Consider the following 56,341-nt stretch of genomic DNA (forward strand, 5'->3'; position numbering starts at 1 on the left):
CCGACAAGGTCTTCCGTCTTGCGGCCGACGGTTTCGGCCACGGTCGCGGACAGATAGGTCAGTTGCCCGCGCCGGTCGGTTTCCCAGAACCAGCCCTGCCCGGTCTCTTCGTATTCGGCGAGGAGCTCCTGCGCGCGGGCCTGCACGCGCTGCGCCTCTTCGGCCTGCTCCTGCGCGAGCCGTTCGATCTGGCGCTGGCGCAGGAAGGCGATGACCGTGATGACCGTGCCGATCGCCAGCGTGGTGAAGCCGCCAATACGGCTGGCCACGCACGTGACGCCGGACCACATCGCGATCTGCGCGACAAGCACGCCTGCAAGCCGCCCGGATTCGGTCACGCTCGCCAGCAGCGAAATCGTGACCAGCACTGCCAGGCATTGCAGCCACGGCATCAAGCCGGCCATCGCCAGCAGGCCGATGGCGGAGCCATAGAGCATCATCGGCAGACCGATGACCAGACCCATCAGGCTCATCCGCTGGCCGGTGGAAAGCCGCTTGGTCTGTTCCAGCCGCACCGCGTATACCGAACAGAACGCCACCACGGTGGCGATGCCGGCCAGAACCGTCGGCACCAGAGGCGGAACCACCATGTTAAGCCCCGTGAGCGCCACCATGCCGCCGAGCATGGCAATGCCCATCTGCGGCCATTCCTTGGCGATCAGGTTGTTCTCGCGCCCCACCCCGAACAGGAAGTTCGACATCGCGGTGCCATCCTGCACCGGACTCGTCCGGTCCCGACGGCGATGCGTTCGCGCGAAATCGCGCACGCCAACGGGCGGCATCTCCTCGGTTTGAGAAGCTATCTGCAAGCGGGAACTTTCAAGATCGGGCATTGGCCCCGATTGCCCGATTTGCTTTGAGAAACGGTTAAGCGGCGCGCCTCGGAAACGGCTTCGGTCCGCCCTTTCTCGTGCGGTCCCGGCATGCTAATCCGGCCCCGGTTTGCGGAGGCAGGGTTTCGGTTCGTGTCGGGTACAGCGGAATTTTCGATGATCGGCGTTGCCGGACGGCGGCTTCGCATGGGGCAATGGCATCGCGAAGCCTCAGGGCGGCGACCGCTGGTCTTGCTGAACGGCATCGGCATGAACATCGAATTGCTGGAGCCGGTGGCGCGGGAACTGGACGATCGCCGGATCATCAGCATCGACATGCCGGGCATCGGCAAGTCGCCCGATCCCGTCTTCCCCTATACCATCCCCTGCATGGCGCTGACCCTGGCGACGTTGCTCGATCGGCTGCGGATCGACCGTGCCGACATTGCCGGCATCAGCTGGGGCGGCGCGGTGGCGCAGCAGTTCGCGTTCCAGCACCGCGCCAAGACCGGTGGCCTGATCCTGGCCGCCACCGCATCGGGCGGCGCGACGATGGTGCCTGCCAACGGTTCGATGTTCAGCCACCTCGTCGATCCGATGGAATATACGGTGGAACGGGCGCTGCGCCGCAACCTGGCCTCGCTCTACAACGGCGGTGGGCGCGGCAGCGTGTCGTTGAACGCCGCCAAGGCGCCCTCCCCACTGGGCTGGGCCTGCCAGATGACCGCGTTCGGCGCGTGGAGCAGCGTTCCCTTCCTGCCGCTGATCTCCCCGCCCACGCTGATCATGGCGGACGAGGACGATCAGTTGATCCCGCCCGCCAATTCGCACTTCCTCCACAATGCCATTCCCGGCAGCCAGCTCGAAATGTTTCGCGGCGGCGGGCACCTGTTCATGCTGTCGGATCCGGTCTCCTTCGGGAATCGCGTGCGCGCGTTTCTGGATGCCGCCGCCCGCAAGGGCTGACCGCACACGCCGCTTCCCTTTTCCCCGTCGCGCGCTAGCATCCCGCAAAACGAGCAGGACAAGCGCGGGAGAATGAATGCGGCACATCGCCATTATCGGTTCCGGTCCCGCCGGATACTACACCGCCGAAGCCGCGCTCAAGCAGTGGGGCGAAGATGTAAAGGTCGACATATTCGACCGCCTGCCCGTTCCGTTCGGCCTGATCCGCACCGGCGTTGCGCCCGATCACCAGTCGATCAAGGGCGTCTCGCGCCGCTATGAACAGACCGCGCTGTCGGACAACGTGCGCTTCGTGGGGAACGTCACCATCGGCCAGGACGTGAGCATCGAGGAGCTGGGCGGCTTCTACGACGCGGTGGTCCTCGCCACCGGCGCCCCGCGTGACCGGCCGCTCGACCTGCCCGGCGATCGGCTGGGCGATGTCTTCGGCAGCGCGGCTTTCGTCGGGTGGTATAACGGCCACCCCGAATTCACCTCGCTCGCGCCCGATCTTTCGGGCGAGACCGCCGTGGTGATCGGGATGGGCAACGTGGCGCTCGACGTGGCACGCATCCTGTCCAAGACGCGCGACGAATTCGCCGGGAGCGACATCGTGGCGCACGCGCTCGACGCGCTCGATGTTTCGAAGCTGCGGCGGATCGTCATCCTGGGCCGGCGCGGCCCGCACCAGATCATGATGACTCCCAAGGAACTGGGCGAACTGGGCCATCTTTCGCGCGGCACGCCCGTGGTCGATCCGCAAGACCTGCCGGACGAGGCCGAGGATGCCCTGCTGGAGCCGGGCCTGCGCAAATCCGTCAGCCATCTGCGGGCGTTTGCCGGCAACAACGCCAAGGGCGCGGACATCGCCATCGAATTCGATTTCTTCGCCGCACCTCGCGCCCTGCTCGGCAATGGCAAGGTGGAGGCGATCGAGGTCGAACGGACGCGCATCGAAGACGGCCGCGCGGTCGGCACCGGCGCGTTTTACGAGCTGCCGGCCAGCTTGGTGGTCAGTTGCATCGGCTATCGCACCGTGCCCGTTCCGGGCGTTCCCTTCGACGAACGGGCGGGCCGCTTCGCCAACGACGAGGGGCGCATCCTGCCCGGCCTCTATTGCGTCGGCTGGGCCAGACGCGGGCCTTCCGGCACCATAGGTACCAACCGTCCGGACGGATTCGCGATCATCGAACAGATCGCCGCGGACATAGGTGAAGGTGCGGGCAAGGCGGGGCGCGCCGGATTCGACGCGCTGGCCGAAACGCGCAAGCTCGATGTGGTGACGTTCCGCGACTGGAAACGCATCGAGGAAGCCGAATCGGCGCGCGCGCGCAGCGGTGCCCCACGCGAGAAGTTCGTGGATGTGGCGGACATGATCCGCGCGCGAGGCTGACGCACCGCTCCGCGATGCGGCGAAGCCGCGTGTCCTTCCGATCAGTTGCTGCACGCAACGGATTGACCACTGCGTGCAGACGTGCGTTAATCACACGGTTAAACGCGACGGCCCGCTCCTGACTACACGCGGCCGCGCGGGGAGAGGAGCAAGCGCATGCCCCAATACGATCTCATCATTCGCAACGGCACGATCGTCGATGGCACGGGCCGTCCGCGCTTCAAGGGCGATGTCGCCGTGCGCGACGGGCTGATCGCCGCCGTCGGCACCGTGCATGGCGATGCCGCCGAGGAAATCGACGCCAGCGGCCGCGTGGTCGCTCCGGGCTGGGTGGACATCCACACGCATTATGACGGTCAGGCGACGTGGGACGCGGAAATGGCGCCCTCGTCCTGGCATGGCGTGACCACCGTGGTCATGGGCAACTGTGGCGTGGGCTTCGCGCCCGCCGCGCCCGACCGGCACGACTGGCTGATCGGCCTGATGGAAGGCGTGGAGGACATCCCCGGCACGGCGCTGGCCGAAGGCATGAAGTGGGACTGGGAAACCTTCCCCGAATATCTCGACGCACTGGAGCGCCTGCCGCGCAGCGTGGACGTTGCCACCCACGTTCCGCACGGCGCGGTGCGCGCCTATGTGCTGGGCGATCGCGAACGGCCCGGCGCCGTGCCGACCGACGAGGACATGGATCGCATGGCCGCGATCGTGGAGGAAGGCGTGCGCGCCGGGGCGCTGGGCTTTTCCACCAGCCGCACCGTGATCCACAAGTCGGTCGATGGCGAACTCGTGCCCGGCACCACCGCGACGGCCGAGGAACTGATCCGCATCGGCCGTGCCATGGGTCGCGTGGGCCATGGCGTGTTCGAAATCGCCTCCGACATGAAGCGCGAATGGGATGAATTCGGCTGGATGGGCGCGATCAGCCGCGAAACCGGGCTGCCGGTAACGTTCGCCGCGCTCCAGTCGATCGCCAAGGAGCTGCCGCTGTCGGAACAGATCGCGGAAATGGAGCGCCAGAACGCGCAAGGGGCCAATATCGTCGCCCAGATCGCGCTGCGCGGGAACGGCATCGTCATGGCCTGGCGCGGCACGGTGCACCCGTTCCGCTTCCGCCCGAGCTACATCGCCATTGCCGACCTGCCGTGGGACGAACAGCTTGCCCGCCTGAAAGACCCCGCGTTCCGCGAAAAGCTGCTGGCCGAAGCGAATGTCTATCCGGAGAGCGACATCATCCACCTCTTCCGCATGATCGCGGAAGGCTGGTTCAACCAGTACCAGATGGACGACGATTTCGATTACGAACCGCAGGCCGAAGCCAGCATCGCCGCGCGCGCGGCGGCACGGGGCGTGACGCCGGATGCCTATGCCTATGATTTGATGATGGAGCAGGACGGCACCGGCTTCATCTACCTGCCGATCCTGAACTATGCCGATGGCAATCTCGATTTCCTGGAAGCGCTGCAGGCCCGCGACGATTGCGTCAATTCGCTGTCGGACGGCGGCGCGCACTGCGGCACCATCTGCGATGCGGCCAGCCCCACCTTCATGCTCCAGCACTGGGTGCGCGATCGCAAGCGCGCCAAGGATCGCCAGGAGGGCCGGCTCACGCTCGAACACGCGGTCAAGCGCCAGTGCCACGATACCGCGCGGCTCTATGGCCTCGACGATCGCGGGGTGCTCGCGCCGGGCTACATGGCGGACATCAACGTGATCGACTTCGACAACCTGAAGCTGCTGCGTCCCTGGCTCGATTTCGACCTGCCGGCGGGCGGCAAGCGCCTGCTTCAGAAGGCCGAGGGCTATGACGCGACGATCAAGTCCGGCGTGGTGACATTCCGCAAGGGCGCGTGGACCGGGGCGACGCCGGGCGGGTTGGTGCGCGGACCGCAGCGCGTGGAAGCGCTGGAGGCCGCCGAATGAGCGATGTGCAGGCGATCCGCATCGGCGCGCCCGCCACTCTGGACAGCCTGCACGCCGATACCCTTCCCGATCCCGGCGCGCCGGGGCCGGGGCAGATCCGCGTGCGCCTGGCTGCCTCGTCCCTGAACTACCACGATTTCGCGGTGGTGACGGGCATGTTGCCCGCCGCCGCCGGGCGCATTCCGATGTCGGACGGTGCGGGCGAAGTCGTGGCCGTGGGCGATGGCGTCCGGAGCGTCGCTGTGGGCGATGCGGTAGTGTCGACGTTCTTCACCGACTGGGACAGCGGGCCGCCCCCGTCGAGCGCGTTCACCACCGTCCCCGGCGACGGGATCGACGGCTATGCGCGGACCGACGTGGTCGTGCCCGCGCACTGGTTCACCCGCGCGCCGGCGGGCTATTCGCACGCCGAAGCCGCCACGTTGACATGCGCGGGCCTCACCGCGTGGCGCGCGCTATTCGTCGATGGCGCGACCAAGCCGGGCGATACCGTGCTGGTGCAGGGCACGGGCGGCGTCTCGATCTTCGCGCTCCAGTTCGCCAAGGCCGCCGGGGCGCGGGTAATCGCGACGAGTTCCTCGGGTGAGAAGCTGGAACGGCTGCGCGCGCTGGGTGCGGACGAAACCATCAACTATCGCGAGGTGCCCGCCTGGGGCGTCAAGGCGCTCGAACTGACCGGCGGGCGCGGCGTGGATACTGTGGTCGAAATCGGCGGGGCGGGAACGCTCGACCAGTCGATGATGGCGGCCCGCGTGGGCGGCCATGTCGCGCTGATCGGCGTGCTGGCAGGCTTTGCCGGGCCGGTGCAGACCGCGCTGCTGATGGCCAAGAACCTGCGCGTGCAGGGGCTGACCGTCGGAGCGCGGGCAGACCAGCTGGCGATGATCGCCGGCGTGGAGGCCAACGGCATTCGGCCCGTGCTCGATCGTCACTTCCCGCTGGCCGCGCTCGCCGATGCGTTTCGGCATCAGGCGAGCGGGGCGCACTTCGGCAAGATCATCGTCGATATCTGACCGACGTGGGGAATCAGGCCGCCCGCGCCATCCGGCGCGGGTAGCCGCCCCTGTTCGCATCGAGCACGAAGTGTCCGACCAGTTCGGCCATGCGATCGGCCTCCCCGGCCAGATTGCGCGCGGCGGCGGTCGCCTCTTCCACCATGGCGGCGTTCTGCTGGGTCATCACGTCGAGTTCGCGCACCGTTTCGCGCGTCTGGCCGATGTGGTTCGCCTGCTCGCCTGCGACGGTCGCGATGTTGTTGGCAAGATCCGCGATCTCGCCCACCTTGGTAACGATCCGCGCGAACGTATCGCCGGACTGGCCGACCAGTTCCACACCGCGTTCGACCTGGACCGAACTTTCGCTGATCAGCTTCTTGATATCGAGCGCCGCTTCCGCCGATCGCTGCGCCAGCGCGCGCACTTCGTTGGCGACGACGGCGAAACCCCGCCCGGCATCGCCCGCGCGCGCGGCTTCCACGCCCGCGTTGAGCGCGAGCAGATTGGTCTGGAACGCGATGCCATCGATCACCGAGATGATCTTGCCGATCTCCTGCGCGGAACGGTGGATGTCGTTCATGGCGTGGACCGCCTCGCCCACCACCGCGCCCCCCTGCTGGGCATCGTTGTGCGCCTGCTGCACCGAATCGCGCATGTGCGAGGCGTCTTCCGCCGTCGTCTGCACGCTGCTCGCCAGCGTCGTCATCGAAGAGGACGCCGCTTCCAGCGAAGCGGCCTGCTCTTCGGTGCGCGTCGCCAGATCGTGCGATGCCTCGCGGATTTCCCGCGCGCCAAGGTCAACGTTCTGGGCGGTTTCGGAGACAGCGGAAAGCGCAACGCGCACCTTTTCGCGCATCGTTTCGAAATCGTTCTGAAGCTCGACGAACTCGCCCGGAAGGTCGGTCAGCGCGGCGGTGAAATCGCCGTCGGTCATCTTGCGCAGGGAATCGCCCAGCTTGTCGATCACGGAGCTGCGCAACGCCGCGTTGGCGACATCAAAATACGTCGAAAGCGCGATTTCCATGTCCAGCATGGCCATCTTCAGCATGGCGCTGATGGCCTGGCCCAGCTTGCGCGATCCGGTCACGCCAAGGCCGGAACCGGCCGCCATCGCCACGATCACATCGGCCAGCACCCCGGCATAGGCACCGATGTACCACCCCGGCTCCAACCCGATCTTCGCATGAATGTTTCCGATGCGGCGTGCCCGCGCGTTGTAGGCATCATCGGGCCTGCCCTCGAACATCTGGCGCCAGTGATCGAGTTGCTTCTGCTTGGCGTGTTCCACCATCGCCTGCGAACTGAAGAAGCCGGAAAGCGAGGGTTCGGCCGCGATGCCATCGTAAAGCCGGTCCAGCGCAGGCGGCGCATGCTTCGCCAGAGCGCGCAAAATCGTCGGAAAATGCGTCTGCTCCTTCTCCCCGATATCGAAGAAGGCAATCTTCCTGCTGAAGTCCTGTCGCTTGTCGTCCACGGCCTAATTCCTCCTGTGCCGGCGCCGGTTTATCCGACCGTGCTTCAGGCCGCCTCAACGCGGGCATAGGGATATTTCCGGACTTCCAGACGCGAAAAGCCCCGCAAGCGCGAGCTTGCGGGGCTTGATGGTTCCGGAACGGATGCGCTGGATCAGACGCGCATCGGCATCAGCACGTAGAGCGCCGGGCTTTTCTCGTCCTTGCGGATCAGCGTGGGCGCGCCGGCATCGGCCAGGTGCAGTTCCACCGTATCGCCGTCGATCTGGCTCAGGATATCCTTGAGGTAATTGGCATTGAAGCCGATCTCGAAGCCTTGCGCGGTATAGTCGGCCGGGAGTTCTTCGGCCGCGGTGCCGTTGTCCGGGCTGGTGACCGACAGCGTCACACGATCGGTTTCCAGCGCCATCTTCACCGCGCGGGTCTTTTCGGTGGCGATCGTCGCCACGCGGTCCACGCCTTCGAAGAAGCTGCGCGGATCGAGCCGGAGCAGCTTGTCGTTCCCGGTGGGAATGACGCGGCTGTAATCGGGGAACGTGCCGTCGATCAGCTTGCTGGTCAGCACCACGCCGTTCTCACCACCCAGCGTGAAACGCACCTTGCTGGCGGAAAGATCGATCAGCACGCTGGTATCGAGCACTTCTTCCAGCAGCTTGCGCAGCTCGCCCACGCATTTGCGCGGGATGATCACGTCCGGCATCCCTTCGGCACCATCCGGGCGCGGCAGCGTGTAGCGCGCCAGACGGTGCCCGTCGGTCGCCGCCGCCTTCAACACCGGTTGGGCCTCGTCCGAAACGTGCAGGAAGATGCCGTTGAGGTAGTAGCGCGTCTCTTCGGTCGAGATCGCGAAGCGGGTGCGGTCGATCAGTTCGGCCAGCACGCGCGCCGGAATCTCGAAGCTGGTCGGCAGATCGCCTTCGACGATCACCGGGAAATCGTCGCGCGGCAGCGTGGGCAGCTGGAAGCGGCTGCGCCCGGCCTTCACGACCATGCGGTTGTCCGCCGTTTCCAGGCTCACCTGGCTGCCATCGGGCAGCTTGCGCGCGATGTCGAACAGCAGGTGCGCCGACACGGTGATCGCGCCGGGCTGGTCCACCGACGCGGCGGGCATTGTTTCCACGATCTGCAGGTCAAGATCCGTGGCCATCAGGCGCACCGTGGCATCCGGCGCGGCCTCGATCAGCACGTTCGACAGGATCGGGATCGTGTTGCGCCGTTCCACCACCGATTGCACGTGGGACAGGCACCGCAGCAGGGTTGCGCGTTCGATCGTCGCCTTCATTCTCGTCTCGATCCCCCCAGTCGGCCGGACGCCATGTCACTGCAATGGTTGCAGTCGCAACATCAACATCCGCCGGGCTGTGTAAACGGCCTTATCGCGCGGAATCGCACGGTTCGGCTCCGGTTCGGACCACCTTCCTTAACGCACGGGACCGCTTGGGCAAGCCGCCCATGCCCCGTTCGGGCGGAAGCTGTGCATAAATGGCGCAAAAGCTTGGGGAAGAGCAAGGTTGCGGTAACTATTCGAGCTTGCGCTGCCCGTCGAACATCGCCGCCGTGGCCGAGATGTAGGCGTTGATCAGCGCCCATGCCTCTGGCGTGACCGAGGCCGGGTTGATCCCCGCATCCGTCATCGCGATGGTGATCCGCCGCAGATCGCCCTGGGTGATCTGCTCCGCCGGGTTGTTGGCCTTGCCGGGGCCGATATCCAGCGCGTCGTCGATCAGGGCATGGGGCACGCCAGCGGCCTGGAGCCGGTCTCCCAGCACATCGCGCGCCATGCGCCCCATGGCATAGGAAAAGTAGGCCTTGCGCGCCGCATCGTCCATGAACTGATCGTCGCCGCAGCGATCGACCACGTTCTGCAGATCGCGCAACGCCGGCCCGTCGGACTGCTGCGCCAGCATCGCATCGGCCAGCCGGGCGTCCAGCCCGGCCGGCGCACGCTGCACCGCGCAGGCCAGCGCCTCGGGCGAACGGGCTTGCGCCGGGACGCCCGCCAGCGCCGTCACCATCGCCAGGACGACAGCGGCACGGGCCAGCAACTCCGCAAACGGTCGCCGCATCGCGATCAGGAAAGCATCGCCATGCCGCCGTTCACGTGCAGCGTCTGGCCCGTCACGTAGCCCGCTTCCTTCGATGCGAGATAGGCCACCGCCGCGCCGATGTCGCTGCCCTCACCCATGCGCCCCATCGGGATACGAGCGTTGAGCGCGTCCTTCTGCGCATCGGGCAGCACGTCGGTCATCGCGGTGCGGATGAAGCCCGGCGCCACGCAGTTGACGGTAATGTTGCGGCTGGCGAGTTCCTGCCCCAGCGACTTGGACATGCCGACCAGCCCGGCCTTTGCGGCGGCGTAGTTCACCTGCCCCGGATTGCCCGTGGCGCCGACGACGCTGGTGATCGTGACGATCCGGCCGAAGCGCGCCTTCATCATCGGCTTGGCCGAGGCGCGCATCAGGCGGAAGGCGGCTTCCAGGTTGACGCGGATCACCGCGTCCCATTCCTCGTCCTTCATCCGCATCGCCAGGTTGTCGCGCGTGATCCCGGCGTTGTTGACGAGGATATCCAGCTTGCCGAGCGTATCGAGCGCGGCCGGCACCAGATGCTCCACCTGCTCGGTGTTGGAAAGATCGCAGGTGATCTCCACGTGATCGTGGCCATAGGTGTCGTTCAGTTCCTCGCGGAATGCGCGCAGCTTGCCGGGATTGGTGCCCGACAGCGCCAGCCGCGCGCCCTGCCGCGCCAGCGCATGACAGATCGCCGACCCGATGCCGCCGGCGGCGCCGGTGACAAGGGCGGTCATGCCGGTAAGGTCGAAAAGGCGGTGTTCCATCGATTGCTCCATTATGTTTGTTCGCGCAGAGGCGCGGAGGCGCGCGGATGTCCGCGAACCGGAATCCCTTAAAGATCCTTCGCCAGCGCCTCTATATCGGCCATGCCGATCACGCTGGTGACCGAAACGTCCGCCACCGTGCGGTTGATCATCGGGCCAAGCACCTTGCCGCCCAGTTCGACGAACTGTTCGACGCCCGCGTCCCTCATCGCGATCGCGCTTTCGCGCCAGCGCACGCGGCCGGTGACCTGCTCGACCAGCAGCCGTTTCACTTCGGCCGGATCGGTGACCACGGCAGCGGTGACGTTGGCGAACAGGGCCACGCGCAGCGCGGCGGGCGGGATCTTGTCCAGCGCTTCGGCCATGGCGTCGGCGGCGGGCTGCATCAGCGGGCAGTGGAACGGCGCGGACACCGGCAGCAGCACGCCGCGCTTGATCCCGTGTTCCTTGACCAGCGCCACGGCCCGGTCGATCGCGCCCTTGTGACCGGAAAGGACCACCTGCGTCGGATCGTTGTCATTGGCGACCGTGCAGACATCTCCTTCGGCCGCCGCTTCGGCCAGCGCCGTCGCCTTCTCGATATCGGCGCCCAGCAGCGCGGCCATCGCGCCCACGCCCACTGGCACCGCCGCCTGCATCGAACGCCCGCGCAGTTTGAGCAGGCGCGCGGTATCCGCCAGGCTGAAGGCCCCCGCGGCGCAGAGCGCGGTATATTCGCCCAGGCTGTGCCCCGCGACGAAGTCCGCCTTGTCGGCCAGCGCGATGCCGCCTTCCTTTTCCAGCACGCGCAGCACGGCGATGGCATTGGCCATGATCGCGGGCTGGGCGTTCTCGGTCAGGGTCAGCGCGTCTTCGGGGCCTTCCCGCATGATCTGGAACAGCTTCTGCCCCAGCGCGTCGTCCACTTCCTCGAACACTTCGCGCGCAATCGCGCTGGCTTCGGCCAGTTCGACACCCATGCCGACCTTCTGGCTGCCCTGCCCCGGGAAAACGAAAGCTCTCATATCCTGTCTCCGCTCCTGCGCGTCTCGAAGTGCTTCGGGCGCGCGCCCTATTGTCGTGGCTCGCCGGGGGCAAGCCCGAACGGCACGATTCTGTTGTCGATGTCATGGCCGATGACGGCCGTCCCCAGAAAGCGGATGCCCGTCTTTGCGCACCAGTACCGCGCCATCGCTTCGGGTTCGGCGCCAAACGGACGGTCGTTTTCAGGCACGTCGCTCACCCGGCCGAGCCGCAGCCCGGCAATGCCCATCGGCGCGAGCAGGGCGGTCACATGGAACAGCAGGCGGTCGACCGCGTAGTGATGCTCCGCCACTTCCTCCACCATCACCACATGCCCGGAGAGGTCCGGCATCAACGGCGTGCCCGCGATCATCGCCAGGGTCATCAGGTTGAACGCCACGGCGGGTGCTTCGCCCAAGGAGGGCTCCAGCCCCGCGTCCGATCCCGCGAACCAGCCCAGCGTGCGGCGCACCGCCGCTTCGCCCCCGGCGCGGCGGATGTCGGTGGGCATCGGCGCGTGGACCGGATGGCCGATTCTTGCGCGATAGAGCGCGCCGAGCAACGTGCCGCCGTCCGAATAGCCGACGAAAGCCTTGCCCCGCGCCGCGTCGGTCATGCCCGCCACCGCCTCGGCCGCAATGCGGTTCGCGCCATAGCCGCCGCGCACGAACCACACCGCATCGAACGCCGGATCGTTGGCGCATTCGAGCAGCGCGCGCAGCCGCAGCGCATCCGGCCCGGCAAAGTGACCTTCGCTGGCGAAGCACTGATCGTGGAAGTGCAGATCGAGTGCCGGAAACTCCGCCAGCGCCAGCGCGGAAACGCGCGCCGCATCCTCGCGCGTGAACGGCGTGGACGGCGCGCAGATGGCGATCCTGTTCATCGGACGATCGGGCAGCGAGGGCATCGCCCTGCCCTAGCCCGTTTCGTCCTTCGGGCGAAGTGCGGAATGACGGTGTTGAGTTGCGCGCCAAGGCGGCATACCGAGCAGGGCATGACAGCCACCCTTCCCGACCCCGGCCCCTCGCTCACCTCGCACCCCTGGTTCTTCTGCGGCATCGGCGGATCGGGCATGTTGCCGCTGGCGCTGATCCTCAAGGGGTTGGGCGCGGACGTTGCCGGATCGGACCGGGGCCGCGATCAGGGGCGCACGCCCGAAAAGTTCGGCTGGCTCGAAAGCCTGGGCTTCACGCTGTTCCCGCAGGACGGCAGCGGGATCGCCCGGGCCGATCAGGTGCTGGTCGCCTCCGCTGCGGTGGAAGACACGGTGCCCGAGGTGGTCCGCGCGAAAGCGCTCGGCTGCGCGCGGATGAGCCGGGCGGACCTGCTCGCCACGCTGTTCAACGCCACGGGAACGCGCATCGCGGTCGGCGGCACCAGTGGCAAGTCCACCGTCACGGGCATGCTCGGCTGGATCCTGACCGAAACCCGCGCCGATCCCACGATCATGAACGGCGCGGTGATGAAAAACTTCCGCACGCCGGACGCGCCCTTCGCCAGCGCGCGCGTGGGCGGCGGCGATCTGTTCGTGTCCGAAGTGGATGAAAGCGACGGCTCGATCGCGCTCTATCGCCCCACCGTCGCCGTGCTCAACAACGTCAGCCTCGATCACAAGAGCCTGGAGGAACTGCGCGCGCTGTTCGGCGATTTCCTCGCCCGCGCCGATCGGGCGGTGGTCAATGCCGACGATGCCGAAAGCCGCGCCCTGCTCCCCCGCGCGCGCGACGCAATCACCTTCGGCTTTGCCGAAAGCGCGACGATCGGCGTGGTGGCCGGCAGCGTCATCGAATCCGCCGCCGGCATCGCCGCCAGTGTGATCGACCGCCGCACCGGCGAACAGCACGCGCTCGCGCTGGCGCTGCCCGGCCGGCACAACCTGGCCAACGCGCTGGCGGCGATCGCTGGCGCCTCGGCGGCGGGCGTGCCGGTGGCGCGGGCGGTCTCCGCGCTCGCCACCTTCGCGGGCCTCGCCCGCCGCTTCGACATCGTCGGCACCAGCCCCTCCGGGGTCACCGTGATTGACGATTTCGGCCACAACCCGGAAAAGGTCGCCGCCACGCTGGCGACGCTGAAAGCGCATCCCGGCCGCGTGATCGCCTTCTTCCAGCCCCACGGCTATGGCCCGCTGCGCCAGATGGGCGCTGAACTGGCCGAAGTGCTGGCCACCCGGCTCGGCCCCCACGACGTGACGATCCTGTGCGATCCGGTCTATTTCGGCGGCACCGTGGACCGTTCGCAGGGCAGCCAACGCATCGTCCACCTGATCGGCGCGCACGGCGGCCACGCCGAATACGTGCCCGCGCGCGAAGCCTGCGCCGACCGCATCGTGGAAATCGCCCGCCCCGGCGACCGCGTCGTCATCATGGGCGCCCGCGACGACACGCTGAGCCAGTTCGCGCAGGGGATACTGGGGCGGTTGGGGTGAGCCTGCGGGCGGCCGGGATTATCAGACACCGGTTTGTTGATTTTCGCTCGCGGACGGGCACTGGGCTTGCCCAGCCCCGTTCATCTTGAGCCTGTCGAAGGACGCGCGCGGGGCTGGCCTTCGCGTGGCAAGCCGTTTCAAGATATGACCGTATCACGCGTCCTTCGACAAGCTCAGGACGAACGGACATAGAGATTTGAAGACATTTCACCCCCCGCCTTTCCTGCAACCGCGGTCCTTTTCTGACAAGACAACAAAGCTGACACTGCTAACCTATCGCGATATTAACACCTTCACGATAGTGGATGCCCATGTGGCATGCATTTCTCCCGATAATATTGCCATTTATCGTGCTATTGGACACGATGATTTTGACACCCTTACCTGTGATTTTGATTTGGAAGCGCAAACCCGGTTTAGCGTTGGCAGCGTGCATAATGATGTCCGCACTTCTGATCGCTGATCACCTCGTAAACTTCGACGGCATCACCTATCCGCTACCATTATTCGCGGCTCCCACCGAAACATTGCCAATTAGTCTTATGGTCCTGATCGTAACGGGCGCAATCGCAGCAAAAAAGTGGATGCAAGGACCGTAAACTGAACATCCGTTCCTTCTCAAAGCCCCCACTAAAACCACCACCCACACCAGCCAAATCAGCCCACTCTCCACGCCCCAACACGGCGGAAGCCGAAAGCGCATCCCGCGCTTCCGGCTTCCTGGCCCCGGTGCGACCCGTGGGCTCCTTACTTGATCCTGACGCGCGCCGTCAGTCGAACCGCTTTTCCAGCAGGACCAGATGCGGATCGCCATCGACGGCGTGCGCGCTATAGCCGCGTTCGCGTTCCAGTTCGATCGCGGCGTGGTTGGCGCGGTCCTCGATCGAAATCACGCGCTTCAGGCCGCGGCGGCGCGCTTCCTGGCCGACATGATCGAGGATCGTCCACGCCACGCCACGCCCGCGATAGTCCTCGCGGATCGACACGGCCACTTCGCCGCAATCCATCTGCGCGTCGCACGCAAGCAGCGCCGAGGCGACGAGTTCGCCGGTCGCCTTGTCGAAGCCAAGGAAGCTCTCGGTCTTCCAGTGATCGACATGGGTCAGCAGTTCGAGCTTTTCATGCCCGACGTGCTTCTGTGCGGACAGGAAGCGGAAGCGGCGGTCTTCGTCGCTCACCTTGTCGAAGAATTCTTCCAGCGCCGGTTCGTCCTCGGCAAAGGCGGGCCGGATCGACAGCACCACGCCATCGCGCGTGGTCATTTCGGTCGTTTCCGCAAGTCCGGGCAATGTCGTGCCAGTCATCAGGGCATCTCCTTGGGATCATTCCATGCCAATGGCGGCCTGTTAGCACTCGCAACACGGCAGGCTTTGATCTGGGACAACCCCAAGACCTTTTCCCACCAAATTGCCAGCCCATCCCGATTGCCATTATCGCGGCGGCAATTGCACCGATAAAAACATAAGACTTTAGTCTATGACCGCGATTACATGGAGCGCGCCGATGCTCTACTCGCGCGACAGGGCTCGCCACAGGCACGTCCGCCCGCCGGTCATGCCTCCGACGATCCCGTTATGCTTGCTTTTCCACAGCGATTGGTCTAGGCGCGCGACCGTTCCAATGGTTCGCAAGCGCTTTTGGAATGTTCCCCGCGACATCCGGTCCGGGGGACGGTTCGGCCCTTAGCCCCGGATATGCTCCGGTGTGAAAGACCGGCGGACTCAACCGCCTGGCCGGAAAAACCGTAAGATTAGGACGTAACTGAATGGCCTCTACGGCAACTCCCACGCGCGACGATTTCGCCGCGCTGCTCGACGAATCGCTCGGCGCTGCCGGCAATGGCGGCTTTGAAGGCCGCGTCGTCAAGGGCACCGTCACCGCGATCGAAAACGACAAGGCCGTTATCGACGTCGGCCTCAAGAGCGAAGGCCGCGTCGCGCTGCGCGAATTCGCCGCCCCCGGCCAGGCCCATGGCCTGAAGGTCGGTGACGAAGTCGAAGTCTATGTCGACCGCGTCGAAAACGCCGACGGCGAAGCCATGCTGTCGCGCGACCGCGCCCGCCGCGAAGCCGCGTGGGACAAACTCGAATCCGAATTCGGCGAAGGCAAGCGCGTTGAAGGCGTGATCTTCGGCCGCGTGAAGGGCGGCTTTACCGTCGATCTCGACGGCGCCGTGGCCTTCCTGCCCGGCAGCCAGGTCGACATCCGCCCCGTGCGCGACGTCACCCCGCTGATGGACGTGCCGCAGCCGTTCCAGATCCTCAAGATGGACCGCCGCCGCGGCAATATCGTCGTCTCGCGCCGCGCGGTGCTGGAAGAAACCCGCGCCGAACAGCGTTCGGGCCTGATCCAGAACCTGAAGGAAGGCCAGATCATCGACGGCGTGGTCAAGAACATCACCGATTACGGTGCGTTCGTGGACCTCGGCGGCATCGACGGCCTGCTCCATGTCACCGACATGAGCTACAAGCGCGTCAACCACCCCAGCGAAGTGATCGCCATCGGCGATACCGTGCGCGTCCAGATCATCCGCATCAACCAGGATACGCAGCGCATCAGCCTGGGCATGAAGCAGCTTGAAAGCGATCCGTGGGATGGCGTTGCCGCCAAGTACCCGGTCGGCGCGAAGCTGCGCGGCACCGTCACCAACATCACCGAATACGGCGCGTTCGTGGAACTGGAAGCGGGCATCGAAGGCCTCGTCCACGTTTCGGAAATGTCGTGGACCAAGAAGAACGTCCACCCCGGCAAGATCGTTTCGACGAGCCAGGAAGTCGACGTCATGGTGCTGGAAGTCGACAGCGACAAGCGCCGCATCAGCCTGGGTCTCAAGCAGGCCCAGCAGAACCCGTGGGAAGCCTTTGCCGAAAAGCACCCGGTCGGTTCGACCGTGGAAGGCGAAGTCAAGAACGCGACCGAGTTCGGTCTGTTCATCGGCCTCGATGGCGACGTGGACGGCATGGTTCACATGTCGGACATCGCCTGGGGCATCTCGGGCGAAGACGCGCTGGCGCTGCACCGCAAGGGCGAGCAGGTTTCGGCCGTGGTTCTCGACGTCGATGTCGAGAAGGAACGCATCAGCCTGGGCATGAAGCAGCTTGAAAAGGGCGCTCCGGCCACCGGCGGCAACACCGGTTCGCTGCGCCGTGGCGAAGTCGTCACCGTCACCGTTCTGGAAGTCCGCGATGGCGGCCTCGAAGTGCAGGCTGGCGAAGACGGCTCGACCGGCTTCATCAAGCGTTCGGACCTCGGCCGCGACCGCGACGAACAGCGTCCGGACCGCTTCCAGGTCGGCCAGAAGCTCGATGCCATGGTCACCGGCTTCGATCGTTCGAAGAAGCCGAACTTCTCGGTCAAGGCCCGCCAGCTGGCCGAAGAGAAGGAAGCGGTCGAACAGTACGGTTCGTCGGATTCGGGTGCGTCGCTGGGCGACATCCTCGGCGAAGCGCTGAAGAACCGCAGCTAAGCAACGCTTAGAAGCAAGCAACCCAAAGGCCCGTCCGGAGCGATCCGGGCGGGCTTTTGCTTTGTGCGGCCGCAAAGGCTAGGGTTCCCGACGCCCCGCGACCGCGAGTGAGAGATGATGCCCCTCCAGATTCACCAGTTCCCCTGCCTGTCAGACAATTACGGCTATCTGCTGCACGATCCCGCCAGCGGCGAGACGGTGTGCATCGATACGCCGGAAGCCGACGTCTATCTGCGCGAGGCGGCGGCGCGGGGCTGGACGATCACCCAGATATGGAACACGCACTGGCATCCCGACCATGCCGGCGGCAACGAGGCCATCAAGGCGGCGACCGGCTGCACGATCACCGCGCCGGCGGGCGATGCGGCGAAGATCGCCGGCGTCGATCGCACGGTTGGCCAGGGCGACGTGGTGCGCCTCGGCGCGTGGGAGGCTTCGGTCATCGATGTGGGCGGCCACACCCTGGGCCATGTGGCCTATTACGTGCCCGGCGCACAGACCGCCTTCGTCGGCGATTCCCTGTTCGCGCTCGGCTGCGGGCGGATGTTCGAGGGGACGGCGCCACAATTCTGGGACAGTCTCTCGCGCCTGAAGACGCTGCCGCCCGAAACGGCAATCTGCTGCGCCCATGAATATACCGCCTCCAACGCCCGCTTCGCGCTCCATGCCGATCCGGACAACGCCGCACTGCGGGACTACGCCGCCGAGATCGAACGCCTCCGCGCCGATGGCTTGCCCACCGTACCCGCGCGGCTTGACCGGGAACTCGCCACCAATCCTTTCCTGCGCGCCGACGATCCCGCGGTGCAGGCCCGCTGGGGCGGCGAAGATGCAGTGACGACGTTCGCGGCGCTACGGACCGCGAAGGACACGTTCCGCTGACGGACGGCATGCAGGGGGGGCATACAGACGATGACCAGAACCGCGAAGCGTCCGCCGCGCATCACGTCGTTTGACGTCGCCGAAGCGGCGGGGGTCAGCCAGTCCACGGTCAGCCGCGCACTGGCGGGCGATCCCTCGATCAGCGAACCGACGCGGCTGCGCGTGGCCGAAGCCGCGCGCAAGCTGAACTACCAGGTGGACGAAAACGCCGCGCGCCTGCGCCGGGGCCGCACGGGGACGCTGGCGATCGTGCTGATCTGCCGGCCGGGGCAGGACCGGAAGGACATCAATCCATTCTACTATTCGCTGCTGGGCAGCGCCTGCGCCGCTGCTTCGGCGCGCGGCTATGAAGTGCTGGTGTCCTTCCAGGACGGGCCGGACAACTTCTGGGGCCACTATCAGGAACGGCGCAAGGCGGATGGCCTGATTGTGATCGGCACTACCTCCAACGCCGCCGCGTGGGATTATTTCGGCCAGCTGCCGGAAGGAACGCACTGGGTCTGCTGGGGCGCGCCGCGCGATGATTTCGCATGGGTGCGCAGCGATAACCTTTCGGGCGCCACGCTGGCGACGCGCCACATGCTGGTGCGCGATTATACCCGTATCGTCTGCATCGGCTCACTCACCTCGCCGCAGCGGCAGTTCATCGAACGCTACGAAGGCTATGCCCAGGCAATGGACAATGCCGGGCTGGAACCGCGCCTCGAACATATCGAAAGCGGCCTCCCGCGCGAAGAGCAGGGCCGGCGCGCCGCCGCCCGGCTGGTCGAATCCGGCGCGGCATTCGACGGCATCTTCGCGGTGTGCGACGAGATGGCGCTGGGCGCGCTGAAGGAACTGACCGCGCGCGGCGTGCGCGTGCCCGAAGACGTGGGCGTGGTGGGGTTCGACGGCATCCGCGCCGGGGCGTGGTCCTCACCCCCGCTCACCACGATCGAACCCGATTTCCAGACCGCCGGCACGCTGCTGGTCGATCGCCTGCTGGCGATGATCAATGGCGAGGAAGGTTCCGCGCGGCGCGTTCCCGTACGGCTCGTCGTGCGCGGCTCGACGCGGGCCTGACATCGTACTTGGCCGGAATAGAAAAGGCCCCTCCCGCGACCGGCGGAAGGAGCCTTTTCAAGCGTAAGGCTTCGAAGACCGAACTCAGTGCGTGGCGAGCCCCGCGATCGCGCTGTTCACCAATGCCTTGTCGGCGTCCGCGCCATGATGGCCAGCGATGAGCTGACCGGCGGCGGCGGCAGCGGCGGATGCGGCCCTGGCGCGCAGATCCTCCACCGCGGCGCGTTCAGCGGCAGCGATCTTGTCGGCCGCCATCTTCTCGCGCCGGGCGATCACATCGCGCGTATCGGCTTCGGCCTTGGCAACGATCGCCGTGGCTTCGTGGCGGGCGTGCTCCAGCATGGAGGCCGCGTCCTTTTCGGCATTGGCGATCTTGGCCGAATATTCGGCGCGCAGCGCTTCGGCTTCGGCGCGCAGCGCCTTGGCCTCGTCCAGCTGCTTGCGGATAGCGACGATCTGCTTGTCGAGACCGCCGACGATCAGGCCCGGCACCTTCTTCCACACGAGGATGAGAAGGAACACGAACATGGCCAGCGCCACGAACCATCCCGCGCCCAGACCGGCGACGGTCGGTTCTTCGCCATGCGCCTCGCCATGCGGCTGTTCGACGCCGGCGATCAGTTCGCCGTGCGCGGCTTCTGCATTAGCCATTGGCCAGCACTCCCTTCACCGCGCCCTGCGCCTGTTCGGCCGAAACCGAAAGGCCGGCAAGGCGGCTGACGATGTCCTGCGCGGCCGATGCGGCAACGCCTTCGATCTCAGTCAGCGCAGCGTCGCGCGCGGTGGCGATGCGGGCTTCGGCGGCCGAAACCGTCTGCTCGATCTTGCCGGAAGCGACATCGAGGCTCGCCTGCGTCGTGCTGGCGGCTTCGGCCTTGGCCGTAGCGATCAGCGCCTGCGCTTCGGCGCGCCGCTTGTTTTCCTGCACGCGCCATGCCTCTTCCTCGGCGTCGGCGGCAGCCCTTGCAGCCTCGGCGGCGGAAAGGTCATCGGCGATCTGCTTGTCGCGCTGGTCGACGGTCGCCATGACCTTGGGCACCATGCCGCGGCCGATGACGAAGAAGATCAGGCCGAAAAACACCAGCAGCCAGAAGACCTGGCTGGCATAGGTGGTGGCAAGCTGTGCGATTTGAGGCATCGGTCGGTCCGCGCATCATACGACCGGGGCGAACCCCGGTCGTTCCATCAACATTCGTTCGTAATGACTGACGTCGTCGCGATCAGGCGACGAAGATCAGGATCATGGCAACGACGAACGAAAGCAGGCCGAGAAGTTCCGCGGCGGCGAAGCCGATGAACAGGCGGCCCTGCTGGCCGTCAGCGGCACCGGGGTTGCGCAGCGCACCTTCGAGGAACTTGGCGAAGACGTTGCCCACGCCCAGCGATGCAAGGCCAGCACCGATGGCGGCAAGACCAGCGCCGAGAAGCTTCGCGCTCTGTGCGTCCATGATAAAAACTCCCTCTTTCAGATCCGTAGTGGAAAAGTTGCGCCTAAAATATTCGGCAAAACAACCGGGCAAAGGCCCGGCACGAAATTTCAAAACTCAGTGCAGGTTTTCCGCGTCGTTCAGATAAACGCAGGTCAGCAGGGCAAACACATAAGCCTGGATGCCCGCGACCAGCAGTTCCAGCGCGCAGATGCCGATCATCAGCAGAAAGCTGGGCAGCGCGGCGATGCCGAAGGTCAGCGCACCGGCGTTGGTGCCCGAAATGACGAAGCCCGACAGCACTTCGAGCAGCACGTGCCCGGCCATCATCGCGACGAAAAGACGCAGGCCGAGCGAGAACGGACGCACCATGAACGAGATCAGCTCGATCGGGAAAATGATCGGGATCATCAGGACCGGCGTACCGTGCGGCACGAACAGCGAGAAGAAGTGCAGGCCATGCTTGGCGAAGCCGACGATCAGCACGATCGAGAAGCTGAGAATCGCCAACACGCCGGTCACCGTGAAGTGGCTGGTGGCGGTGAACGGGTGCAGGCCGACCAACGCCAGCGGCAGCAGGCCCAGCAGGTTGGCGAACAGGATGAAGGTGAACAGCGAGAAGACGTAGGGCAGATACTTGCGACCGGCGGGGCCAATATTGGACTTCAGCAGGTTGTCGACAAAGCCGGTCAGCCCTTCCACCGCCATCTGCCAGCGGCCCGGAACCAGCTGACGCTTGGCGCCGCCACCGACGAACACCAGCAGCACGATGGCCGTGATCGCCATCCACAGCGCCGAATTGGTGAAAGCGATGTTGTAACCCGCGATGCTCCAGTGATCGGTGCCGAAAAGCGGCTCGATAGTGAACTGGTGAACCGGATCGACCTTGCCTTCGGCCACGCGCTTAACCCCGTCTCATCGCATATAACAACAGCGCCCCTTGTCAGGGACGCCGGCTCGAAATCCTGATGATATTGCGGAAGGCGACACCCACGCCCACGAACAACATCACCAACAGGCCCCAGGGCGACGTTCCCGCAAACTGGTCGATGACCCACCCCAGAAACGCGCCCCCCGCAAGCCCGCCGATGAGTTCGGCCAGCACCCGGTTCCCTTCGCGATAGCTCGCGTTGGATTCTTCGGGCGCCGGCTTCGCGATACGCTCGTCCTCCCGCTTGCGAGCAGCTTTCAGCCGCTGTTCAAGCGTATCGATCCGCGCATCCTCGCCGACAGGCTCCATCCCGGTTTGCTCGTCGCTCATGCCATTCTCCCAGCTGGGCATTCCCAGCACGAAAGCGTGACGTGCGCAACGGCTCCCCGCCGAGGGCGCCGTCCCCTTAGGCGGGGGGCATACGTGAGTCAACCGCCCCGCAACCGCTCTGACCAAGGTCTATGCATACGGTTGCACGGGGCCACCGCACAGAGCGGAATCCCGAGCCTGGAGAGCGTTCCCGGTCAGTCGGCCGGAAACAGCGCTGGAATCAGGGGCAGCGGGGATCGCGCATCGGCGGCGCGCCGGTGCGCGTCTGCCAGCTTCCGTCCGGCGCCTGGTACTTTTCGCCAGGCGTGGTCTGCGCCACCAGCAGGCAGCCGGAAGTGAGCGCGTATTCCTCCACCGTCGCGCCCTTGGCCTTGGCCTTGTCGGCATAGACCGCCTTGCGCTTGATGTTGATGTCCTCGATCACCGCGCGCAGCGCCGGGCTGGGCGTGGTGACATAGCCGAGATAACCGTCGGCCTTCTCGCCCACCTGCCCCGCTGCGCGCGCGGCGGCATAGGCAGGATCGCGCTGGGCCAACGCCGTGCCGGGCAGAGCGGCAGCCAGCGCAGCGCCTGCGAGGGCCGCGCCGAGCGAGATCGTGCGGAAACGGGATGCGATTGTGCGGGCCATGGTCAGAAAATCTCCGGATTCTTCTCGATCGTGCTGCCCGCGTCCGCCGCGAGCTTGTACACGACTTCCTGCTTGATGTTGATGTTCAGCTCGATGACGATGGGCTTGTCCGGCGCCTTCACCGAAATGCAGCCCGACAGCAGTGCCGTCATCACCGTTGCTCCCACCAGCGGCAGCACCCGCAGAAGGCGCTGCCCGATCCTGCCCCTGATCCCGTCGATCCGTTCATCCATGGACGAACGTTTCGCAGAGCGCGCAGGCAGGGTCAATTCGGAGCTTCTCATGGCAGGTTCCCGCTTTCTGGACGCTGAATGCCGGTGCCGGATACCGCCGGCCCGATGGTGCTGGAACCGGCACCGCCGGTCCCGGTATTGTTGGTAAGCCGCCGCACCGCCCGCCCCTGCGCGTCGACCAGCCCCAGCGTGCGCGGGTCCTGGACGTAGTTGGGGTCGTAGAGCGACTTGGCAGAGGTGACGAGCCGGTAGAACGGCGCGCGGATGTTGACGTTGAACTGGATCGGCAGGCCCGCGACCTGCCGCGTCAGGAAATTCTGGCGCGTGCCGATCCCCTGCTTGACGCCACCGAAGCGCACGTTGGTGACGATCTCGCCCGCGAGATCGCCCCGCATCCCGATCGTCATGGTCTTGTAGTCGATGGATTTCAGCGCCTCGAACGCGAAATTACCCATCGCCGACAGGTCCTTGTAAGTCAGCGCTCCGACGTAGGAGACGTTGCCGCCCGGCGCGCGCGAAACCAGGTTGCCCGCTTCGATGCGCCCGCCGTTGTCGTCGAACACCAGCGGCATCCGCCCGTCGAAGGTGCCGGTGGCCGCCAGGTTGCCCAGTTCCATGCGCTCGAGGAACTTCGCCGCGTCCAGCCCTTCGATCACCAGGGTATAGCGCCGTGTCTCGGCCACGCCCACGCGCATCACGGTGGGTTCGAGGCTCAGCTTGCCGCCGAGGAACGGCCAGGTCGCGCTGTGCAGCTTGAGCACCTGCCCCGGCTCCATCGCGAAGACGACGACGCCGTCATTCACTTCGATGCCTGGGTTGATCGCGGCCACCCGCAAGGTCTGGTTGGGCGCGGTGACCATGTTGAGCAGGTCGGTGAACTCGACCGTCCCCGCCAGCCCGCGCGCGGGTCCGAAGGCGGCGGCGAGATCCAGCCCGGTGCTGGAGAACCGGCCCGAACTGGTCACGCCGCGCGCGTTCCAGTCGATCCGGCCCCTGCCTGTCACCGTGCCTTCGACATTGGCGATCACGCCCAGCGCCATCCGCGTCAGCGCATCGGGCTGCATCGCCTTGTCGAAGCGCAGGCCATCGACCAGCAGGTCGGCATGGCCCGAACTGTCGGACAGATCGTGGCGAATCACCGCGCGCGTCACCGTACGGTCGGACTTGGGCTCGCGCAGCACCGCGTCCGCATCGATTCGATTGTCGTGCAGGGTCAGCGTCGCGTCGCGGGCTACCATCCGCTCGAAGCGGGTTGGCCTCAGGCGGTCGGTCAGGTCGAAGCGCGCACCCGAGAGCGTCAGCGTGCCATCGGCATAGCGCCAAGCCCCCGCCGCGTTGGTCAGGTCCATCGGCACCGCCGCCAGCCGCGCGTCCACGCCGCCGAACGTGCCGGCGAAGTCCTTGCCCGCCCGGGCCGTCACATCGGCGAGATGGAACCGCGTCGCCTCCTCAGGCGGCCCCAACGCGACATCGAGCGCGCGCGCCGTCACCGTTCCCGGCCAGGCGAAGCCGACCGGTCCCGACTGGATGCTCAGCGGCGTTTCGCCCAGCCTGCCGGTCAGGGCGAGCGCGGGCACGCCCAGCGCAACGCGCAAGCCCCCCGCCCCGTTGCGCACGATTGCGCCGCTGGACTGCGGGCAGACTGTTATCGCGCGGCCATCCAGCACCATTTCGCCCAGCGTCAGCCCGTCAAAACGCGGGGTGATGCAATGGCGATAGAGCGCCAGTTCGCCCCTGGCCGAAAAGGCGCCCTGCACGGGCAGTTCCAGATTGCGGGCCGATCCGCCCGGTATCGCCCCGGAAAGCCGGGCCGTGCCGGAAAAGCCCAGTGAACCGTCGGAAACCTGCGCCAGCGACATCTGCGGAATGGCCAGCGCGCCGCCGCCCGCGTGGTATTCGGCCATCGTCAGGCGGAACAGCGCGCCACCGGCCGCGCCGCGCTCCATCACACCCTCGATGCGGGGCAGTCCCACACCACCGGTGGCGAAGTTGCCGGCGATGCGCGGCAACCCTCGCGGTTCGCCGGTGACCTGAAAGCGCGACAGTTCCAGCAGTGAAGCGCCACTGCCCCCGCGCAACCGCGCTTCTGGCACCACGAACGACCACCGGTCGCCTTCCTGTCGATAGTGAAGCTGGCCAGCGATGCGGCTGCCGCGCTCCTCGCGCCGCAAAGCCTGCCGCACCTGCGCCACCATCGGCGCGATCAGCGTGCCAGTGGACGATGCCTCGGCCGAAGCGAGACCCGCGTCGAGCGCCGGCCCCTGACGCAAGCCCTTCCCGTCCACATTGCCGCGGAACTCCACGGTGCGAAAACCATCGCGCGTCCGCACCAGTCCGTCCAGCCCGAGCAGTGCAACCGTCGCGCCCGGAGCGTGAACCCCGCCGGCATTGCCCACGAGCCGCCCCGAAAGCATCCCGTTGCGATAGGCCATCGCCGCATCGAAGGTCAGCGCATCGGCCTGCGCCGATGGCAGGGCCAGCGCTCCGCTGCGCAGCTTGGCCTGCACGGTGGCGCCGGCGAAATCGCGATCCGCCCGCGCGTCGACCTGCACCGTGGCCGCGCCCAGGGCCGCGCCCTGCTCCACGCACTGTGCCCCCGCAAGCCGCAACGGACCCGAAAACCGCGGACGCTCGCCTTCGATTACCACCCGCCCGTAAAGGCTCGCACGGCCCAGCGCGCAGCCACCGATATGCGCTTCGGGCACAAGCGCCGCGATCGTTCCGGCAAACCCGTCGCGCAGCGCGCCGGCGCCGTCGGCTTTGAACGCCAGCCGGCCATAATCGCTGTCGATCAGCCCGCGGGCGTCCACCACCTGAAGATCATAATCGGGCAGCCGGAACGGTTCGCCGCTGGACGGACCGAACAACAGCTTGTCGAGCGCTCCGAAACTCAGCTTGTTGGCATGATGCCGGCCATAGAGCCGGGGGCGGATTAGCGTGATCCCGCCGATGCGCGCGCCGCGCAGGCCATAGGCCATGCGTACTTCCATCCGATCGACGGTCAAATCCGGCTTGCGCGGATCGCCGATCACGATGTTGCGCAGGACTTGCGTGCGACCGCCGATGGTCTCGATCTCGTATGTCGCGGGCAGGCCGGTCTGGGCAAGCTGGCTGGCGATCAAGCGGTCGGCAAGGGGTTCGCGCGCCAGCCAAAGGCCGCCTCCGGCCACACCGATGACGCCAAGCGTCGCCAGCGCCGCGCGGCGCAACCGCCGACGGCGCACCAGCGACGGCGCATAGCCGCCGTTCCCGGCCTCGCTCCCCATCCCGGAGCCATCGGCCGCAACGCCGTCCGCCAAATCGGTCCTATCCGCCATTCCGCCCCTTCTTGCGCACTGCCGCGGCTTAGGCAATGCACTGTTCCGGCCACAACGCCGCGAACAGCGAAAGGTGCCCGCGCGGACCCTTCATGAACGACGAACCCGGTCTCTTTGGTGAACAGGTGCCGGAACGGACCCGAAAGATGGTCCGGAGCGGCGATGATCACACTTCGGAAGACCGCGTGCGCGAAGCGGCGCATGATCCCAGCGGCCACCGCGCCCGGCTGCGTGAGCGTTTGCTGGAGGGGGGCGATGATGCGCTCGCCGATCACGAACTGGTTGAATACCTGCTGATGGCGGCGATCCCCCGGCGTGACGTTAAGCCCCTCGCGAGGATGCTGCTCAAGCGGTTCGGTTCGCTCGCCGCCGTGTTCAACGCCGATCCCCGCGCCTTGCAGGCTACGCCCGGCGTCGGGGAAACCGCCGCCGCCGCGCTCCGCATAGCCGGCATCGCGGCGCGGCGCATGGCGCGGAAGCAGGTGCAGGAGCAGCCCGTGCTGGGAAGCTGGCAGGCCCTGCTGGACTATCTGCATATCGACATGGCGCATCTACGGCGCGAACGGGTCCGCGCGCTCTATCTCGATACGCGCAACCGCCTGATCCTCGATGACCTTGTCAGCGAAGGCACCATCGACGAGGCCGCGATCCATCCGCGCGAGATTATCCACAAGGCGCTGGACATCGGCGCGGCCGCGCTGATCCTCGTCCACAACCACCCCTCCGGCTCGCCGCAGCCGAGCCGGGCCGACATCCAGATCACCCAGCGTGTGATCGAGGCTTCGCGGCTGCTGGGCATCGTGGTCCACGATCACGTGATCGTGGGGCGCGAAGGGCATGTTTCGCTGAAGGCAAAAGGGTTGATCTGAACGCCCGCATCGACTGCCGCCGGCCATGTACGCCTGATGGCGTATAACGCTTCGGAGCAAATTCGGTCATTTTGAACCAGATACTTTGTATCGCGGGGACAAGATGAACGGAATTCGGGTAGGCAAAAGGATCATCGGAGCGGACTCTCCGGTAACCATCGGCTGGGAAAACATCCCCCGCGTGGAGGGAGGTCCGGCAAAGCAGTTCATCTTCACCTGGTTTCAGCCTGCCATGCTGCTCGCGCTGCTGGCGTTCTGGTACTACGCGCCCAATTCCATCGCCAAGGCATCGACCGCCATCGGCATCGGAATCGGCTTCAAGGTGCTGCTGCTGGGGCTGGAATGGGTGAACCCGCGCTACCGCAGCTGGCAGCTCACCTGGAAGGAACTCACCACCGACTTGTTCTACGTCGGGCTGGGCTACACCATCCTGCGCATCGTCGACAGCTACATCGGCAGCGACGTGATGGCCAAGGGCATCCAGCACGCGTTCCACTGGGACAAGTTCACGTGGTTCGTCGGGCTGCCCCTGCTGGTGCAGGCGTTCCTGATCTCGTTTCTGTTCGATTTCGGGCAATACTGGATGCATCGCGGGATGCATAACTGGTATCCGCTGTGGCTGACCCACGCCCCGCATCACTACATTACGCAGCTGAACATCAACAAGGGCGCGGTCGGCAACCCGGTGGAGCTGTTCCTGATCGGCCTGGGCGTCGGCGGGTTCTTCGATTTCCTGCCGCGCGCCTTCCTTCTCGCCGGCTCGTTCGGCATGGCGGTCAGTACCTACCAACACATCAACGTGCGCTTCAACACGCCCGCCTGGTGGCGCTTCATCTTCAACACCACCGAGCACCACAGCTTGCACCACTCGCGCGACTACGAAGCGAGCCGCAGCAACTATTCGGGCACCTGGATCTTCATCGATCGCATCTTCGGCACCTGCGTAGACGGTGAAGCGGAACTGCTGGGCATGGAGGGCGGCCGCCGGATGTCGATCGTCGAACAGATGCACTATCCGTTCACGGAAGCCTGGAAGACGCTGAAGGCGAAGTTCGGGCGCGGCCGGTTCGACACGCCCGAAAGCGCGGTGCCAGCCGAATGACCGGAATGACCGCCCAGCCGATCTGGCACGAAACCGTCATCCCCGAAGGCCCACGCGTAAATATGCGCTATATCGACTGGATTTGGCACGTGCGCGGCAGCGTGCCGCTGCCCGAAGGCCAGACTGCCGGCGAGGCGCTGGACAGGATCGAACCCGTGTTCGACGAAGTGGGCACGGCGCACGTCCGCTCCGACGCAGCGCTCAGCTTCACCAAGAAGAATCCTGCATCGCAAGACCCGCTGTCCGTATTCGAACGCGGCGTTCTGCGCGTTGAAGGGACCGCGCCAGAAGGCAGACTGCGCTATCATCTGGTCAGCCGCGCCCTGCTGGCGTGCTTCCTGGCGCCGCTGCTGTTTCTCGGCTTTGCGCAGTTGACCATCCTGGTCAACGCGTACCAGAAGCCGGCGGCGGAAGCGGCGGCCAAGAAGCCCGATGCCAAGAAGGCGGACGCTCCGCCAATGCATCCGATCGACAAGGCGCTTGGCGCCCCCGAACCGGAAAAGCCCGGCAAGAATGGAGCGGAGGGCGGCAAGCGCAATAGAAAGCCTACCCCGACTCCGGCCTATGTCTTTGCCGGCATTTTCGCCGCGCTCTATGTCGGCGGCCGCATCCTGGAAGACCGGCTGGTCAAGCGGCTTTTCCGAAAGCGCCTGTTGCAGGCGTAGATTGCCCGCTCCAATGCGAAGATCATGATGCCGCGGCCAGGGCCGGGATGAACGACGACGCGCGCACCCCGGCCCGATGCCTGCTTACATGCCGTCGAGGCCCTTGCTGACCAGAACGTTCACCGCCACGCGGCGGTTCTGCGCCTTGCCCTCGATGGTATCGTTGCTGGCGGCCGGATCGGCTTCCGCCATGCCGGTGGGAGTCAGCATCCGATAGGGCTTCCAGTGGCAGACCTGCTGAAGATAGTTCACCACGTTGCCGGCCCGCTTTTCGCTGAGGCGCTGGTTCAGTTCCTGGCTGCCCGTCGAGTCCGTGTAGCCCACCACCAGCAGCAGCGCGTTGTCCATGCCTTCGGCCGAGGACGCCGCCGAGCACAGATCGGCCTTGGCCTGATCTGACAGGACCGCCTTTCCGGTATCGAAGTTCACGTTCGTCGTGCTCTTCACGTTGTACTGGTCGATGTCCGCCATGCGGCTGCGCAGCGCCTCGGTCGCGGCGGCCTGTTCGGTAAAGCGCTGGTCGGTGCCGTTGTGGATCATCGACGCGACCTTGAGATCCTTGCTCTTCAGGTCGATCTGGCTGGCTACGAGTTCACCGCCCGATTGCAGCGTCTTCACCGAAACAGGCAGGCCGTTGAGCAGCGAGGTTGCGGCCAGGGTGCTGCGGTTCATGCTGAGGAAGCCGCCGCTGGCGCGAATGCGGGTGGCATCGTTGATGGCGACAACGGACTTGGTGCCATCGGCGGACGTGACCTGCATCCTGTCACCCTTGCGCGCCGAAATGATGCCTTCGATATCCGGCCCCTTGGTCGCCGGTGCAGCCGGAGTGGTATCGGTTACGCTGCCCGTGATCCCGGAATCGGGCGTCTCCTGCGGCTGCGCGGATACGACGCCGGGCACCGGCAAGGCCGCCACGGCCAACAGCGCGAACGCGCCGGTCTTCTTGGAAACAACACGCATCAAGCAACTCCTTCAAACCTGAAACCTGCCAACATGAAAACTGCTAAAGCGCCGATGTGAACATTTCCTGTTGTGCAAGGTTCCGGCCGGAACCTTGGGCATGGGCATGTACCGGGCGTTTTATGCGATGAATTGCATGGAGCGGGCGCCTTTTCCGCAAAATCGGCTCACTCATGTTAGCTTTCGGGCACTTTCCCGCTTCCCGGCACCGCCACTCTCCCACCACGCTTGGCCATCGCGATGCCAGGTGAAGTGCCGCCCGCTCCCAACAATCGTGCCCAGCCCTTGCCATCCGCGCCCCCTCCTCCTAGCGGCGTGGCCAAACGTATCTGACGGAGTCGAACATGGTCCCCCGCTACGCCCGCCCCGCGATGACCGCGATCTGGGAACCCGAAGCCCGCTACCGCATCTGGTTCGAGATCGAGGCCCACGCCACCGAGAAGCTGGGTCAACTGGGCGTGGTTCCGGCCAGCGGCGCGAAGGCGCTGTGGGACTGGTGGGCGACCAACCCCGCCATCGACGTGGCCGCGATCGACGCGATCGAGGCCGTCACCAAGCATGACGTGATTGCCTTCCTGGACTGGGTGGCCCAGCAGGTCGGCCCCGAAGCGCGCTTCATGCACCAGGGCATGACCAGCTCGGACGTGCTCGATACCACGCTGGCCGTCCAGCTCGCCCGCGCGGCCGACATCCTGCTGGAAGACATCGACGCGCTGCTCGCCGCGATCAAGCGCCGCGCCTATGAGCACAAGTACACGCCCACCATCGGCCGCAGCCACGGCATCCACGCCGAACCGACCACGTTCGGCAAGAAGCTGGCCGAAGCCTACGCCGAATTCAGCCGTTGCCGCACGCGCCTGGTCAACGCACGCGCCGAAGTGGCCACCTGCGCCATTTCCGGAGCGGTCGGCACGTTCGCCAACATCGATCCCTCGGTGGAGGAATACGTCGCCGACCAGCTTGGCCTTGCTGTCGAACCGGTTTCGACGCAGGTGATCCCGCGTGATCGCCACGCGATGTTCTTCGCCACGCTGGGCGTGATCGCCTCGTCGATCGAGCGGCTCGCCGTCGAAGTCCGTCATTTGCAGCGGACCGAAGTGCTGGAAGCGGAGGAATATTTCTCGCCGGGCCAGAAGGGTTCGTCGGCCATGCCGCACAAGCGCAACCCGGTGCTGACCGAGAACCTGACCGGTCTTGCCCGCATGGTCCGCTCGGCCGTTACGCCCGCGCTGGAAAACGTGGCGCTGTGGCACGAGCGCGACATCTCGCACTCCTCGGTCGAACGCTTCATCGGCCCGGACGCCACGATTACGCTCGATTTCGCGCTGGCGCGGCTGACCAGCGTGGTCGACAAGCTGGTGGTCTATCCGGAGCGGATGCAGAAGAACCTCGACCGGATGGGCGGGCTGGTCCATTCCCAGCGGGTGCTGCTGGCCCTGACGCAGGCGGGGGTCACCCGCGACAACGCCTATCGCCTGGTCCAGCGCAACGCGATGAAGGTGTGGGAATCGGACGGACAGCTTTCGCTGCTGGAACTGCTGAAGGCCGATCCGGAAGTGACCGCCGCCCTCCCGGCGCGGGAACTGGAAGAGAAGTTCAACCTCGATTACCACTTCAAGGCGATCGACACGATCTTCGCACGGGTGTTCGGCGAATAAGCGGAGACTCGCGCGAAAGGGAAAAGCGGGTTACGGCCTGTTGAGCAACGCGGCCAGACGGCCGGATGTCCGGGGGAACAAAGGCAATGCGGATTGTTCGCACGATCTTCTGGACCGCGGTCGTCGTGGTGCTCGGTCTCTTTTCCGTCGCCAACTGGCAACCGGTGGAAGTGCGCATCTGGGAAGGGCTGGTGCTGGAAACACGCCTGCCCGCGCTGGTGATCTCCGCCTTCCTGCTGGGCCTGGTGCCGATGTGGGCCTTGTACCGTGCCACGCGCTGGCGGTTGGGGCGGCGCATCACCAACCTCGAATCCCTGCTTGCCGCGCAAAATCCCTCGCCGCCTCTGGCGACCTCCACGCAGCTCGAAGCCGCGTCCACCCCCGATAGTTCAAGAGCGTGACCCCCGTGAGCAATCCGATCTACCTCGCCCTCGACCTGCCCCGCCTCGATGCCGCGATCGCCCTTGCGCAAAAGGTGCGGGGCCATGTCGGCGGGCTGAAGCTGGGCCTCGAATTCTTCTGCGCGCACGGGCATCACGGGGTGCATGAAGTCGCCCGGATCGGCCTGCCGATCTTCCTCGACCTGAAGCTGCATGATATTCCCAACACCGTGGCCGGCGCGATGCAGTCGATCCACGTTCTCGAACCCGCGATCGTCACCGTCCATGCCTCGGGCGGACGGGCGATGATGGAAGACGCCAAGGCCGCCGCCGGCGAAAACTGCAAGGTCGTGGCGGTTACCGTGCTCACAAGCCTCGACGATGCCGATCTCGCGCGCGTGGGCGTGGGCGGGTCGGCGCACGACCAGGTGCTGCGGCTGGCCGATCTGGCACAGGAAGCCGGCATCGACGGCATCGTCTGTTCCGGACACGAGGTCGCCGCGGTGCACAAGCGCTGGAAGAACGGCTTCTTCGTCGTGCCCGGCCTGCGCCCCGCCGATGGCCACCTGGGCGACCAGAAGCGCGCGGTCACCCCGCGCCAGGCGCGCGATGCCGGCGCCAGCGTGCTGGTGATCGGACGCCCGATCAGCCGCGCCGAAGACCCGGTCATGGCCGCGCGCGCGATCGAGGCCACGCTCTAGGCGGCGCGGACTGATTTGATAACGAAACCCCGCTCCTCCTGAGCTGAGCTTGTTGAAGGACGCGCGGATGTGGGGATTGGAGTGACATTCCGCTAGCCGCGTCCTGCTGGGCAATCAGGGCTTTCCGGACAAGACGCGATTGCAGCCGATACGTGTTACTGCCAACTGGCGCCCCACCGAATGCGGAACTTCCGACGCAAGTATCAGCAGTCGCCTAGTGTGGATCGTCTCGGCACAGAATAACGGTATTGCGCACATCCACGTCGGCTCGCTCTCCTGCGGCCATTGTCACACTTGCCTCAAAGCGCCTCGTCTTGATTTCAAACGTTGCCGGCCCCTCAAGGTGGCAAGTGGCCCCCTTCGGCGTGATATCACATGCCTTCTCTAGGCGGACAAACTCGGCGGCATTTGTCTTGTCCAACGGCGAGACGGATACACGTGTGATCGCAGCGCCGCCAAAAAGGTGCATACCCACGCTGGCAGTGTCGGTTTTCCAAACGACCGCGCCACTTTTCGGATCGGCGGGCACAGGGTGCAGCCTTATTTGTGGCGCCAGGTGCTGGCAAAAGCTTTGGTTTGCCTCTTGCCCAACCGCAGGCACCGAGATCGCACCGAAAGCGATCGAAAGAAGGCGAAGGCGCATCGTCATGCCGAATGACTAACACGTTACCTGCAGTTGCCAAGGCCGATTTGCCCGATCCGCGCGACATGGACTCAGACCTAATAATCAGCCCCTCGCCCGAACCGGCATATGCCGTCACACCACCTTTCCTGCCGCTTGGCCGGATTTCCGGCCAACTGACGGCGGAGACCGGAATTTGTCCCCACAACCCGCGCCCGGAACCACTTTCCTTCCTGAACGGTTTCCGTTGCAACGGTTCATCACGCCGTAACCTCGCTTCGTCCAGATCGCGCAACAGAGTGCAACAGGAGACCGCCCCCATGAAACGTGCCCTTCTTTCCGTCGCTGCGGCGGCCGCTTTCGCGCCGCTGGCGATGATGGCCACTCCGGCGATCGCGCAGGCCGCGCTTTCCACCGCGCCGGTCGTGGCGGCGGGCAACAGCGTGCTGACCATATCGGCCGAAGGGAAGACCACGCGCACGCCCGACCTCGCGGTGTTCAACGCGGGCGTGACCACGCAGGGCAAGACCGCCGGCGAGGCGCTGAGCGAAAACGGCGCCAAGATGAACGCGGTGATCGCCGCGCTGAAGCGCACCGGCATCGCCGACCGCGACATCCAGACCAGCAACCTTTCGGTGAACCCGGTCTATGGCCAGCCCAAGCGCCTCCCCGACGGTTCGATCGAGCAGCAGGAACCGGTCATCGTCGGCTATCAGGCGACCAATCAGGTCTCCGTGCGCCAGCGCAAGATCGACCAGTACGGCAAGGTGATCGATACGCTGGTGGCGGCAGGCGCCAACCAGGTCAACGGCCCGTCGTTCCAGCTCGACAACGCCGATGCGGCGACCGACGAAGCCCGCGTCGACGCGATGAAGAAGGCCCGCGCCCGCGCCGATCTCTATGCCCGCGCCGCCGGCCTGCGCGTGGTGCGCGTGCTGACGATCAGCGAAAGCGGCGGCTGGTCGCCGCCCGCGCCGGTCCTCTATGCCCGCGCCGACAAGATGATGGCCATGGCCGCGCCCAGCCCGGTTGCCGCCGGTGAACTGGACGTGGGCGCCAGCGTTACCGTCACCTACGAACTCGCCCCCTGATCGGCAGTTTGACGAAGCGGCCGGGCATGGCCTAACGCACGGCCATGCCCGGCCCTTCCATCAAGATCTGCGGAATCACGACGCCGCAAGCGCTCTCCGCCACGATCAAGGCCCGCGCCGAATACGTCGGGTTCAACTTCTATCCGCCATCGCCGCGTTTCCTGGCCTTCGCGCAAGCCCCCGCGCTGGCGGAGCAGGCCCAGGGCAGGGTCACGCGCGTTGGCGTGTTCGTCGATGCCGACGATGCCTTCCTTGCAGAAGCCGTCGCGGCGGCACGGCTCGATGCCATCCAGCTTCATGGCCACGAAGCGCCCGATCGCGCGGCGCAGGTCCGCGCGCGGTTCGGCCTGCCGGTGTGGAAAGTGCTGTCCGTCGCCACGGCTGCCGATGTGGCGCGCGCCGGTGCCTACGCCGGCACGGCCGACTTCATCCTGTTCGATGCCAAGACGCCCAAAGGCGCGGACCTGCCCGGCGGACTGGGGCTGGCGTTCGACTGGACGCTGCTGGCCGGCTATCGCGGGGCGCTGCCGTGGGGCCTTGCCGGCGGGCTGTCGCCGGACAACGTGGCCGAGGCGATCCGCATGACCGGGGCGCCGATGGTCGATGTCTCGTCCGGCGTGGAAAGCGCGCCCGGGGTGAAGGACGAACAGCGCATCGCCTTGTTCTGTTACGCCGCCCGCGCGGGCTGATCGCTCCACCGAAACAGAAAAAGGGCGGCTTCCCGAAGGAAAGCCGCCCCGAAGCCATGCCACGCCTTCAGGCGTGGCCGGATCGCGTGGCTGACGCGATCAGAACTTCACGCCCACGCCGGCCACGACCGCGTTGGCATCGTTGAAGCCGTTGCGGCCGAAGTAGTGGCGATATTCCACCTTGCCATAGAGGTTCCCCATGAAGCCGCGCTCATAGCCAGCGCCGAGATGCCACGATCCTTCGCACAGGCTGCACGGTTCGGTGGTGTAACCGCCAGTGCCGTAAAGCTTCGAGCCGGCGAGCTTGGCGCCCAGGCGGCCGGTGAAGCCCCACGCAACCTTGGTGCCCGAAGTGAGAATCTTGTCACCCGAGACTTCAAGGCCGGAAAACGCGGCCGGCCCCAGATCGAAATCGTAGCCGGCGGCGACACCGGCCGTGCCCTTCGTCGCGCCGTCCGTCCAGTAGACGCCCGCGCGCGTTTCGACGCGGACTTCGTTGGCAAGTGCCGGCGTCGCCGCGACCAGCGAGGCGGCGAGCGAAAGAAGAACAATACGCATAGTAAACTCCTGACTTGAACGCCCCTTCTTTGCTTTATGGGGGCGACGGGCAGTTAATTTTCAATCATATATGTCACAATACCGAAAACATTCATTCAGCCAAAACCTTCATATAAGTGACATCATTGCCACACATTTACCGGTATGCGTGTAACGAATATTTTCAGCATCGTTTCCGAATATAAAAATAAAAAGGCGGCCTCTTTCGAGACCGCCTTCACGACGTTGCAGCGCCTCTCTAGCGACTGCATCTTTCCGCAAGATGAACGTCAGCACAAAATCGTGCAATCCGACGCGCACGCCGTCCAAATCCACAAACGGCCAGGAGCTGTCCTTGCCCCGTGGTGAAACGCGCACGCGCGAGGGACGCGAATCTGGACAAGCCGCGCGGCCTCTGCCAATCGCGGCGCATGAGCGCAGAACCGACAGGGGCCACCCCCAACAGCTTTCGCAGCCAGCCCGACGATCGCGGCCATTTCGGCCAGTTCGGCGGGCGCTATGTTGCCGAAACGCTGATGCCGCTGATCCTCGATCTCGAACAGGAATACCGCAGGGCCAAGGCCGACCCCGCATTCCAGGCCGAGTTCGACGACCTGCTCGAACACTATGTCGGCCGCCCGAGCCCGCTCTATTTCGCGCCCCGGCTGACCGAGGAACTGGGCGGCGCGCAAGTCTGGTTCAAGCGCGACGAGCTGAACCACACAGGCGCGCACAAGATCAACAACTGCATCGGCCAGATCCTGCTGGCCATGCGCATGGGCAAGACGCGGATCATCGCCGAGACCGGCGCAGGCCAGCACGGCGTTGCGACCGCGACGGTCTGCGCGCGCTTCGGCCTGCCCTGCGTGATCTTCATGGGCGCGACGGACGTAGAGCGGCAGAAGCCGAACGTGTTCCGCATGAAGCTGCTGGGCGCGGAAGTCGTGCCGGTCACGGCCGGCGCGGGTACGCTCAAGGATGCCATGAACGAAGCGCTGCGCGACTGGGTCGCGAACGTGAACAACACGTTCTACATCATCGGCACCGCCGCCGGGCCGCACCCCTATCCGGAACTCGTCCGCGATTTCCAGAGCGTGATCGGCAAGGAAGCCCGCGCGCAGATGCTGTCCCGCATCGGCCGCCTGCCCGATCTGCTGGTCGCCGCCATCGGTGGCGGATCGAACGCGATCGGCCTGTTCCACCCGTTTCTCGATGATACCAGCGTCAGGATGCTGGGCGTGGAAGCGGCAGGCCATGGGCTGGACAAGGAACATGCAGCCTCGCTCGCGGGCGGGCGCCCCGGCATTCTCCACGGCAACAAGACCTACCTGCTGCAGGACGAAGACGGCCAGATCACCGAAGGCCACTCGATTTCGGCGGGCCTCGATTATCCCGGCATCGGGCCGGAACATGCGTGGCTCAAGGAGATCGGCCGCGTCGACTATACCTCGGTGACGGACACGGAGGCGCTCGATGGCTTCCAGCTGCTCTGCCGCACCGAAGGCATCATCCCGGCGCTCGAACCCGCCCACGCCATCGCGGCGGTGAAGAAGGTCGCGCCGACGATGGGCAAGGACCAGATCATCCTCGCCAACCTGTGTGGGCGGGGGGACAAGGACATCTTCTCCGTCGCCGAACATCTGGGGGTGTCGCTGTGACCCGCCTCGCCTCCGCCTTCGCCAAGGGCCGGCCCGCCCTCGTCACCTTCGTCACGGGCGGCGATCCGACGCCTGACGCCACCGCCTCCATCCTCGACGCGCTGGTCGAAGGCGGGGCGGACGTGATCGAGCTGGGCATGCCGTTCACCGATCCGATGGCCGATGGTCCGGCGATCCAGCTGGCGAACCTGCGCTCGCTCGGCGCTGGCACCAAGACCGCCGACATCCTGCGCATCGCCGCCGCGTTCCGCGCGCGCCATCCCGAGGTGCCGCTGGTGCTGATGGGCTATGCCAACCCGATGACCGTGCGCGGGGCCGACTGGTTCGCCGCCGAATGCGTGAACGCGGGCATTGATGGCGTGATCTGCGTGGACATTCCGCCAGAGGAAGATCCCGAACTGGGGCCGGCGCTGCGCAATGCCGGCGTTTCGCTGATCCGCCTGGCTACGCCTACCACCGACGCTGCGCGCCTGCCTGCCGTGCTGGAAGGGTCTTCGGGCTTTCTCTATTACGTCTCGGTCGCCGGCATCACCGGGATGCAGCAGGCGGTGCAGGCCTCGATCGACGAAGCCGTCGCCCGGATCAAGGCTTCCGCCACAATCCCGGTTGCCGTCGGCTTCGGCGTGCGCACGCCCGAACAGGCTGCGGCCATCGCCAGGGTGGCCGATGGCGTCGTCGTGGGATCGGCGCTGGTCGATCTCGTCGCCAAACATGGCGCGGACGCGGCGGGGCCGGTGAAGGAACTCACCGCCGCGCTCGCCGCCGCCGTCCACTCTGCCCGCAAGGAAATCGCATGAGCTGGCTCAACCGCGTTCGCAACGCCCTGCCCTTCACACCGAAGCGGGACACGCCCGACAACCTCTGGATCAAGTGTCCTTCGTGCAGCGAGATGCTGTTCACCAAGGACTATGAGGACAACCTTTCCGTCTGCCCGCATTGCGATCATCACGGCCGCATCGGCGCCGACGCGCGGTTCGCGCAACTGCTCGATCCGGGCTTCGAGCTTCTTCCCGCCCCAAAGGTGAAGGAAGACCCGCTGAAGTTCCGCGACAGCAAGAAGTACACCGATCGCATCAAGGCGGCCAAGGCCGCCAACCCGCACCCGGACGCGCTGACCAATGCCGCCGGTACGATCGACGGGCACAAGGCCGTGGTCGGCGTGCAGGAATTCGCGTTCATGGGCGGATCGATGGGCATGGCCGTGGGCAACGCCTTCATCGCGGGGATCGAGCGCGCTATCGCGGAGAAGTGTCCCTATATCGCGGTGACCGCCGCTGGCGGCGCGCGGATGCAGGAGGGCATTCTCAGCCTGATGCAGATGCCGCGCAGCACCGTGGCCATCGCCAAACTTCACGCGGCGGGCCTGCCCTATGTCGTGCTGCTGACCGATCCCACCACCGGCGGCGTCACTGCCAGCTATGCCATGCTGGGCGATGTGCAGATCGCCGAACCCGGCGCGCTGATCGGGTTTGCCGGCCAGCGCGTGATTCAGGACACCATTCGCGAAAAGCTGCCCGAAGGCTTCCAGCGCGCGGAATACCTTCACGCCCACGGGATGCTCGACATGGTGGTCCACCGCCGCGACATGAAGGCAACTCTGGCGCAAGTGATCGACTACCTCACGGCCGCAAAAGCCGCGTGACCGCCTCTCCCCTCCCGTATGCGGGAGGGGCCGGGGGTGGGTCCGACACACGCGGCACCCGGCCCCGCCCACCCCAAACCCCTCCCGCATGCGGGAGGGGCCTTTGACGCGCGACTTCGCCATTTCCGAAAACGCGGCGGTGCAGGCGCAGCTTGACCGACTGGGCGCGCTGTCGCTGCCGCAGGGCCGGTTCGGGCTGGATACCGCGCGCGAACTGCTCGCCCGCGTCGGCAACCCGCATTTCGCGCTGCCACCGGTATTCCATGTGGCCGGCACCAACGGCAAGGGATCGACCTGCACGTATCTGCGCTTCATGCTGGAGGCGCAGGGGCTGACGGTCCATTCCGCCACCAAGCCGCATCTGGTGCGCTACAACGAACGCATCCGCATCGCCGGTAAATTGATCGGCGACGATCTGCTGGCCGCGCTGCTCCAGGAAGTGCTGGACGCGGCGGAAGACCTTGCCCCCAGCTTCTTCGAAGTGACCACGGTGGCGACGTTCCTGGCCTTCCACCGCATCCCGGCCGACGTCTGCGTGATCGAAACCGGGCTGGGCGGGCGGCTCGATGCCACCAACGTGCTGCCGACCGCGGCGGCGTGCGGCATCGCGACGCTGGGGCTGGACCACGAAGGCTTCCTGCTGACGCCCGAAGCCGGCGTGCCCACCGATCCGCTGGCGCGCATCGCGTTCGAGAAGGCCAGCATCGCCAAGCCCGGCGTGCCGCTGGCGACGCAAGCCTATCCCGCTGCCGTGGCGCAATCGGTGCTGGATACGGCGGAAGCGATCGGCGCGCCGGTGATGATGCGCGGGCGCGACTGGAACGCCGAGATCGGCGATGCAATCGCCTATAGCGATGCGCACGGCTCGCTGACCCTGCCGCTGCCTGCCTTGCCCGGCAGCCACCAGGCGGACAACGCCGCGCTCGCCGTGGCCATGCTGCGCCATCAGCAGGTCGTTGCTGTCTCGCCCGAAGCGATGGCGCGGGGCATCGCTGCCGCGCGCTGGCCCGCCCGGCTGCAACGGCTGGGCGCTGGCCCGCTTACCAGGTTGGCCGGCGCGCGGGCGGTGTGGCTCGACGGCGGGCACAACCCCGATGCCGGCCTCGCCATCGCCCGCCACTTCGCAGGCGGCCCGAAAATTCACCTGGTGACGGGCATGCTTGCGAACAAGGACCCGTCCGCGATCATCGCGCCGCTGGCGGATCGGTTGCTGTCGCTGTCGATCGTTCCCGCCCCGGGGCACGATGCGCACCGCCCGGAAGACTTCGCGCCGTTCACCACGCTGCCGGCGCGCAGCTTCGCCAACGTGGCCGAAGCGCTGGCCGCGCTGCCGCCCGAAGGCGACGTGCTGATCGCGGGATCGCTCTACCTTGCCGGCGATGTACTGCGGCGGAACGGGGAAGTGCCGGATTAGGTTTCGACGGGTTCCGGCTTTGGCTCCCGGCTAACCCTCACCCATTCCAACAGTACAAAGAAAACGGCTACCAGCCCGGCCGCCGCGGTCCAGCGGAATACCACGGCATAGCCGTAAGTATCGAAAGCCTCGCCTGCGATCCCGCGCCCTAGCGATCCGACGAGGAATGTCAGCGAGGAAAGCAGCGCGTACTGGACTGCAGTGTAACTTTTGCTCACAATTCCCGACATATACGCGACGAACGCGGCACCCGCGATACCGGTGGATATGTTCTCGAAGCTGATCGCCAGCAGCAGGCGCACCATACGCTCGTCAAAGCCGAACAAGGCAAACAGGGCCTTCAAACCAATCGCGCCGCCCACCGCATCAATACCTGGCGAGCCCTCTGCGAGATCGGCGTAGACGAAATTGCCAAGAATCGGCAGGATCGCCCCGATCAGGATCGTGGGCATGCGCCCCAGACGGGCGAACAGATAGCCACCCAGGCTGATGCCGAAGATAGTCATGAAAATCCCGAAAACCTTGGAGGCAAACGCGACCTCCTCCTTCGAATACTTCAGGAATTCCAGATAGAACGGAAAAGCGAAGCTGCCCCAGATATTGTAGCATAGCGTATAGGTCAGGATCATGCCGATCACGATCAGCACACCCCACCCCAGCCGGGCGGACAATTCGGCGAGCGGCGAGACCAGCGCCACGTATAGGTGATTGCCAGCCGTGCGCACTGGTGAAACCCGCGGATCAGGTGCGGTCAGGGTCCATATCTGTCGAGCTTTCAACCAGTTGGTGGCGGCTGCGACAATCAGCGGCACGGCTACCGTCGCAAAAACAATCCACGGCCCGAACAGTCGTGTGAAATCGCCAACTGAAGGAAGAGGCCTCTGCGGATCGGACGGGGCGAGCATTCCCACCATGAAATGAATGATCGTGCCGATCGCCCACGCCCAGCTTACCCCTACGAACAGAAGGGCGACGGCACGAGTACGGGGCGAAAGCTCTCCACGCTGCGCCAATGCGGCGTGTAACAGCCCTTGTTCTGGGCGAGGCGTATCGGGCGCACGAAACGTGACAAACGCTATCAGGACGATCAGGCCAGCCATGAACATATAGACCAGCGACCATGACATCCGGCCCGCCATCAGTAACGCCAGTGCTCCGCCCACGATCGAGGCAATGCGATAACCGAACTGATAGATCGATGAGAGCAGTTCCACCGGCGTTTCTTCATCGGCGACATCAATGCGCCAAGCGTCAATAGCCACGTCCTGCGTTGCCGATGCCAAAGCGGCCATGAACGCAAAAAGCGCGAACACACCGATTGCATGCGCGGGATCGGTCACTGCCAATCCGAAGAAGCCTGCGACAAGCAAACCCTGGCAGAGGAGAATCCAGCTTTTGCGCCGGCCCAACCGATCCAGCCCCGGCAAACGGAAGCGGTCAACCAGCGGCGACCACAGAAACTTAAAGGAATAGGACAGGCCGATCCATGACAACACCCCTATCGTCGCCAGCTTCACGCCCACTTCGCCGAGCCAAGCATTCAGGGTACCGATCAGCAGCGCATACGGCAGGCCAGATGCAAAGCCGAACCCCAGCATGGTTGCGGATTTGCGCTTCTGCAAAGCCAACCTGAGCAGGCGCCAGCCCTTGGGTCGGGGCACCGGCGCGGTAGGCGATGTCATTCTGGTCCCTTCCGTCTGAGAATTTTTCTGATCACCCTAGCGGCCTTTCGGGGTATGCCTAGCCCCGACAACAAAAGATAGGGAAGAGGACCCCATGGGACGCCCCACCGAAGGCCAGCTCGCGCTGGCGCATCAGGTTGCCGCCGGCGCCGGACAGCAGGCGTCCGCCATCGCCCATGTGCCCGCGTCCGCCTATGTCGATCCGGCGCATTTCGCGCGTGAGAAGGCCGCGCTCTTCGACCGGATGCCGCAAGTGCTGGCCCCTTCGGCGCTGCTGCCCGAACCCAACATGGCCGTGCCCCACGATGGCACCGGCCGGCCGCTGCTGATCGCGCGCGATGGCGAGGGCACGATCCGGGTGTTCCTCAACGTCTGCCGCCACCGGGGCACGCGACTGGTCGAAGGACAGGACGTGCACTGCGGCAAGCGCATGGTCTGCCCGTATCACGCGTGGACTTATGCCACCGACGGCCGCCTGCTTGCCCTGCCCCGCCCGGATACCTTCCCCGGCTTCGACAAGGCGGCGCACGGCCTGGTCGAACTGCCGAGCCAAGAATCCGGCGGCCTGATTTGGTTCGCGCCCGCAGCCCCCGACGCCGATTTCGGTGACGCCGCGCGCGTGGGCGAGGACTTCGCCGCGGTGGGCCTCGCCGGCCAGCATCTCTATGCGCGGCGCACGCACCGGGTGGCGTCGAACTGGAAGCTGATCATGGACGCCTTCCTGGAAAGCTACCATGTGCTGCGCCTGCACGCGGCGTCGATCGCACCGTTCTTCAAGGACGGCATCACCTCGGGCGACGAGATCGGGCCGCACAAGCGCTCGCTGGTCGGCCGCGCGGCGGAGATGGAGGGCGTGGACTTGTCCGACTGGGCGCAGCTGCGCGCGGTGGGCACGTTCGCCTACCAGCTCTTTCCCGCCACCGTGGTCGTGGTCAGCCCGGACTACGTGAACCTGATGACGATCATGCCGCAGGCGGTGGACCAGACGCTGGTCGAGGATTTCATGCTGATCCCCGAACCCCCGCGCGACGAGAAGGCGGAGAAGCACTGGCAAAAGAGCTGGAAGCTGCTCGACGGCCAGGTGTTCGGCGCGGAGGATTTCCGCGCGGCGGAACTCGGCCAGCAGGGCCTTGCCAGCGGCGCCGTGGACCGGATCACGCTCGGCACGCTGGAAGCCGGCATCGCGCGCTTCCACGCGATCTGCGCGGAGCAGATGGCGAAAGCCGGCCTCTGACCGCAAGAGCCGGGGTGACGCGCGCGCCAAGCGCGCGTAAGGGCGGGGCATGACACTCCCCCCCAAACCCCGGAACGGCCGCCCGGGACGGCCCGCCGCTCCGAAGAGGCCCGACGCTGCCAAGCGTCCCGCCGCGCCCCGCAAACCGGCCGCACCGCGCACGCCGGCCACGCCCGCCGCCGATGGCCCGCCGCGCGAAGGCGAACGCATCGCCAAGCTGCTGGCGCGCGCCGGCATAGCCTCGCGTCGCGAAGTCGAACGGATGATCGCAGAAGGCCGGGTGAAGCTGAACGACGAAGTGCTGACCACGCCCGCCACGGTGTTGAAGAACCTGAAAGGCGTGACGGTGGACGGCAAGGCCGTGGCGGCCGCGGAGCCGGCCCGCCTGTTCCGCTTTCACAAACCCGCCGGCCTGATCACGGCGGAGCGCGATCCGGCAGGACGGCCGACGATCTACAACGCCCTGCGCAACGCGCTGCCGAAGGAGACGCCGCGCCTGATGCCGATCGGCCGGCTCGACCTCAATACCGAGGGGCTGCTGCTGCTGACCAATGACGGCGAACTCAAGCGCGCGATGGAGCTGCCGTCCACCGGCGTCCCCCGCACGTACCGCGCCCGCACCTTCGGCGACATCACGCAGGAACGGCTGGAAGCGCTGAGCGAGGGCGTGGAGATCGAGGGCATCCGCTATGGCTCGATCGACGCCAACATGGAGCGGCGCACCGGCCGCAACCAGTGGATCGAACTGACGCTGACCGAGGGCAAGAACCGCGAAGTACGCCGCGTGCTGGAGCACCTGGGCCTGCAGGTATCGCGCCTGATCCGCATCCAGTACGGTCCCTTCCCGCTGGCCGACATTCCGCGCGGCATGGCCGATGAAATCCGCCAGGTCGATGTCGAGCGCTTCCGCAAGACGCTGAAGCCCGCCGGCCGGGGGCAGGCATGAGGATCATCGCCGGAGAATGGCGCGGCCGGCCGCTGCGCGCGCCCGAGGGCGACGCCACCCGCCCCACGGCGGACCGCACGCGCGAGACGCTGTTCTCGATGCTGACCAGCCGGCTCGGCAGTTTCGAAGGGCTGACGGTGGCCGATCTCTTCGCGGGATCGGGCGCGCTGGGGCTGGAGGCACTGTCACGCGGCGCGGAGAAGGCGATCTTTGTCGAACAGGCCCCGCCCGCGATCCGCGCGATCCGCGCCAATATTGCCGCGTTGCACGCCCAGCCGAAGTGCGATGTGCGCGCGGCGTCGGTGCTGACGTTGGGGCCGGTCAAGGAACCCGTCGACCTGGTCCTGCTCGATCCGCCTTACGGCACCGGCGCGGGTGCGGTCGCGATCGACCGGCTGGTGCGGCTCGGCTGGATCGGCGAAGCCACGTGGATCAGTCTGGAAACCGCCGCCAACGAACAACCGCAGATCCGCGCGTGCGAGGTCGATGCCGAACGCAAGGTGGGCAAGGCGCTGCTGACCCTGCTGCGCCTCAAGAGCTGACGGAACAGGCGTCAGCAGGCCTTGCGGCCGAACAGCACGCCCGCCAGCGTCAGGCTGCCCGCCACGGTCAGAAACAGCCCGACGTAGGCGGTGCCGCCCTGCTGGGCGAGGTACTGCGCGGCAAACGGCGCCATCGCCCCGCCGATGATCCCGCCGACGTTGAACGCCACGGATATCCCGGTGTAGCGCACCGGCACGGCATAGAGCGTGGGCAGCCACGCGCCGAGCGGGCCATAGGTAAGCCCCATCACCAGCAGCGCGGCGGCCAGCGTCAGGAACACCAGCGGCAACGAGCCTGATCCCAGCCCCGCGCCGAACACCAGCCCGATCACCGCCGTCAGCGCCGCGCCCTTGGCCAGCACGTTGCGGGCGCTGGTCCGGTCCGCCCACCAGCCGGCGAGCAGGATGCCGATGGCGAGGAACGTGTTCGCACCCAGCTGCACCATCAGGAACGCCTCGCGCGAATAGCCGAGGGTCTTGGTGCCGAAGCTCAGCGCGAACGTGGTCGCAAGGTAGAAGATCGCGAAACAGGCGACCACGCCCGCGATCCCGGCGATCACCGCGCCGGCATGATCCGCGAACAGCCGGCCGATCGGCACGCGCGGCGGCGGCGCGGTTTCCAGCGCGGCGCGGAACGCCGCCGTCTCGCCGATCCTCAGCCGCACCCACAGACCCAGCCCCACCAGCAGTGCCGAAGCCAGGAACGGAATGCGCCAGCCCCATGCCGCGAAATCGGCGTCCGAAAGGTTCACCGCCAGGATCAGGAACAGGCCATTGGCGGCAAGGAAGCCCAGCGGCGCACCCAGCTGCGGCGCGGAGCCGAACCGCGCTTCCCACCCCTTCGGCGCGTTCTCCACGGCCAGCAGCGAGGCCCCGCCCCATTCGCCGCCAAGCCCGAAGCCCTGCCCGAAGCGCAGCAGGCACAGCAGCGCGGGCGCGATCGGCCCGGCCATGGCATACGTCGGCAGGAAGGCGATCAGCAGCGTGGAGAGCCCCATCAGCATCAGCGAGGCGACCAGCGTGGACTTGCGGCCCACCCGGTCCCCGAAATGCCCGAACGCAATCGCGCCCACCGGCCGTGCGAAAAACGCCAGGCCAAAGGTCATGAACGAGGCCAGGGTCTGCGCCGCCTCAGACTCTGCCGGAAAGAACAGCGGACCGATCACCAGCGCCGCAGCCGTGGCATAGACGTAGAAGTCATAGAACTCGACCGCCGTGCCGACGAGGCTGGCCGTCAGGATGCGGGCGTGCTGGCGGATCGGATGCGCGGTGGACGTCATGGGCCGCTTCGTTCGGCGCGGGGTGGGCACTTGTCAAGAATCCGGCGAACTGCACGACCGTCGCCGCCTCTGCGAAATCACGTATCCCGGCATTCAGCCAATCACAGCGCGCTTTCCCTAGAGAGATGCGGAACAGGCCGCGCGAAGGCTTCGCGGCCCGGCACCGAGGGTAACGACGTGAACATGCTGAACTGGTTCGAGAAGCAGGCTCCCATCCGCGAGAAATTCCGCGCCCTGCTGTTCGTGCATACGGGCCTTGCCGTTCTCGGCCTGCTGGCGACACTCTGGGTGGGCCTGGGCGGCGGGCTGATCCTGCCGCTGATCGCCTCGACCGTCGTCGTCGCGCTTTCGGCCGCGGCCGTGATCGTCAGCGGCGAACGCATCTGCACGCCTTACGTGAACACCGTCGTCCGCATGGAAGCGCTCGCCCGCGGCGATCTCGACAGCCCGATCCACTATACCAACCATACCGACTGCGTCGGCCGGATGACCAAGGCGATGAGCGTATTCCGCGAAAACGCGCTGGACTTGCGATCCTCTTCCGCAACCCGTGACACGGTGAGCACTGCCCTGAGCGAGGCCCTGTCGCATCTTGCCCAGGCCGATCTGTCCTATCGCATCGATACCGGCTTCCCGGAATCGCAAGAGCAGATCCGCTGCGATTTCAACCGCGCCGCCGAAGCGCTGGCGGGTACGCTGTCCTCCGTCGCCACCTCCGCCATCTCGATCGACAGCAGTTCGGGCCAGATCCGCACCGCGTCGGACGACCTGGCCGCGCGCACCGAGCAACAGGCCGCCTCGATCGCCAAGGCCAGCGAATCCATGCGGGCCGTCACCGCGCTGGTCGAACAGAACGCCGGCAGCGTGGCCGATGTCGACAAGTCGATCGCGGATGCCCATCGAGGCGCCACGCAGGGCGGCGAAGTAGTGGAACAGGCGGTGGCTGCGATGACCATGATCCAGAAATCGTCGCAGGAAATCACTCAGATCATCAACGTGATCGATGGCATCGCCTTCCAGACCAATCTCCTCGCGCTCAACGCCGGGGTGGAAGCCGCCCGCGCGGGCGATGCCGGCAAGGGCTTTGCCGTCGTCGCCAACGAAGTGCGCGCCCTGGCGCAGCGTTCCGCCGATGCCGCGCGGGAGATCAAGGATCTCATCACCAACAGCAGCGATCATGTGAACCAGGGCGTGGCGCTGGTCGGCGAAACCGGCCGCGCGCTGGGGCAGATCGTGACGCGCGTGGGCGAAGTCAGTCAGCTGACCAAGACCATCGCCGAATCCGCGCGGCAGCAGTCGGAAATGCTGCGCGACGTGAACGAAACGGTAGCCCAGATCGACCTCATGACGCAGCAGAACGCCGCCATGGTCGAAGAAAGCACTGCCGCATCGCGCAGTCTGGCGCAGCAGGCGGGCAATCTTTCGGCACTGGTGGCGCACTTCAACACGGCGGGCGGGCAAGCACCGAGGCCGCCCGCACCGTCCGCCGAGATCGTCGTGCTTGCACCACCGCCGCCTGTCGCTGAACCCTTGGAGATCGTCGAGCGCGCGCTGCCGGCACCCACGCACGGCAACCTCGCCCTGAAAGGGTCCGACGATACGCAGGACTGGAGCGAATTCTGAAATCCGGCATCAACTCGGGGCGCTGCAGCCGCAGGGCGGGCAGCGCGAAGGGCGCCGGAGTGATCCGGCGCCCTTCCTTCAGGCCCGACCCGAAGGGCCTTCAACTGTCAGAGGTCAGACGCCGCCACGGTTCCGGCAGCTGTCCTGCACCGTCTTCGAACACAGCGGATAGGCCTTGGCCGCGGCGCCATCAGCCGAAGCCATGTTCCCGCGCGGTGCCGCTTCCGACGGGGCATCGGCCGTGGCGGCCGGTGGCGCGGAGGCGGGAGCCGCCGCAGCCGACGGCTTGCCGCTCACCTGGGCCACGATCGTCGGCCACACCTGTTCACGCTGATCGGGCGTCATGGCGAAGACCTGGCCCCGTTGCTGATCGCTCAGCGCCCACCAGCCCGCCTGGCGATCCGGCGCCAGCGACCAGAAATATTCCTGCTGGCTGGCCGGCCACGCGTCGTACTTGGCCTTCTTGTCCGCCGGCCATGCATCGTACTGCGCCTTCTGCTCGGCGCTGGGGCTGAACGTGGTGGTGGCGGTCGAAGCGTCCGCAGAGGAAGCCGGCGAAGTGGCCGCTTCCGGAGTCGCCGCTTCGGGGGGAACGGGTGCCGTGGTATCGGCGGGCGGAGGAGTGGTGGCCTGCGCAAGCGCGGCGGCAGGCAGGGCGGCGGTTGCGAGCGCAAGCGCACTCACGCACAGAAACTTACGCATTTTCAATCTCCTGCTGTCGTCAGGTACTGTGAACAAGCTACGCACGGCCCCTGCCTGCGATCCCGCCAAAGCGGCGGAACGTGCCTTTCGCGCCGACGAGCCGAACCGTGACGGAAACCGGGCACGACGGGCCGAATGATCGTTGCGACGACCTGTTTTGGTCCCTATCTGTTCACGATGTCCGTTCCCCACCCTACGAATCCCGCAGACAGCGAAGCCTGGCTGGATGGCCTGAACCCGCCACAACGCGAAGCCGTGCTGACCACCGAAGGCCCCGTGCTGATGCTGGCGGGCGCGGGCACGGGGAAGACCGCCGCACTCACCGCGCGCATGGCGTATTTGCTGCGCACGCGCCGGGCGTGGCCGTCCGAAATCCTCTGCGTCACCTTCACCAACAAGGCCGCGCGCGAAATGCGCGAGCGCGTGGGGCAATTGATTGGCCCAGCGGTGGAAGGGATGCCCTGGCTGGGCACGTTCCACGCCATCGCGGCGAAAATGCTGCGCCGTCATGCGGAGATCGTCGGGCTGCAATCGAACTTTACGATCATCGACACCGACGACCAGTTGCGCCTGCTCAAGCAGCTGATCCAGGCGGAAGGGCTGGACGAAAAGCGCTGGCCCGCCCGCCAGTTGGCGGGGCTGATCGACAAGTGGAAGAACCGGGGCCTCAACCCCGCCGATCTCGATGCGGGCGAGAACGAAGCCTACGCCAACGGGCGCGGCCAGAAATTCTACGCGCTCTATCAGGCGCGGCTCCAGGCGCTCAACGCCTGCGACTTCGGCGATCTGCTGCTCCACATGCTCAACGTGTTCCGGCGCGAGCGCGAGGTGCTGGAACAGTACCAGCAGCGCTTCAAATACGTGATGGTGGACGAATACCAGGATACCAACGCGGTGCAGTATCTGTGGCTGCGGCTGATCGCCCAGGCCCGCAAGAACATCTGCGTAGTGGGGGATGACGACCAGTCGATCTATTCCTGGCGCGGCGCGGAAGTGGCCAACATCCTGCGCTTCGAAAAGGATTTCCCCGGCGCCAAGGTAATCCGGCTGGAGCAGAACTACCGCTCCACCCCGCACATCCTGGGCGCGGCGTCCGGGCTGATCGCGGAAAATTCCGAACGGCTGGGCAAGACGCTGTGGACCGAACAGAACGGCGGCGACAAGGTCCGCGTCGTGGGCGTGTGGGACGGGCCGGAGGAAGCCCGCCGCGTGGGCGACGAGATCGAGCGGCTGGAGCGCGAAGGCTGCGGACTCAACCAGATCGCCATTCTGGTGCGCGCGCAGTTCCAGACGCGCGAACTGGAAGACCGCTTCATCCAGATCGGCCTTGGCTATCGCATCGTCGGCGGCTTCCGCTTCTACGAACGCGCCGAAATCCGCGATGCGCTGGCCTACCTGCGCCTGATCGCGTCACCATCGGACGACCTCGCGTTCGAGCGGATCTACAACACGCCCAAGCGTGGGCTGGGCGACAAGACGCTGGAAAAGCTCCACCGCCATGCCCGCGCGCGCGGCGTGCCGCTGTCGCTGGCAGCGGTCGAAATTCTCGATACCGATGAACTGCCCGCCCGCGCGCGCGGCACGCTGACCGCCTTGATGCGCGATTTCGCGCGCTGGCGCGATGCTTCGAAAACGCTCGTACCGGCCGAACTCGCGCGGACCATCCTCGACGAAAGCGGCTATACCGCCGCGCTCCAGGCCGAACGGAGCGCGGAGGCGAACGGGCGGCTGGAAAACCTGTCCGAACTCGCCCGCGCGATGGAGGATTACGAGACGCTGGGCGATTTCCTCGAACACGTCAGCCTCGTGATGGACAACGAAGCCGCGCCCGATGACGAGAAGGTCACGGTGATGACCATCCATGCCGCCAAGGGGCTGGAGTTCGACCAGGTGTTCCTGCCGGGCTGGGAGGAAGGCGTGTTCCCCTCGCAACGCGCGCTCGACGAAGGCGGCCTTGCCTCGCTGGAAGAGGAACGCCGGCTCGCCTATGTCGCCATCACCCGCGCGCGCAAACGCTGCACGATCCTGCACGCCGCCAACCGCCGCATCTATGGCCAGTGGACCAGCTCGATTCCCAGCCGCTTCATCGGCGAACTGCCGCAAGGACACATCGAGGAAGAGACCACGCTGTCCGGCGGCGCCTCGCTATGGCGCGCGAACTGGTCGGAACAGAGCGATCCCTTCGCCGACGTCGCGCGCGCGCAACCGTCGCGCGGCGTGGGCCGCGGCCCCGGCTGGCAGCGTGCGGCGGCGCAGAGCTATGACCCCGCCCCTCGCCGCATTCCCGAAGCGACCCGCAGCGCCGCGAGCTTCGCCGCCAAGCCGCGCGCCGACATCGCCATGGGCGCACGCGTGTTCCATGACAAGTTCGGCTACGGCACCGTCGCCGCGCAGGAAGGCAACAAGCTGGAGATCGATTTCGAAACGGCGGGCCGCAAGCGCGTGATCGACAGCTTCGTCAAGCCGGCGGGGTAGCCTACTCGATCATAGCTTCGACTGTTTCATGAGGGTAAGCCGCGAACTCCCGGTATATCTGGAAGTGCGGTGTCTCCTCGAGGCTGATCGGCCGCAAGCCGTAAGCGTCGACAAACTGAAGATCTGCGTCGGGCAATGCCATCAACAGCGGCGAGTGCGTGGCAATGATGACCTGCGCATTGGCATTGCGCTGCATCCGCCTGAGAATCTTCAAGAACTCGAACTGCTTGTATGGTGAAAGCGCCGATTCCGGCTCGTCGAAAATAAACAGGCCTTGGCGATCGAGCCTCTCCTCGAAAAATTGCAAAAAGCCTTCGCCGTGCGAAGAGGAGAGGAAGTCTGCATATAGCGATCCGGCATCGTCCAAATATCGAGCCACTGAAAAGAAAGTCTCGGCCCGAAAGAACCAGCCGTCACGAATCTGCGGGAGCCAGGCGCCGCGAAGCGCATTTCCCACCTCTCCGGCATCCTGCCCCGAGACCTCGGAGCCCGAAACCGCCGCCATACCCGGGCCGCCACCGCCATCTTTGAAGCCGGCCAGTCCGGCGATTGCTTCAAGCAGCGTAGACTTCCCCGCACCATTCTCGCCGACAAAAATCGTGACGGCGGCAGAGAAGGAAAAGGCAAACTCGCCCTTCCCGAACAGCGGTAATGAAAAGGGATACGCCTCCCAGTCGAGGTCAGCCCTCCCGTCCTCCGCAAACCATATCCGCTTCAAATAAGGCGGTGGCAGGGAAGTGGTGGATCTCTTTCTGGCCATCCCAGGAGGTTATCGCAGAAAGCCATTCCTGCAACTGCGGTCAATCGCTGGTCAAAGCGCCGAAACGTTCAGGAATCCCGGTATCGGCCCGTTCCACGCGCCCGGTTCGCTCGGCGGTTCCGCATCCTGATAGCGTGGCGCACGTTCCGCCGGCGCCTCGCGGCGGGGCCGCGCTTCGCTCCGGGGCGGGCGGGCGCGGGAGGGTGATGCTTCTTCCTCCGGCGCGCGCGGTTCGGCCTTGCGGCCGCGCTTCGGTTTTTCGGCCGCTGCGGGTCTTTCCTCGCGCGGCTTGCGGGCCGGCCGTTCCTCCGCCGGAGCGCCAGCGATATCGAGCTTGATTTCCGGGATCGGAGCGCCGGTCAGCTTCTCGACGTTCTCGATCGCTTCGGCATCCTCCGGCGCGACGAGCGTGAACGCGCGGCCGGTGGCCCCGCCTCGCCCGGTGCGGCCGATGCGGTGGACGTAATCGTCCGGGTGCCACGGCGTGTCGAAGTTGAAGACGTGGCTCACGCCCTTGATGTCCAGCCCGCGCGCGGCAACGTCGGACGCGCACAGGATGTTGATGTCGCCCGACTTGAAGCGGTCGAGTTCGGCGATGCGGCTGGACTGGTCCATGTCGCCATGAATCTCGCCAGCGGCAAAGCCGTGGCTCTTGAGGCTCTTGGCGAGTTCGCGCACGGTGGTCTTGCGGTTGGCGAAGATGATCGCGGTGGTCACGTTGTCGTTGCGCAGCAGGTGGCGCAGCACTTCGCGCTTCTGCCGGCTGCCGACCTTCACCTTGTGCTGGGCGATGCTGGCGTTGTTCGAAGCAGGCCGCGCGACCTCGATGTACTTGGGGTTCGAGAGGAAGCGATCCGCCAGCTTCTTGATCGGCGGCGGCATCGTCGCCGAAAACAGCAGCGTCTGCCGCTGCGCCGGCAGCTTGGTGCAGATGTTCTCGATGTCCGGAATGAAGCCCATGTCGAGCATCCGGTCGGCTTCGTCGATCACCAGCAGGTTGCAGCCCGTGAGCAGGATCTTGCCGCGTTCGAACAGGTCCATCAGCCGGCCGGGAGTGGCGATCAGCACGTCGACGCCTTCGGACAGCGCCTTGATCTGATCGCCCATCTGCACGCCGCCGATCAGCAGCGCCATCTTGAGATCGTGGTTCTTGCCGTACTTCTCGAAATTCTCGGCCACCTGCGCAGCGAGTTCGCGCGTCGGCTCCAGGATGAGCGAGCGCGGCATCAGCGCGCGGCGGCGGCCATGGGCGAGGATATCGATCATCGGCAGCACGAAACCGGCGGTCTTGCCGGTGCCCGTCTGCGCGATGCCGATCAGGTCGCGCATCATCAGCACGCTGGGGATGGCCTGCGCCTGGATCGGAGTCGGCTCGTCATAGCCGGCGTCCGTCACCGACTTCAGCAATTCGTCAGACAGGCCGAGATCGGCAAACTTCATCAGCGACAATTTCCGAAAGAAGCGGGGCCGGATATACTCCTCCCCGACCGTCGCCGCATGACGCCGGTTCCCTTAGCGCGCGCTATGACCATTGCGGGGCCAAAGTCAAGGAAACCCGAGAACTTCGGACGCTTTCAGGCTTAATTTTCGCAATGGTGGCGTTTTGGGATCAGTTTTCGGGAACGAGCTCGCGCATGCGGCTGATCTCGCAGGTCGCCCCGGCGCGTGAATGAATGGTGTCGCGCCCGGCACAAAGCATCCCGTCGGCGGTCTGCTCCACATAGAAGCCCAGATAGAAATCGCGCGCGTTGCAGGATTTGTCGAGGCTGGCGCCAATGATGCGGCGATCGCGCATGAACAGCACCAGCCGGTCAGCCATATCGCGCTGCACGCCGGCGATCCCGGCCACGGGCAGGCAACGTGCGGACTTGCGCTCGCGCAGGCGCATCGGCCCGGGAGGCGGTGGAGGCGGCGCGAACGAATCACGGCCCGGCGCGCGCGGCGCGATGCGAATAATCAGGCGCTGTTCAATACGGACCTGATCCCAGGAATCCTCCGGAAACCCGCCTGTCCACTCCGCTAGCGGTCCTCCGCCGAAACGGCCGTCACCGGCGAACCCGCCGATAAGCGGCGGCCCTTCCGGCGCCACGGCCGTCGGCCACGGATCGCCAACGCCCTCTCCTCCCGCCACGGCGGGAAACAGCAGCGCGAACGGCGCTAGAAATGCGGCAAGCACCATCATGGAAGGAAAACGGCCAACCTGATCCCTCATCCCGCACGCGAACACGCACCCCCCGGCAGGTGTCGCTGCGAATGTAGCTTCGTTACATCGTCCTGTTGAACGGCTGCTTAACCCGATTGCCGGACCGGATGACAAGCAGATTTGAATTGCAGCACCCCGACGCGCGGCCTAGCGCTGCCGGATGTCCACATCCTTTTCGCCGACCGCCTTTCTTGAAGAAGCAACCGCCCTGCTCGGCCCCAAGGGCATCACCACCGATCAGGAGGCCATGGACGGGTGGCTGACCGACTGGCGCGGGCGCTTCACCGGCCGCGCGCTGGCCATGGCATCGCCCGCCGATACGGACGAGGTGGCGGCCCTGGTCAAGCTTTGCGCCCGGCATGGCGTGCCGATCGTGCCTCAGGGCGGCAACTCCGGCATGTCCGGCGGGGCAACGCCCGACCGGACCGGCAACGCGCTGTTGCTCACCCTGCGCCGTATGAACGCCATCCGTGCCGTCGACACCGAAAACCGCACCGCTACCTGCGAAGCGGGCGTCGTGCTGCAAGTGCTGCACGAAGCGGCCGAAAAGGAAGCCTTGCGCTTTCCGCTTTCGCTGGGCGGCAAGGGTTCGGCGACTGTGGGGGGCCTCATCTCCACCAATGCCGGCGGCACGCAAGTGCTGCGCCACGGATCGATGCGCGCGCTGGTGCTGGGGCTTGAAGCGGTGCTGCCCGATGGTTCCGTGTTCGATGCGCTCACCCCGCTGAAGAAGGACAATCGCGGTTTCGACCTGAAGCAGCTGCTGATTGGATCAGAAGGCACGCTTGGCATCGTCACCGCCGCCACGCTCAAGCTGGAACCGGCGGTTGCGGCGCGCGCGGTGCTGTGGGCGGGCGTGGAATCGCTCCCGGTCGCGCGTACCCTGCTGCTGCACGCCGAAAGCGTCGCCGGCGGCGCGCTGGAGGGTTTCGAGGTACTGCCGCAGCACAGCCTCGATGCGGTGATCGATTACCTGCCGACGGCGCGCGCACCGCTGGCGGAACCCCATCCCTGGCATGTGCTGATCGAACTGGTTGCCGATGCCGACCGAGCGGAAGGCCTGCCCGACCTGGCCGAACGCCTGCTGATCAGCGCGTTCGAGGCGGGGCTGGTCACCGACGCGACGATCGCCGCAAGCGAGACTCAGGCCGAACAGATGTGGCTGATCCGGGAATCGATCGCCCCGGCGGAGCGCGCGATCGGCCCGGCGGTCCAACACGACATCAGCGTGCCCGTGGAGCGAATGCCCGAATTCGTCGAAACGGCCGTTCCACTGATCGAAGCCGCCTGGCCCGGCACCCGCGCGGTGGGCTTTGGCCATCTGGGCGATGGCAACATCCATTTCCACGTTCTGGCGCCCTCCGGGGTCGATGCCGCGGAATGGCAGGCAGGCGATGGCAAGGCGATCAGCCGCCAGGTCCACGATCTCGTCACCCAGTGGAAGGGGTCGATTTCGGCCGAACACGGCATCGGGCAACTCAAGCGCGACGAACTGGAGCGGCTGGGCGATCCGGTGGCGTTGCACATGATGCGTGCCATAAAGCAGGCGCTCGATCCGCAGGGGCTGATGAATCCCGGCAAGCTGATCTGAAACGGTTCGCCGTGGCCCTGCAAGGGTGTGGATGCGTGGTTACCGGCCTTGCCTCGCCCCGATGGACCGCTTAAAGCCCCTGTTCCCGCCGGACCCGCGGCTCGCCCGCGCGTTTTCGCGAAAGTTTTTTCGGAGAGACCTCATGGCCAGCGCGCCGCAAGCCAACCTTCCGTTGTTCTACAATGACCTGATGCCGCTCAACAGCCGCGATCACGCCACCTGGCATGCCCGTGGCGCGAATGCCGCTCCGTGGCTGATCGACCAGCACGCCGTGCCGCTGACGGTGGAAGAGTTTCCGCAGGCCGCGCGCCATTTTCCCATCGTGTTCTCGTCGGGCGACAACCCGGTGCCGCTGGCGCTGATGGGGCTGAACGAAGGCGTCAACGTGTTCGTCGACAGCGAAGGCAAGGTCGATCAGCCGGTCTATCTGCCGGCCTATGCCCGCCGCTATCCGTTCCTGCTGGCCAAGCTCGATCCCAGCAGCGAGGAACTGTCGCTGTGCTTCGATCCGTCCTCCGGTCTGATCGGAGAGTTCGAGGAAGGCGACGCGCTGTTCAACGGCGATCAGCCGTCGGACGCGACCAAGGCCGCGCTGGAATTCTGCGAACAGTTCGAACAGGCCGGGATGCGCACGCAGGCTTTCATCGATGAATTGAAGAAGCACAACCTGCTGATGGACGGCGAAGTCTCGATCCAGCAGACCGGTCTGGAGCAGCCGTTCGTCTATCGCGGCTTCCAGATGGTCGATCAGGAAAAGCTGCGCGAAACCCGTGGCGACGTGCTGCGCGGCTGGGCGCAGAGCGGCCTTCTGCCGCTGCTCTACGCCCATGTCTTCTCGCTCGATCTGATGAGCACGATCTTCGGCCTGCAGGCACAGCAGGGCAAGGGTCCGGTTCCGGCGATTCCCGTTCCGGCGGAATGAATCACCAGCCGCACGCTGGAAACCCGCTTTATTTCAAGAGTGTGAATGCGGTGGTCGGATTAGCGTCCGGCCGCCGCATTTTTTTGCGCGCAGTCGCCAAAACGCAGCAAAAATTCCAAACGAAACCACTTGCGCGCCCATGGCGCCTCACCTATCTTTAGTACGTCGCATCGGTGCTCCCCTCATGGCCCGGTGTGACTGGTGCACTTTGTGCACCTCCTCCCTGAACCTTGGCCACCTGGAGCATGTCTCCAGGTGGTTTTTTATGGGGTTTCTGCGCGAACCGAGAGCCTGTTGCCCGCTCCGGTTTCCTCGCC

53 protein-coding genes (1 of these 53 cut by a window edge) are annotated in these 56,341 nt (G+C 66.0%); 27 read left to right on the forward strand and 26 right to left on the reverse strand.

Features of this window, described 5'->3' with window-relative positions; all coding sequences use genetic code 11:
- Positions 1–719 carry the 5' portion of an EAL domain-containing protein gene (locus NMD1_RS16690; protein ID WP_375600807.1) on the reverse strand. 1,873 nt of this gene lie to the left of the window's left edge, so 719 of the gene's 2,592 nt are visible here — the first part of the coding sequence; the start codon lies at positions 717–719; its stop codon lies beyond the left edge, outside the window.
- A 270-nt stretch (positions 720–989) separates the two neighbouring features.
- Here NMD1_RS16690 and NMD1_RS16695 point away from each other — a divergent pair, with 270 nt between their 5' ends.
- The 4 genes from NMD1_RS16695 (at position 990) to NMD1_RS16710 (ending at position 6,083) form a co-directional block, all read left to right on the forward strand.
- A complete protein-coding gene (locus NMD1_RS16695; protein ID WP_125955714.1) occupies positions 990–1,778 on the forward strand; it encodes an alpha/beta fold hydrolase in 789 nt (262 codons plus the stop codon).
- A gap of 76 nt (positions 1,779–1,854) precedes the next feature.
- The gene (locus NMD1_RS16700; protein WP_125955716.1) at positions 1,855–3,150 is read left to right on the forward strand and encodes an FAD-dependent oxidoreductase; all 1,296 of its coding nucleotides are present in this window, start codon (positions 1,855–1,857) and stop codon (positions 3,148–3,150) included.
- Between the two features lie 156 nt (positions 3,151–3,306).
- On the forward strand, positions 3,307–5,070 hold the full coding sequence (locus NMD1_RS16705) for an amidohydrolase family protein (protein WP_125955718.1): 1,764 nt from the start codon (positions 3,307–3,309) through the stop codon (positions 5,068–5,070).
- Positions 5,071–5,075: 5 nt separating this feature from the next.
- Positions 5,076–6,083 carry an NAD(P)-dependent alcohol dehydrogenase gene (locus NMD1_RS16710; RefSeq protein WP_125955845.1) on the forward strand — a complete coding sequence of 336 codons (1,008 nt, stop codon included), beginning with the start codon at positions 5,076–5,078 and terminating at the stop codon, positions 6,081–6,083.
- A 13-nt stretch (positions 6,084–6,096) separates the two neighbouring features.
- On the opposite strand, the gene NMD1_RS16715 is transcribed toward NMD1_RS16710, so the two are convergent.
- The 6 genes from NMD1_RS16715 to NMD1_RS16740 all read right to left on the reverse strand — a co-directional run bounded on the left by NMD1_RS16715 (position 6,097) and on the right by NMD1_RS16740 (position 12,258).
- Positions 6,097–7,539, reverse strand: coding sequence for a methyl-accepting chemotaxis protein (locus NMD1_RS16715; RefSeq protein WP_125955721.1), 1,443 nt, complete (start codon positions 7,537–7,539; stop codon positions 6,097–6,099).
- 152 nt (positions 7,540–7,691) lie between these two features.
- Entirely contained in the window at positions 7,692–8,819 is a 1,128-nt protein-coding gene (gene dnaN / locus NMD1_RS16720) for a DNA polymerase III subunit beta (protein WP_124807304.1), read from the reverse strand.
- 238 nt (positions 8,820–9,057) lie between these two features.
- Positions 9,058–9,603 carry a hypothetical protein gene (locus NMD1_RS16725; RefSeq protein ID WP_124807303.1) on the reverse strand — a complete coding sequence of 182 codons (546 nt, stop codon included), beginning with the start codon at positions 9,601–9,603 and terminating at the stop codon, positions 9,058–9,060.
- A 5-nt stretch (positions 9,604–9,608) separates the two neighbouring features.
- On the reverse strand, positions 9,609–10,373 hold the full coding sequence (gene fabG / locus NMD1_RS16730) for a 3-oxoacyl-[acyl-carrier-protein] reductase (protein WP_125955723.1): 765 nt from the start codon (positions 10,371–10,373) through the stop codon (positions 9,609–9,611).
- Between the two features lie 68 nt (positions 10,374–10,441).
- The gene (fabD, locus tag NMD1_RS16735) at positions 10,442–11,377 is read right to left on the reverse strand and encodes an ACP S-malonyltransferase (protein ID WP_125955726.1); all 936 of its coding nucleotides are present in this window, start codon (positions 11,375–11,377) and stop codon (positions 10,442–10,444) included.
- Positions 11,378–11,424: 47 nt separating this feature from the next.
- On the reverse strand, positions 11,425–12,258 hold the full coding sequence (locus NMD1_RS16740) for an LD-carboxypeptidase (protein ID WP_125955850.1): 834 nt from the start codon (positions 12,256–12,258) through the stop codon (positions 11,425–11,427).
- 111 nt (positions 12,259–12,369) lie between these two features.
- Between NMD1_RS16740 and NMD1_RS16745 the strand changes: the two genes are divergently transcribed.
- A complete protein-coding gene (locus NMD1_RS16745; RefSeq protein ID WP_125955728.1) occupies positions 12,370–13,800 on the forward strand; it encodes a glutamate ligase domain-containing protein in 1,431 nt (476 codons plus the stop codon).
- 770 nt (positions 13,801–14,570) lie between these two features.
- Here the strand turns inward: NMD1_RS16745 and NMD1_RS16750 are convergent.
- Positions 14,571–15,104, reverse strand: coding sequence for a GNAT family N-acetyltransferase (locus NMD1_RS16750; RefSeq protein ID WP_124807297.1), 534 nt, complete (start codon positions 15,102–15,104; stop codon positions 14,571–14,573).
- Between the two features lie 461 nt (positions 15,105–15,565).
- Here NMD1_RS16750 and rpsA point away from each other — a divergent pair, with 461 nt between their 5' ends.
- From rpsA to NMD1_RS16765, 3 genes are all read left to right on the forward strand, one after another.
- On the forward strand, positions 15,566–17,266 hold the full coding sequence (gene rpsA, locus NMD1_RS16755) for a 30S ribosomal protein S1 (RefSeq protein ID WP_124807296.1): 1,701 nt from the start codon (positions 15,566–15,568) through the stop codon (positions 17,264–17,266).
- Positions 17,267–17,383: 117 nt separating this feature from the next.
- On the forward strand, positions 17,384–18,148 hold the full coding sequence (gene gloB / locus NMD1_RS16760) for a hydroxyacylglutathione hydrolase (RefSeq protein ID WP_125955853.1): 765 nt from the start codon (positions 17,384–17,386) through the stop codon (positions 18,146–18,148).
- Between the two features lie 30 nt (positions 18,149–18,178).
- Complete coding sequence (locus tag NMD1_RS16765; protein WP_125955730.1) at positions 18,179–19,210, forward strand: LacI family DNA-binding transcriptional regulator; 1,032 nt, start codon at positions 18,179–18,181, stop codon at positions 19,208–19,210.
- A gap of 84 nt (positions 19,211–19,294) precedes the next feature.
- Here NMD1_RS16765 and NMD1_RS16770 read toward each other — a convergent pair whose 3' ends face one another.
- The 8 genes from NMD1_RS16770 to NMD1_RS16805 all read right to left on the reverse strand — a co-directional run bounded on the left by NMD1_RS16770 (position 19,295) and on the right by NMD1_RS16805 (position 26,076).
- On the reverse strand, positions 19,295–19,861 hold the full coding sequence (locus NMD1_RS16770; RefSeq protein WP_125955733.1) for a hypothetical protein: 567 nt from the start codon (positions 19,859–19,861) through the stop codon (positions 19,295–19,297).
- Positions 19,854–20,348, reverse strand: coding sequence for an ATPase (locus NMD1_RS16775; RefSeq protein ID WP_124807293.1), 495 nt, complete (start codon positions 20,346–20,348; stop codon positions 19,854–19,856). Before NMD1_RS16775 ends, NMD1_RS16770 begins: the two co-directional genes overlap by 8 nt.
- A gap of 82 nt (positions 20,349–20,430) precedes the next feature.
- The gene (locus NMD1_RS16780; RefSeq protein ID WP_022677864.1) at positions 20,431–20,658 is read right to left on the reverse strand and encodes a F0F1 ATP synthase subunit C; all 228 of its coding nucleotides are present in this window, start codon (positions 20,656–20,658) and stop codon (positions 20,431–20,433) included.
- 96 nt (positions 20,659–20,754) lie between these two features.
- Positions 20,755–21,537 (reverse strand): F0F1 ATP synthase subunit A, encoded by a 783-nt coding sequence (locus tag NMD1_RS16785; protein ID WP_124807292.1) that lies wholly within the window; start codon positions 21,535–21,537, stop codon positions 20,755–20,757.
- 43 nt (positions 21,538–21,580) lie between these two features.
- Positions 21,581–21,898, reverse strand: coding sequence for an AtpZ/AtpI family protein (locus NMD1_RS16790; protein WP_124807291.1), 318 nt, complete (start codon positions 21,896–21,898; stop codon positions 21,581–21,583).
- Between the two features lie 220 nt (positions 21,899–22,118).
- Positions 22,119–22,526, reverse strand: a complete 408-nt coding sequence (locus NMD1_RS16795) for a YdbL family protein (protein ID WP_125955735.1) — start codon at positions 22,524–22,526, stop codon at positions 22,119–22,121.
- Positions 22,527–22,528: 2 nt separating this feature from the next.
- On the reverse strand, positions 22,529–22,759 hold the full coding sequence (locus tag NMD1_RS16800) for a YnbE family lipoprotein (RefSeq protein WP_124807643.1): 231 nt from the start codon (positions 22,757–22,759) through the stop codon (positions 22,529–22,531).
- A 47-nt stretch (positions 22,760–22,806) separates the two neighbouring features.
- Positions 22,807–26,076: a YdbH domain-containing protein gene (locus tag NMD1_RS16805; protein WP_125955738.1), complete on the reverse strand. Its 3,270-nt coding sequence runs from the start codon at positions 26,074–26,076 to the stop codon at positions 22,807–22,809.
- A 92-nt stretch (positions 26,077–26,168) separates the two neighbouring features.
- On the opposite strand from NMD1_RS16805, the gene radC reads away from it, so the two are divergent.
- The 3 genes from radC (at position 26,169) to NMD1_RS16820 (ending at position 28,712) form a co-directional block, all read left to right on the forward strand.
- Positions 26,169–26,945, forward strand: coding sequence for a DNA repair protein RadC (gene radC / locus NMD1_RS16810; RefSeq protein ID WP_125955740.1), 777 nt, complete (start codon positions 26,169–26,171; stop codon positions 26,943–26,945).
- Positions 26,946–27,048: 103 nt separating this feature from the next.
- Positions 27,049–28,047 (forward strand): sterol desaturase family protein, encoded by a 999-nt coding sequence (locus NMD1_RS16815; RefSeq protein WP_125955742.1) that lies wholly within the window; start codon positions 27,049–27,051, stop codon positions 28,045–28,047.
- Positions 28,044–28,712 carry a hypothetical protein gene (locus NMD1_RS16820; RefSeq protein WP_233497732.1) on the forward strand — a complete coding sequence of 223 codons (669 nt, stop codon included), beginning with the start codon at positions 28,044–28,046 and terminating at the stop codon, positions 28,710–28,712. Before NMD1_RS16815 ends, NMD1_RS16820 begins: the two co-directional genes overlap by 4 nt.
- Positions 28,713–28,796: 84 nt before the next feature.
- On the opposite strand, the gene NMD1_RS16825 is transcribed toward NMD1_RS16820, so the two are convergent.
- Entirely contained in the window at positions 28,797–29,672 is an 876-nt protein-coding gene (locus NMD1_RS16825; protein ID WP_124808636.1) for an OmpA family protein, read from the reverse strand.
- 344 nt (positions 29,673–30,016) lie between these two features.
- Between NMD1_RS16825 and purB the strand changes: the two genes are divergently transcribed.
- The 3 genes from purB to pyrF all read left to right on the forward strand — a co-directional run bounded on the left by purB (position 30,017) and on the right by pyrF (position 32,411).
- Complete coding sequence (gene purB, locus NMD1_RS16830) at positions 30,017–31,330, forward strand: adenylosuccinate lyase (RefSeq protein ID WP_125955744.1); 1,314 nt, start codon at positions 30,017–30,019, stop codon at positions 31,328–31,330.
- 86 nt (positions 31,331–31,416) lie between these two features.
- On the forward strand, positions 31,417–31,731 hold the full coding sequence (locus NMD1_RS16835; RefSeq protein WP_124808638.1) for a DUF1049 domain-containing protein: 315 nt from the start codon (positions 31,417–31,419) through the stop codon (positions 31,729–31,731).
- 5 nt (positions 31,732–31,736) lie between these two features.
- Complete coding sequence (gene pyrF / locus NMD1_RS16840; RefSeq protein WP_125955746.1) at positions 31,737–32,411, forward strand: orotidine-5'-phosphate decarboxylase; 675 nt, start codon at positions 31,737–31,739, stop codon at positions 32,409–32,411.
- Positions 32,412–32,625: 214 nt separating this feature from the next.
- Here the strand turns inward: pyrF and NMD1_RS16845 are convergent, their stop codons facing one another.
- A complete protein-coding gene (locus NMD1_RS16845) occupies positions 32,626–33,060 on the reverse strand; it encodes a hypothetical protein (RefSeq protein ID WP_125955749.1) in 435 nt (144 codons plus the stop codon).
- Positions 33,061–33,353: 293 nt separating this feature from the next.
- Between NMD1_RS16845 and NMD1_RS16850 the strand changes: the two genes are divergently transcribed.
- A complete protein-coding gene (locus NMD1_RS16850; RefSeq protein ID WP_125955752.1) occupies positions 33,354–34,124 on the forward strand; it encodes an SIMPL domain-containing protein in 771 nt (256 codons plus the stop codon).
- A 44-nt stretch (positions 34,125–34,168) separates the two neighbouring features.
- Entirely contained in the window at positions 34,169–34,813 is a 645-nt protein-coding gene (locus NMD1_RS16855) for a phosphoribosylanthranilate isomerase (protein ID WP_125955754.1), read from the forward strand.
- A 99-nt stretch (positions 34,814–34,912) separates the two neighbouring features.
- Here NMD1_RS16855 and NMD1_RS16860 read toward each other — a convergent pair whose 3' ends face one another.
- Both NMD1_RS16860 and NMD1_RS21595 read right to left on the reverse strand, forming a co-directional pair.
- Positions 34,913–35,371, reverse strand: a complete 459-nt coding sequence (locus NMD1_RS16860) for an outer membrane protein (RefSeq protein ID WP_124808642.1) — start codon at positions 35,369–35,371, stop codon at positions 34,913–34,915.
- Between the two features lie 108 nt (positions 35,372–35,479).
- Positions 35,480–35,686 carry a hypothetical protein gene (locus NMD1_RS21595; protein ID WP_147457757.1) on the reverse strand — a complete coding sequence of 69 codons (207 nt, stop codon included), beginning with the start codon at positions 35,684–35,686 and terminating at the stop codon, positions 35,480–35,482.
- Between the two features lie 95 nt (positions 35,687–35,781).
- On the opposite strand from NMD1_RS21595, the gene trpB reads away from it, so the two are divergent.
- The 4 genes from trpB to NMD1_RS16880 all read left to right on the forward strand — a co-directional run bounded on the left by trpB (position 35,782) and on the right by NMD1_RS16880 (position 40,064).
- Positions 35,782–37,008 carry a tryptophan synthase subunit beta gene (gene trpB, locus NMD1_RS16865; protein ID WP_125955756.1) on the forward strand — a complete coding sequence of 409 codons (1,227 nt, stop codon included), beginning with the start codon at positions 35,782–35,784 and terminating at the stop codon, positions 37,006–37,008.
- Positions 37,005–37,805 carry a tryptophan synthase subunit alpha gene (gene trpA / locus NMD1_RS16870; RefSeq protein WP_125955759.1) on the forward strand — a complete coding sequence of 267 codons (801 nt, stop codon included), beginning with the start codon at positions 37,005–37,007 and terminating at the stop codon, positions 37,803–37,805. The genes trpB and trpA overlap by 4 nt, the downstream gene beginning before the upstream one ends.
- Positions 37,802–38,650: an acetyl-CoA carboxylase, carboxyltransferase subunit beta gene (accD, locus tag NMD1_RS16875; RefSeq protein WP_125955761.1), complete on the forward strand. Its 849-nt coding sequence runs from the start codon at positions 37,802–37,804 to the stop codon at positions 38,648–38,650. The genes trpA and accD overlap by 4 nt, the downstream gene beginning before the upstream one ends.
- A gap of 88 nt (positions 38,651–38,738) precedes the next feature.
- Positions 38,739–40,064, forward strand: a complete 1,326-nt coding sequence (locus NMD1_RS16880) for a folylpolyglutamate synthase/dihydrofolate synthase family protein (RefSeq protein WP_125955763.1) — start codon at positions 38,739–38,741, stop codon at positions 40,062–40,064.
- Here NMD1_RS16880 and NMD1_RS16885 read toward each other — a convergent pair.
- On the reverse strand, positions 40,061–41,746 hold the full coding sequence (locus NMD1_RS16885; protein WP_233497734.1) for an MFS transporter: 1,686 nt from the start codon (positions 41,744–41,746) through the stop codon (positions 40,061–40,063). The genes NMD1_RS16880 and NMD1_RS16885 overlap by 4 nt on opposite strands.
- A 94-nt stretch (positions 41,747–41,840) precedes the next feature.
- Between NMD1_RS16885 and NMD1_RS16890 the strand changes: the two genes are divergently transcribed.
- The 3 genes from NMD1_RS16890 to rsmD are packed head-to-tail and all read left to right on the forward strand — an operon-like array spanning position 41,841 to position 44,468.
- The gene (locus NMD1_RS16890; RefSeq protein WP_125955766.1) at positions 41,841–42,980 is read left to right on the forward strand and encodes an aromatic ring-hydroxylating dioxygenase subunit alpha; all 1,140 of its coding nucleotides are present in this window, start codon (positions 41,841–41,843) and stop codon (positions 42,978–42,980) included.
- Positions 42,981–43,029: 49 nt separating this feature from the next.
- On the forward strand, positions 43,030–43,926 hold the full coding sequence (locus tag NMD1_RS16895; RefSeq protein WP_125955768.1) for a pseudouridine synthase: 897 nt from the start codon (positions 43,030–43,032) through the stop codon (positions 43,924–43,926).
- Positions 43,923–44,468, forward strand: a complete 546-nt coding sequence (rsmD, locus tag NMD1_RS16900) for a 16S rRNA (guanine(966)-N(2))-methyltransferase RsmD (RefSeq protein WP_125955770.1) — start codon at positions 43,923–43,925, stop codon at positions 44,466–44,468. Before NMD1_RS16895 ends, rsmD begins: the two co-directional genes overlap by 4 nt.
- A gap of 11 nt (positions 44,469–44,479) precedes the next feature.
- Here rsmD and NMD1_RS16905 read toward each other — a convergent pair whose 3' ends face one another.
- Positions 44,480–45,748 (reverse strand): MFS transporter, encoded by a 1,269-nt coding sequence (locus tag NMD1_RS16905; RefSeq protein WP_125955772.1) that lies wholly within the window; start codon positions 45,746–45,748, stop codon positions 44,480–44,482.
- A gap of 183 nt (positions 45,749–45,931) precedes the next feature.
- Here NMD1_RS16905 and NMD1_RS16910 point away from each other — a divergent pair, with 183 nt between their 5' ends.
- On the forward strand, positions 45,932–47,371 hold the full coding sequence (locus NMD1_RS16910) for a methyl-accepting chemotaxis protein (RefSeq protein ID WP_125955860.1): 1,440 nt from the start codon (positions 45,932–45,934) through the stop codon (positions 47,369–47,371).
- A gap of 114 nt (positions 47,372–47,485) precedes the next feature.
- Here the strand turns inward: NMD1_RS16910 and NMD1_RS16915 are convergent, their stop codons facing one another.
- Complete coding sequence (locus tag NMD1_RS16915; RefSeq protein WP_125955774.1) at positions 47,486–48,073, reverse strand: hypothetical protein; 588 nt, start codon at positions 48,071–48,073, stop codon at positions 47,486–47,488.
- A 177-nt stretch (positions 48,074–48,250) separates the two neighbouring features.
- Here NMD1_RS16915 and NMD1_RS16920 point away from each other — a divergent pair, with 177 nt between their 5' ends.
- Positions 48,251–50,548 carry an ATP-dependent helicase gene (locus NMD1_RS16920; protein ID WP_125955863.1) on the forward strand — a complete coding sequence of 766 codons (2,298 nt, stop codon included), beginning with the start codon at positions 48,251–48,253 and terminating at the stop codon, positions 50,546–50,548.
- Position 50,549: 1 nt separating this feature from the next.
- Here NMD1_RS16920 and NMD1_RS16925 read toward each other — a convergent pair whose 3' ends face one another.
- The 3 genes from NMD1_RS16925 to NMD1_RS16935 form a co-directional block, all read right to left on the reverse strand.
- Positions 50,550–51,308 (reverse strand): AAA family ATPase, encoded by a 759-nt coding sequence (locus NMD1_RS16925; protein ID WP_125955776.1) that lies wholly within the window; start codon positions 51,306–51,308, stop codon positions 50,550–50,552.
- A gap of 51 nt (positions 51,309–51,359) precedes the next feature.
- Positions 51,360–52,748, reverse strand: coding sequence for a DEAD/DEAH box helicase (locus NMD1_RS16930; RefSeq protein WP_125955779.1), 1,389 nt, complete (start codon positions 52,746–52,748; stop codon positions 51,360–51,362).
- A gap of 169 nt (positions 52,749–52,917) precedes the next feature.
- Complete coding sequence (locus tag NMD1_RS16935; RefSeq protein ID WP_125955782.1) at positions 52,918–53,397, reverse strand: hypothetical protein; 480 nt, start codon at positions 53,395–53,397, stop codon at positions 52,918–52,920.
- A gap of 274 nt (positions 53,398–53,671) precedes the next feature.
- Between NMD1_RS16935 and NMD1_RS16940 the strand changes: the two genes are divergently transcribed.
- Positions 53,672–55,102 carry an FAD-binding oxidoreductase gene (locus NMD1_RS16940; protein WP_125955785.1) on the forward strand — a complete coding sequence of 477 codons (1,431 nt, stop codon included), beginning with the start codon at positions 53,672–53,674 and terminating at the stop codon, positions 55,100–55,102.
- Between the two features lie 142 nt (positions 55,103–55,244).
- On the forward strand, positions 55,245–56,024 hold the full coding sequence (locus tag NMD1_RS16945; RefSeq protein WP_124808658.1) for a SapC family protein: 780 nt from the start codon (positions 55,245–55,247) through the stop codon (positions 56,022–56,024).
- Positions 56,025–56,341 lie beyond the last annotated feature (317 nt).

This window comes from Novosphingobium sp. MD-1 (genome assembly GCF_001014975.1).
GTDB lineage: Bacteria > Pseudomonadota > Alphaproteobacteria > Sphingomonadales > Sphingomonadaceae > Novosphingobium.

Bases quoted from the DNA above. Each gene is read 5' to 3' on its own strand.
- rsmD (WP_125955770.1), top strand. From the start codon at position 43,923: ATGAGGATCATCGCCGGAGAATGGCGCGGCCGGCCGCTGCGCGCGCCC.
- NMD1_RS16825 (WP_124808636.1), bottom strand. From the start codon at position 29,672: ATGCGTGTTGTTTCCAAGAAGACCGGCGCGTTCGCGCTGTTGGCCGTG.
- NMD1_RS16770 (WP_125955733.1), bottom strand. From the start codon at position 19,861: ATGGCTAATGCAGAAGCCGCGCACGGCGAACTGATCGCCGGCGTCGAA.
- NMD1_RS16845 (WP_125955749.1), bottom strand. From the start codon at position 33,060: ATGACGATGCGCCTTCGCCTTCTTTCGATCGCTTTCGGTGCGATCTCG.
- NMD1_RS16740 (WP_125955850.1), bottom strand. From the start codon at position 12,258: ATGAACAGGATCGCCATCTGCGCGCCGTCCACGCCGTTCACGCGCGAG.
- NMD1_RS16850 (WP_125955752.1), top strand. From the start codon at position 33,354: ATGAAACGTGCCCTTCTTTCCGTCGCTGCGGCGGCCGCTTTCGCGCCG.
- rpsA (WP_124807296.1), top strand. From the start codon at position 15,566: ATGGCCTCTACGGCAACTCCCACGCGCGACGATTTCGCCGCGCTGCTC.
- NMD1_RS16925 (WP_125955776.1), bottom strand. From the start codon at position 51,308: ATGGCCAGAAAGAGATCCACCACTTCCCTGCCACCGCCTTATTTGAAG.
- NMD1_RS16705 (WP_125955718.1), top strand. From the start codon at position 3,307: ATGCCCCAATACGATCTCATCATTCGCAACGGCACGATCGTCGATGGC.
- NMD1_RS16745 (WP_125955728.1), top strand. From the start codon at position 12,370: ATGACAGCCACCCTTCCCGACCCCGGCCCCTCGCTCACCTCGCACCCC.
- NMD1_RS16750 (WP_124807297.1), bottom strand. From the start codon at position 15,104: ATGACTGGCACGACATTGCCCGGACTTGCGGAAACGACCGAAATGACC.
- fabG (WP_125955723.1), bottom strand. From the start codon at position 10,373: ATGGAACACCGCCTTTTCGACCTTACCGGCATGACCGCCCTTGTCACC.
- NMD1_RS16895 (WP_125955768.1), top strand. From the start codon at position 43,030: ATGACACTCCCCCCCAAACCCCGGAACGGCCGCCCGGGACGGCCCGCC.
- dnaN (WP_124807304.1), bottom strand. From the start codon at position 8,819: ATGAAGGCGACGATCGAACGCGCAACCCTGCTGCGGTGCCTGTCCCAC.
- NMD1_RS16725 (WP_124807303.1), bottom strand. From the start codon at position 9,603: ATGCGGCGACCGTTTGCGGAGTTGCTGGCCCGTGCCGCTGTCGTCCTG.
- gloB (WP_125955853.1), top strand. From the start codon at position 17,384: ATGCCCCTCCAGATTCACCAGTTCCCCTGCCTGTCAGACAATTACGGC.
- NMD1_RS16905 (WP_125955772.1), bottom strand. From the start codon at position 45,748: ATGACGTCCACCGCGCATCCGATCCGCCAGCACGCCCGCATCCTGACG.
- NMD1_RS16855 (WP_125955754.1), top strand. From the start codon at position 34,169: ATGCCCGGCCCTTCCATCAAGATCTGCGGAATCACGACGCCGCAAGCG.
- NMD1_RS16775 (WP_124807293.1), bottom strand. From the start codon at position 20,348: ATGCCTCAAATCGCACAGCTTGCCACCACCTATGCCAGCCAGGTCTTC.
- NMD1_RS16920 (WP_125955863.1), top strand. From the start codon at position 48,251: ATGTCCGTTCCCCACCCTACGAATCCCGCAGACAGCGAAGCCTGGCTG.
- NMD1_RS16820 (WP_233497732.1), top strand. From the start codon at position 28,044: ATGACCGGAATGACCGCCCAGCCGATCTGGCACGAAACCGTCATCCCC.
- NMD1_RS16860 (WP_124808642.1), bottom strand. From the start codon at position 35,371: ATGCGTATTGTTCTTCTTTCGCTCGCCGCCTCGCTGGTCGCGGCGACG.
- NMD1_RS16695 (WP_125955714.1), top strand. From the start codon at position 990: ATGATCGGCGTTGCCGGACGGCGGCTTCGCATGGGGCAATGGCATCGC.
- NMD1_RS16780 (WP_022677864.1), bottom strand. From the start codon at position 20,658: ATGGACGCACAGAGCGCGAAGCTTCTCGGCGCTGGTCTTGCCGCCATC.
- NMD1_RS16795 (WP_125955735.1), bottom strand. From the start codon at position 22,526: ATGGCCCGCACAATCGCATCCCGTTTCCGCACGATCTCGCTCGGCGCG.
- NMD1_RS16885 (WP_233497734.1), bottom strand. From the start codon at position 41,746: ATGACATCGCCTACCGCGCCGGTGCCCCGACCCAAGGGCTGGCGCCTG.
- NMD1_RS16940 (WP_125955785.1), top strand. From the start codon at position 53,672: ATGTCCACATCCTTTTCGCCGACCGCCTTTCTTGAAGAAGCAACCGCC.
- NMD1_RS16800 (WP_124807643.1), bottom strand. From the start codon at position 22,759: ATGGATGAACGGATCGACGGGATCAGGGGCAGGATCGGGCAGCGCCTT.
- NMD1_RS16700 (WP_125955716.1), top strand. From the start codon at position 1,855: ATGCGGCACATCGCCATTATCGGTTCCGGTCCCGCCGGATACTACACC.
- radC (WP_125955740.1), top strand. From the start codon at position 26,169: ATGAACGACGAACCCGGTCTCTTTGGTGAACAGGTGCCGGAACGGACC.
- NMD1_RS16765 (WP_125955730.1), top strand. From the start codon at position 18,179: ATGACCAGAACCGCGAAGCGTCCGCCGCGCATCACGTCGTTTGACGTC.
- NMD1_RS16945 (WP_124808658.1), top strand. From the start codon at position 55,245: ATGGCCAGCGCGCCGCAAGCCAACCTTCCGTTGTTCTACAATGACCTG.
- accD (WP_125955761.1), top strand. From the start codon at position 37,802: ATGAGCTGGCTCAACCGCGTTCGCAACGCCCTGCCCTTCACACCGAAG.
- NMD1_RS16790 (WP_124807291.1), bottom strand. From the start codon at position 21,898: ATGAGCGACGAGCAAACCGGGATGGAGCCTGTCGGCGAGGATGCGCGG.
- NMD1_RS16835 (WP_124808638.1), top strand. From the start codon at position 31,417: ATGCGGATTGTTCGCACGATCTTCTGGACCGCGGTCGTCGTGGTGCTC.
- purB (WP_125955744.1), top strand. From the start codon at position 30,017: ATGGTCCCCCGCTACGCCCGCCCCGCGATGACCGCGATCTGGGAACCC.
- NMD1_RS16910 (WP_125955860.1), top strand. From the start codon at position 45,932: ATGCTGAACTGGTTCGAGAAGCAGGCTCCCATCCGCGAGAAATTCCGC.
- fabD (WP_125955726.1), bottom strand. From the start codon at position 11,377: ATGAGAGCTTTCGTTTTCCCGGGGCAGGGCAGCCAGAAGGTCGGCATG.
- trpB (WP_125955756.1), top strand. From the start codon at position 35,782: ATGAGCGCAGAACCGACAGGGGCCACCCCCAACAGCTTTCGCAGCCAG.
- NMD1_RS16880 (WP_125955763.1), top strand. From the start codon at position 38,739: ATGCGGGAGGGGCCTTTGACGCGCGACTTCGCCATTTCCGAAAACGCG.
- NMD1_RS16890 (WP_125955766.1), top strand. From the start codon at position 41,841: ATGGGACGCCCCACCGAAGGCCAGCTCGCGCTGGCGCATCAGGTTGCC.
- NMD1_RS16915 (WP_125955774.1), bottom strand. From the start codon at position 48,073: ATGCGTAAGTTTCTGTGCGTGAGTGCGCTTGCGCTCGCAACCGCCGCC.
- NMD1_RS16805 (WP_125955738.1), bottom strand. From the start codon at position 26,076: ATGGCGGATAGGACCGATTTGGCGGACGGCGTTGCGGCCGATGGCTCC.
- NMD1_RS16815 (WP_125955742.1), top strand. From the start codon at position 27,049: ATGAACGGAATTCGGGTAGGCAAAAGGATCATCGGAGCGGACTCTCCG.
- NMD1_RS16930 (WP_125955779.1), bottom strand. From the start codon at position 52,748: ATGAAGTTTGCCGATCTCGGCCTGTCTGACGAATTGCTGAAGTCGGTG.